We start from the raw sequence: 41,489 nt of genomic DNA on the forward strand, positions 1-41,489 counted from the left end.
GATCATGAAGACTAGCCTGTGTGGTTCATATCTATAGTCATACATGTGCATCCCCACCTTACTATGCTAAGCGAATATACGTTCACTTGCTTGATAATGTTATTATACGAAAATATGTTTGTATTATCAATAATTAGTTGATGTTTTGGGTGATACAAAATACGAGAAAGGTGTTATATTAAAGGTGTAAAGAAGTCATTGCATGGTCTCCTGAGAGCAATGGCTTTTTTCTTTTGAAAAAAATTTACATTTCTTGATGTAGATCAATTTCTTTACTAACACTTTTCGCTATAATTTAATTAACGAAAATGAAAAGGAGAGAGACCTATGTTGAAGATTACATTCACTGATAAGGCAATGGATTACTTAAAGAGAAGAGAAATTGCAGACAAGACTTTGATTTTGATCACCGACGATGGTGGTGGCAAGTATTCTATCAAGGGTGGAGGCTGCAGCATTGGTTCCCACTTTTCAATTATCTGGGTTGATCAAGTTGATCCCGATTATCCTGTAGAGCTTGAGAACGATCAAGGCTTGAAGATTTACACTTCAAAATACGATATGACGATGATGGGACCAAACATGGTGATGGACTATGACGCCGGTAGCTTGAATCTTCGTTCTGACGAAGGAATTCTTGACGGTGGTGTAGAAATTGGCAATGGTGCCGCATTAATCAAGGCTAATAAAAACGTTAAGATGGGCGCTGTTGAGTGGCGTTGTTAATGAGCGTAAATTTTGATATATTAAAGACGAAGAGTTTGCCATAATTGCATTTGGATTCAATGCAAAGGCACAGAAGTCATTACTCTAGAAACCACAATAAAAGTAATGGCTTTTGTTTTTACTATTATAATTAATAGTTCAATTTGTAGTTAACCATTATCAAATGTGATACATTAGAAATGTAGTATAACTTGCTTGCATTTGGATTCAATGCAAAGTAATAAAGCCGGTACTCTAAATTCCACAAAAAATGAGTAACGACTTTTGTTTTTACCCATTTTTTAGCCAAATGCAAAAAATGAAAACTTTTTTCAATTTTCCCTTGCATTTGAACTAGATATTCGTTATTATAATTAAGTCAGCTAACGGAGGAGTAGCGAAGTGGCTAAACGCGGCGGTCTGTAAAACCGCTCTCTCTGAGTTCGGCGGTTCGAATCCACCCTCCTCCATTGTTGAGCAACAAGTAAAAAGCTCAGCTGGTATTGGGTTATAGCCAAGTGGTAAGGCAATGGTTTTTGGTACCATCATGCGCTGGTTCGAATCCAGCTAACCCAATAGTTCTTTAAGAACACCCAACCCTAATTTGAAAGAAACGTCTTATGACGTTTCTTTTTTCTACCTTAAGTCAAGTAATATCAATAATTTAATAGATTATTTTATTAGAATTATTGGTACGAATGAAGCTAATTAAGTTAGAAAACTAAATTTATTAATAATTATATGTAACACAAATAAGCCTATGAGTACTTGTAGTTTTTTCATAGGTTGTTATACTGAAGTTGATCATTTGATTTCAACTAAAGTCTTTGGTTATGTGTGGCTACGTTGTAATCATATAATTGATCATGTTTGATAAGAGCAAACATTGTACGTATCAGTTTATGAACTGATGCAATGGCGATTTTCTTATAGCCCCGGCTATTTGAAGATCGTTTTTTCTTATCATAATAATCAGTGATATGACAAGGCTGAGTAGCTTTGACAGTTTCCATTTGAGTAATTGTTCGATAAAGAATCTTTCTAGCTAAGTGATTGCCATGTTTGGTTATTCCTAAATGACTGTCCTTTTCACCTGATTGATAGCGGCCTGGATCAATGCCAACAAAGGCATCAATTTGGGCTGAAGTATCAAACCGTCTTAAATCACCTAATTCGGCTACCAACCTAACAGCAGTAGTTTTGGCAATGCCAGGAATACTCTCATAGATATTCAAAGACCGTGCATTTGCTTGCATAGCAAGCTTTTCCATATAATTGATCACATTATCTCTTTCAGCACTTAGAGAAAGCAAATTGGCAATATTACGCTGAATTGCTCGAATAGTAATACTGCTTTCATTGTCATATGGATAAGCTTGTCTGGCTAAGGCATAGAGCCTAGTTGTTAAATAATGAGCTCTTTGTCTGCCAATTCCTGAAATGGCCAACAAACTTTGAAAGACCTGGTTTTCATTGTGATTTAAAACATATTGTGCATGCGGGAATAAGCTGACAATCGTCCAATAAACTCTGCCAGATGAAGTTGAAAGGATACTCTCTATCTGAGGAAAAGTAGACTGCAAATTACGATGGAGCTGATTTTTATTGATTATCAGGGCTTGAGTAAGCTCTTCGTAATAACGACTCGCATTTTGCAGTTCATGATATTCCTTAGGTTGAGGAGCACGCAATTTTTGTGGCGCATTGAATTGAATTAAAGCTAACCGATAAGCATCAACTTTATCGGTTTTATTATGCCTTAGATTATTGTCCATCAGCTTCTTAGCCTTTAAGGGATTAAGCTTTAAATACTTGATATGATAATCTTCTAAAAAAGCCTGTAAACTCAATGAATAAACTCCCGTAGCTTCAAAAACTACTAAAGGCGTGATCAAGTATTGATTTAAACGATCCAATAGATCTTGATAGCCAAAGGAATCATTAGTAATCTTAAAGGTTTCACCTTGCTTAATTCGATCAATTACTACACAAACTGTAGACGATTTACTGCTAACATCAATGCCAAAGATAATATTTTGTTTCATCATTCTAACCTCCAAGTGAAGACAAACAGTTTTATCAACCTATTAATTCTCATTTTCTGAACTCGGCATCAAGTGCCCACAGACTTCGAAGAGACTTATAAATAGGCGGTAAAGCAGTCCGTTTTCTTTTCGACGTTACACGTCCAAAAGAACCAAGACTTTATTTGCTTTATCTTCACTTTCTATTTTAGACAAAATAAAAAGTGCCAGATCATGAATCCGTCGATTCATGATCCAACACTAGGTTAGTATGTTTTCTGTCTAAAAAATTTACTATAGGTAAAATCTATAGCAGCTATTGAGACAAAGTATTGTTAATTTTTTCCTTCATCATGCACACTAATAAAATGTAAGTGAAAGGAAATAACGTGAAGAACAAAAATAAGTTTTTACTCGGAATTGTAACTATGACTGCAGCTGGGGTACTCGCAGCATGTTCTAATTCAAATACTGGTTCATCCTCATCAAAACAAGTAATGAATACAGCAACTTCAAACGAAATTTCCACGCTGGATTCAAGTAAGTGTGGCGATACAACTAGTTCGGAAGCTTTACAAAACTCAATGGAAGGTCTTTACCATTTTGACAAAAATAACCGCGCTAAACTTGCAGGGGCAACTAGCGTAAAAGTTTCTAACGGCAATAGAGTTTATACCTATAATTTAAGAAAAAACGCTAAGTGGTCTAACGGCGATCCCATTACCGCCCAAGACTACGTTACTGGTTGGTGCAGAACCCGTCGATCCTAAGAATTCATCCCTCGATAGCGACAGTTACGCCATCATTAGGAACGGTACCAAGATCACCCAAGGCAAGGCCAAGGTTAACTCACTCGGCATCAAGGCTTTAGGCAAATATCGTCTTCAAGTTACTTTAGCTAACCCAATTCCATATTTGCCAGAAATCTTAGAGGGTGCGCAATTTTATCCTCAGGATACCAAGGTAGTTAACAAGCTTGGTAGTAAATACGGAACTTCCAGCAGGAACCTGGTCTACAACGGTCCATTCACAGTGAAGGGCTGGACTGGCTCTAATCTTAAGTGGACGCTTCAAAAGAGCAACACTTACTGGAACAAGAAGTCAGTCAAACTCGACAAGGTCAACATGCAAGTGATCCAAACTACCTCAACTGGCGTGAACTTGTTCAGAAGTGGCAGCTTGGACTACGCTCTACTTAGTTCAGACTTCGTCAAACAATACCAAAACAACAAAGACTATCACTCACAAGTAACACCAACAAATGGCTACATGACTTTTGACCTTAAGCGAAAGACTACCGGAAACGTTCACGTAAGACGTGCTATCAGTCAGGCTATTAACAAAAAGCAATTGGTTGCCACAGTGCTCCACGCTGGTCGTCCAGCTAACGGTATCGTTACTTCCAACTTCATTACCGACAAGTCAACTGGTAACGACTATCGTAAAAACGCCGGCGACATGGTTACCTACAACGTAAAAAACGCTTGCAAGGAATAGAAGATCGCTCAAAGACAATTGGGTCAAAAGAAGATCACTCTTGAACTTCTTACTTCCGACATCGACGACGCTAAGTGTGTAGGTGAATTCATCCAAAGTGATTTGATGCGTAACTTGCCAGGTTTGACCATCAATGGGCGTTCAATCCCACTTAAGTCACGTTTATCAAACACTACTAACCACAACTACGACTTTGTCTATGGTACTTGGCAACCAAGTTACGAAGATCCACTCGACTTCTTAACTGTCGGCGGTCTATTCAACTTGGAACAAGACTATCGCAACCGCAACTTCTGGCACCAAATCGATCTTGTGCGTTCAACTTACGCTAACGATCCTAAGCAAAGACTGCAAGCTTTGATTAATGCAGAACGGCAAATGATCCAAAAGGATGCCTTTGCGACTCCACTTTATCAAGCGGGAGCTTCGTACTTGCTTAAGCCAAACGTACAAGGCTTCAAGCTTTCACCATACGGCAACGTAGCTTACTACTGGAATGTTAAGATGAAATAAACTAAATAAAACAAGTAATAATAAGTCTAAAAATACGAGTAGAACTTGGTCAATTTGATCAAGTTCTATTTTTGCTAGGCAAAAGTTACCCATTGCTAGCAGAAAACAAATATAATAGTAATTGGCTTTTTTAGAGTAAGGGGAATGTTGAATGGCTAGAATAATCAGAGTTGGAGGTTCAAGCAGCGAAACAAGTTGGCACGAAGCGTTAAAAGATTTGCGTGCCGATGACGTTTTAATGCTGGGGCCTGGCTTTTACTATTTGCCACAAGGCTTAACACTAACAGATATCACAATTAAAGGGACAGGATCCGTCCCAGAAGATACGACAATTGAAGGCTACATCAGCGTTTCAGATGATAGCCGCTATGTCACTTTAGAAAATTTATGCATTAATACCAGCACTGACAACAACAGTCTTTTCGTCCCAGTTGAAAGTGATGGTTATTTGACGCTACGTAATTGCTTTATCAAGGGTAATGGCACCGACACTGCCGCGATCGCTGTGAACGGGAAGGTAACCGTTGAACTTTATTCAACTAAGGTGATTAACGGCTCTGTTTCCATGTACGAAAATGCTAATTTCCGTTTGGAAATGAATGATTCCGAAATCGACTACAAGTCTGATAAATACTGTGCTTTGGCCTTAGAAGGGCAGGGCACCGCGATTATCAATAATTCCAACATCCACGGTAGCATCAACACTTTTGCCAAAACCAACGCAGAACTTGATATTAATAATTCCGAAGCCGATTATATTTTATTGCACGGACAAACCTGGATGAACATGCTCAACAGTACGGTGCGTGCTAAGGATGATTCATGTCTTTACCTCAGCGACGACTGCTGGAGCAACATCATGAACAGCAAGTTCAACGGCGGCGTTTATATCGATAAAAAGACGCGGACGATTATCCAAAACAGCACCATCAACCGCATGGTGGTTATTAATGAGGCAAAAGTCACAATGAGCAATTCAACTGTGACCGCCCACAGTGATTTTCAAGATCAATCCAGCTGTGAAGCAACACGTGTCAGCTTTATGGGCAACATGGATTATGAATACTTCTTGGCATTGAGCGGCAACGCTAACTTGCGCGGTCATGATTTACTGCTTCATCCCAACGGCGCCGATTTGGCTATTCAAGACGAAGCCAAGTTGCACACCAACGTCATCGCCGACAAAGGTGAGAAGCTCAGCGTGGAATGTGATAAGCGTCCGAATGTGTACATTTTAGGTGTTCAATGGACCACTAAAAGAAAATAGCATGGTAAAATTATTCTACCGTATTAAATGCAATCTAGACCAATTTGCTTTATAATAACAGGTAGTATTAGAGGACTTTGGAGGGCGACATATTATGGAAGAACCTATGTATATCAAGATCCATAATCAGATCAAGCGCGATATTGAAAATCATGTGTACAAAGTGGGAGACAGAATTCCAGCTGAACGTCAATTATCAGTGAAGTTTGGCGTTTCAAGAATGACTTTGCGTCAAGCAATCAAGACACTGGAAGAAGAAGGGATTCTTGAACGGCGCCTGGGCAGCGGTACTTATGTAGCTAGCCAAAAGGTGCAGGAAAGAATGTCAGGGATCATGTCATTTACCGATATTACTAAGGCAAATGGTCAAGTTCCTTCCAGCAAGTTGACATCTTACCAAATTGGCAACCCATCATTGTCAGAAAAGGAACGCCTGATGCTTAAGAAGGACGAAAAGGTTCTACGCATGGAGAGAATTCGTTACGCTGACGATGTGCCAATTTGTTATGAAGTAGTTACTGTGCCTTACTACTTGGTTAAGGACTTCTCAAAAGAAGAAGTTTCCAGCCACCTTTATGAAACGCTTGAAAAGCGTGGCGGTTTTGAAATAGGCCGAGTAACTGAACATATTTCTGCCTCAATTGCTAATGAACAAGATGCGCGCTTGTTAAAAGCTAAGAAGGGCGAAGCTTTAATTACTAGACGTCAGGTTACTGAACTGGCATCAGGTCAACCATTTGAATATACGCGTGCTCGCTATGTAGCCGAAAGATTTGAATTCACTTTCTCTAAGTAATAGATAGGACAAAATAAAACTCCAACCTCATTCACAATTTGAATGGGATTGGAGTTTTTTGTTTTACTTCAAATCTTCTTTAATTTTGGTAGTTGAAATACCTGGCGTTCTTGGCAAGTAAACGACGTCACAGTAAGGCTTCAAAAAGTCGAATTTACCTTTCCAGTCGTCACCCATCACGAAGGTGTCGATGTTGTATTTCTTCACGTCGTCGATCTTCTGATCCCAGTCTTTTTCAGGGATGACCTTATCAACGTAGCGGATAGCTTCCAAGATGTATTTTCTTTCTGGGTAAGTGTTGTAGGCTTCCTTGTGCTTCTTGAATTCGTTGAATTCATCAGTTGAAAGCCCCACGATTAGATAATCGCCTAATTCTTTTGCACGTTTAAGCAGGCGCACATGACCATAATGAAGCAGGTCGAATGTGCCATAAGTAATTACTCTCTTCATGTTGTCTCCTTTGATTAAAACAATCTTATCATGTTTAAAGAAAATATGAAACTTGGACTTCATTCACTTACTTGTCTGATCAAATGGTAAAATAGAAAACAGATGAGAATACGCGCGAGGTGTACAAAAATGGACAAAGTTAATGTTTTAGGCGTTGATTTTGATAATAAGACTTTTAATCAATTTCAAAATGAATTTATTGAGCGATTGAATAATCACTTATCTACTTTTGTAGTAACAGCCAATCCCGAAATCGTGATGGCAGCTAATGAAAATCCCGAGTTTATGAAAATCTTAAAAAACGACACGGATTACATTACCGCTGATGGGATCGGCATTGTTAAAGCAGCTAAGATGCTTAAGCAGCCTTTGCCTGAGCGAGTAACTGGCTATGATCTTTTTACTTGGTTAATGAGCGTGGCTAACGACCGCGGCAGTCGAGTTTACCTAATCGGTGCTAAGCCACAAGTAATCCACGCAGTCCAAGCAAAAGTGGCTAAGGAATATCCTAATATCAACTTGGTTGGTGCCGAAGACGGCTACTTTACCGACGATTTAGAGCTGGTAGCTCGCAGAATCGCCAAGACCCAACCAGACATGGTTTTTGCGGCCTTAGGTTTTCCTAAGCAAGAGCAACTACTCGCAATTTTGCGCAGAAATGAACTTCCTGCTCTAATGATGGGAGTTGGCGGAAGTTTTGACGTCTTTTCCGGTATGGTTAAAAGAGCGCCAGAAGCGTTCCAAAAGACGCACTTAGAATGGTTTTATCGTTTAATTACTAATCCAACTCGTTTCAAGCGAATGCTGGTTTTGCCGCAGTTCGTAGCACGAGTTCAACAATCGAAGAGAGGAAAATAATCACAGAATGAAGGTTTTGCATGTAAATGCTGGTCTTGAAAATGGCGGCGGCCTATCGCATATTGTAAATTTATTAACCGAGGCCAAACAGGAAGGCAAGGACTTCGAATTATTAACTTTAGCAGAAGGTCCTGTTGCGCAGGCAGCACGTGAACACGGGATTGAGACTCATGTTTTGGGCGCAAATAGCCGTTATGATTTAGCCAGTTTGAAGAAATTAACCCGCTTTATCAATGATGGTGACTACGACATCGTGCATACTCACGGAGCTAGGGCCAACTTATTTCTCTCACTGATTCATAAGAAGATTAAGGCAACTTGGTGCATTACGGTGCACTCTGATCCTTATTTGGACTTTGCTGGTCGCAGCCTTTTAGGCAAGATTTTCACCAGTTTGAATATCCGTGCCTTAAGAAAGGCTGACTGTGTTTTTGCGGTGACTGAGTGTTTTGCCAGATTGCTCATTAATAAAGCACAGGTGGATAAAAATAAGGTGCACGTCATCTATAACGGCATTGTTTTCCACAACGACAGCGAAATCCCTGCTAAATATGAACACACATACTTCAATATTATCAACGTTGCTCGTACCGAAAAGGTAAAGGGCCAAGAATTGCTGCTTAAGGCGGTTAAACAGCTCAACGACCAGCATATTCGTTTGCACATCGCAGGCGATGGCAGTCAGCTTGAGCCGCTTAAGGCTTTGACGAGACAATTAAACATGGCTCCACAAGTAACTTTCCACGGCTTTATGACGCATCATCAATTGAGCAGCTTGTATAAACGCATCGACCTTGCCGTTTTGACCTCATATTCCGAAAGTTTTCCACTTGTGCTTTTAGAGGCAACCGATAATTTAATTCCTATTTTATCCACAGACGTAGGCGACATTCATAAGATGATCCCTGGGCCAGAATATGGTTTTATCGCTAAAGTGGGCGACATTGATTCCATTGCCAAGCAGGTTAATTTAGCAGTAAACAAGTCAAATAAGGAACTCCGTCAAATGGCTCATGCCGAAAAACGTTATGCTGAAGAACATTTTTCAATTAAGAATCAATTGGATTCAATTTTGGCTGTATATCGTACGTTTTGAGTCGAAGAATAGTCATACGTTCGTAATGGTTGTATAATAAAAAACAAAATCATAATTTTTTAATTAACAGAAAGGGAAACAATGTTTTACCCAGAATTAGACAAAGACGATTCTTTGGCTTTACACACTGATTTATACGAAATTAACATGATGTACACCTACTTCAAGAAGGGCATCGCAGATCGCAACGCCGTTTTTGAAGTCTTCTATCGTAAAGAGCCGTTCGGCAACGGTTATGCCGTTTACGCAGGTCTTGAACACGTCATCGATTACTTGAAGAATTTAAAATTCAAGGAAAGCGACCTTCAATATTTGAAAGAACAAGAAGATTACGATGATGACTTTATTGACTACTTACGCAATTTAAAGCTCAAGCTCACCATCCGTTCAATGAGAGAAGGGGAATTGGTCTTCGCTAATGAACCAATCCTTCAAGTTGAAGGTCCTCTTGCTCAATGTCAATTAGTTGAAACTGCTATTTTGAACATCATCAACTTCCAGACTTTACTTGCTACTAAAGCAGCACGTATTAAGTTGGCTGTTCAAGATGACAGCATAATGGAATTTGGTTCACGTCGTGCTCAAGAAACTGACGCAGCTATTTGGGGTACTAGAGCCGCTTATATTGGCGGTTTTGACTCAACTAGTAACGTGCGTGCTGGTAAGTTATTCAATATTCCAATTTCAGGTACTCATGCTCACTCTTTAGTTGAAGCATTCGGCAGCGAATACGAAGCCTTCAAGGCATACGCTGAAACCCACAAGGATTGTGTCTTCTTGGTTGATACTTACGACACTGTTAGAAGTGGTGTGCCTAACGCGATCAAGGTTGCCAACGAAATGGGCGACAAGATCAACTTCTTGGGTGTTCGTATCGACTCCGGCGACATGGCTTACATTTCTAAACAAGTTCGTAAGGAATTGGACGATGCCGGCTATCCTAACGCTAAGATTTTTGCTTCAAATGATTTAGACGAAAATACCATCACTAACTTGAAGATGCAAGGTGCCAAGATCGATGTTTGGGGTATCGGTACTAAGTTTATTACCGCTTATGATCAACCAGCCCTTGGCGCAGTTTACAAGTTAGTTGCCATGGAAGATGACGTTCACGCAATGCGTGACACTTTGAAGATTTCTTCAAACGCAATCAAGGTTTCTACTCCAGGCAAGAAGCAAGTATGGCGTATCAGTGCCAACACTGCTAAGAAAAATGAAGGTGACTGGGTATCTCGCTACGACGAAGACCCACGTAAGTTTGATGCATTGTTCATGTTCCACCCTCAATACACTTACATCAACAAGGTGGTTACTGATTACACTGCTATTCCGCTTTTGCACGATATCTTTAAGGAAGGTAAGCTCGTTTACAAACAACCTAGCCTTGATGAAATTAAGAAGTTCTGTGCTGACAACCTTGATGGCTTATGGGATGAATACAAGCGTAGCTTGAATCCACAAGAATACCCAGTAGACTTGTCACAAAACTTATACGAAAGTAAAATGAATCTTATTCAAGACATTCGTCGTAAGATTAGAGAAAGAAGCATTGGTCGATGAGAGAATTACAAAAAGAAATTATTGCTTATGAGCATGTTCAACCTGAAATTGATCCTAAGAAGGAAATCAGACGTTCAATCGATTTCTTAAAGAATTACTTGAAGGCTAACCCATTTCTTAAGTCATATGTTTTAGGTATTTCTGGTGGTCAAGACTCAACTTTGACTGGTAAGTTATGCCAAATGGCAATGGAAGAAATGCGTAAAGAAACTGGCGATGATTCTTACCAATTTATCGCTGTTCGTTTGCCATACGGTGTTCAAGTTGACGCAGATGATGCGGCTGATGCTGTTAAGTTTCAACACCCAGATCAAGATTTGATCGTTAACATCAAGGAACCAGTTGACGCCATGGTTAAGGCAGTTGAAGCAACTGGCCAAAAGATTACCGACTTTAACAAGGGTAACATCAAGGCCCGTGAAAGAATGGTCGTTCAATACGCTATCGCTGGTGCTAACAACGGTGCAGTTGTAGGTACTGACCACGCCGCTGAAAACTTCTGTGGTTTCTACACTAAGTTCGGTGATGGTGCTGCCGATTTGACTCCATTGTTCCGTTTAGACAAGCGTCAAGGCAAGATGCTTTTGAAAGAATTAGGTTGTCCTGAACACCTTTACGAAAAGGCACCTACTGCTGACCTTGAAGAAGAAAAGCCAGACTTGCCGGACGAAGTTGCACTTGGTGTAACTTACAAGGAAATTGACGATTACCTTGAAGGAAAAGAAGTTTCTGACAAGGCTGCTAACCAAATTGAAAAATTATGGAACAAGAGTAAACACAAGCGTCATTTGCCAGTTACTGTTTTCGATGATTTCTACAAAAAGTAAAATTATTCGCTAAAACTTGTGAAAGTTTAAAAATTTTCTTATAATAAACTTATCATAAGGGAGTGACGGCAATTTGCTTGCGATAAACTCAACAGCCGAAGCTATTATACTTCTGGGTTTATCTTAATTTGTGAGACTTATGTGCTACAAGCATGTAAGTCTCTTTTTGTTTATATTAAGGAGGAAACTAAATTGGCTAAGAAATATTACACCGAGTCAGTACCCGATGTGGAAAAAGAGCTAAAAACATCCCTCGATGCCGGACTAAGCGATAGCGAAGCCAAAGCCAGACTTGAAAAGTATGGCCCCAATGCTTTAGCTGCTAAAAAGAAGGAGAGCATGTTTATGCGCTTCATCGATCAATTCAAGGATTTCATGATCATTGTTTTGATCATCGCCGCCATTTTATCCGGTGTAGTTGCTAAAGAATGGACCGATGCAGCAATCATCATGATCGTTGTTATCTTGAACGCCATTTTAGGTGTCTTTCAAGAGGCAAGAAGTGAAGCTGCGATTGAAGCCCTAAAGGATATGGCCACGCCGGAAGCGCATGTCCGGCGTAACGACGCAATCATTACGATTCCAAGTACCGAATTGGTACCAGGCGACATCGTTTTGCTTGAAGCCGGTGACGTTGTTCCAGCTGACTTGCGTTTGAATTTGGCAAGTAGTTTGAAGATTGAAGAATCAGCCTTGACTGGTGAATCTGTCCCAGTTGAAAAGAAGATTGAGACTTTATCTGGCGATGATATTGCTTTGGGTGACCGTGTGAACATGGCATATTCCAACACTAACGTTACTTACGGACGTGGTGAAGGTATTGTAGTTAGCACGGGGATGCACACCGAAGTTGGTAAGATCGCTACAATGCTTAACAATGCCGATGAAACTGATACTCCTTTGAAGCAGAACTTAACCCAGTTGGGTAAGACTTTAACCATCATGATTTTGGCAATCTGTGTGATTGTCTTTGCCGTTGGTGTGTTAAAAGCAAATCCAGCCGACCGTAATTCTACTTTGATGATTAACATGTTCTTAGTTGCCGTATCACTTGCCGTAGCTGCAATTCCAGAAGGACTTCCAGCTATTGTTACGATTATTTTGGCATTAGGAACCCAAACGATGGCTAAACATAAGGCAATCGTTAGAAAATTGCCTGCCGTTGAAACTTTGGGTGCTACCGACATTATTTGTTCAGATAAGACTGGTACTTTGACCCAAAACAGAATGACCGTTGAAAAGGTCTTCCATGACGGCGCAGTTCACGACGACAGCGACAAGATTAGCGAAACTAATCCTGCACTTTTGTCCATGGTTTTAGCCAACGATACTCAAATTGAAAACGGTGGTAACCTTTTAGGTGACCCAACCGAAACTGCTTTGATTCAATTTGCTTTCGATCAAAGTATTGACGTAGAAACTTTGCTTAAAAAGTACAAGCGTGTCCAAGAAGTACCATTTGATTCAGAACGTAAATTGATGAGTACTGTTAACGTAGATGGTGATAAATACTATGTTGCCGTTAAGGGTGCTCCTGATATGCTTTTGAAGCGTATTACTAAGATTGATATTAACGGTAAGATTGAACCAATCACCGATGAAGACAAGAAAAATATTCTTGAAACTAACAAGAATATGGCCAAGAAAGCTTTGCGTGTGCTGGGTTTGGCTTACAAGACCGTTGATGAACTTTATGATGATCCGTCCACTGACAATGTCGAACAAGATTTGATCTTTGCTGGACTTGTCGGCATGATCGACCCAGAACGTGGTGAAGCTAAGGACGCTGTTGCCGAAGCTAAGAGTGCTGGTATTAGAACCGTTATGATCACTGGTGACCACCAAACTACTGCTCAAGCTATCGCAGAACGTTTGGGTATTATTGGAAAAGGTCAAGACGAGCGCGTTTTAACCGGTGCTGAACTTGATAAATTGAGCGACGACTACTTCACCAAGCACGTTGGCGACTACAGTGTTTATGCCCGTGTTTCTCCAGAACACAAGGTAAGAATCGTTAAGGCATGGCAAGCAAACAACAAGATCGTTGCTATGACCGGTGACGGTGTTAATGATGCTCCAAGTTTGAAGCAAGCCGACATTGGTATCGGTATGGGTATCACTGGTACTGAAGTATCAAAGGGTGCCAGTGATATGGTTTTAGCCGATGATAACTTCGCTACGATCGTTGAAGCTGTTAAGCAAGGACGTAAGGTCTTCAGTAACATCCAAAAAGCTATTTTGTACTTAATGAGTTGTAACGTTGGTGAAGTTTTAACTGTCTTCATGATGACTATGCTTGGCTGGGACATTTTGGCTCCAGTACAACTTCTTTGGATCAACTTGGTAACTGATACTTTGCCAGCTATCGCCTTAGGTGTTGAACCAGTTGAAGATGGGATTATGAAGCGTAAGCCTCGTGGTAAGAATTCTAACTTCTTCAGCGGCGGTGTTGCTAGCTCCATTGTTTACCAAGGTATTTTGGAAGGTATCTTAGTCTTGGGTGCTTACCAAATCGGTCTTCACGTTGGTCCACACGTAGGTGATCCATCCATGCAACATGGGGATGCTTTAACCATGGCCTTCCTTACTTTGGGACTTATCCAGTTGTTCCACGCAATTAACTCTAAGTTTATTCACCAATCAATTTTCAGAAAGCATACTTTTGCCAACAAATGGTTCAATGGTGCGATTATTATCTCAGCTTTGATTATGGCAGCCGTTGAATTGCCATTCATGACTAAGTTCTTCGATGTAACTGAACTTGACGGTGATCAATGGTTAGTCATCCTTGTTGCTGGTATCTGCATGATCTTGATTGTGGAAATCGTCAAATTCTTCCAAAGAAGAATGGGAAAAGAATAAAGTTTAACAAAAATAAATAAAAAAGCTTGAGTTTGTTCAAGCTTTTTTATTATGCTTAAAAGTAAGATTATTTTTTTAGGAAGTTGTTTAAATGAAAAGTTTTTTGTTTCGTCTTTATTTAGCCTGGATGAAGTTTCGTGCGCGTTTTACCACAATGGAAGACAACACGATCGTGGTGTTAAACGGTTCGGGTCGTTCAGGTTCAAATGGCTATGCTTTTTACAAGTGGCTCTTAGTTAACCACCCTGAATTTAACACTACATTGGTTGAACCATGGCCATCATCTCACCTTAAGTGGGAAACTTGGCAAAAGATTGGGGCAGCGCGTTACGTAATCACCACGCACCAGCCTTTTAAGGTGCGCAAACACCAGATTAATGTGCAATTGTGGCACGGTGTTCCACTGAAGCGAATGGGCATCATGGCCAACAATACTAAGTACCGTGACAACAAGCGCAATGAAAAACTGTGGCACAAAACAGCTGATATCGTGGCCTCAAGTTCTGATTTATACGAGACCTTAATGAGTGCCTGCATGGCAATTGAGACTAAGAAGTACCACAAAATTGGTTTTCCTAGATTGGACTTGCTTGATTCGCCAGTAATTTCTAAAAAGCAGCTGTTAAAAGACCTGTTCAAGACTGAAGATGATCAAGCACAAATCGGCATCTACATGCCAACTTTTAGATATGAGCTTGAAGATAAGACCATCATGGATAAGATCAAGGAAGGAAACTTCTTTGCCTTTGAAGATTTTGATGGCGAAAGGTTAAATGAAGAGCTCAAAAGGCGTCACCAATATTTAATCGTGAAATTGCATCCCTACGAGATGCGCTTATTTAGTGCTTTCAAGAGTAATTACTCTAACATCGCATTTTTGAACAATGACTACTTATTTGATCATGACTATGACTTGTACGAATTGCTCGGCGATACCGACTTCTTGATGACCGACTTCTCATCAATTTACTTCGACTATTTGCATTTAAACAAGCCGATCGTGTTCGTAACCAACTTCCTGAAGCAATATGAAAAAACACGTGGCCTGTTGATGGGACCATACAGCGAGATTACGCCAGGGATCAGCGTAAATTCTGAACAAGAATTGATTAACCACCTTGATCACTTGGACAACCAACAAATTGCTAACCGTAGGCTTTACTGGCTGCATTTGACTAGTCAAGTAAAGGGACCATACTGTGAAAAGGTCTTTAAGTATATGACGCAAGAATATAGAGGGTAGAATATGCGCAAAACGTTTTTAAATATTCTTTATAACGCGATCTATCAAATTTTTATTGTCTTGGTGCCGTTAATCACGGTGCCATATTTGTCTAGAGTTTTAGGACCAAAAACCTATGGGATCTACAGCAGTGTTAACAACACTGTGCAGTTTTTGATGATCTTTTGTATCCTGTCAGTTTCTTATGTAGGGATGCGGACGATCTCGCGTACGCGGACTTATGGTACGCCTGAAGAATTGACTAGAGCCTTCTGGGGTCTTTGGTACTTCCAAGGTATTGCCGGTTTAATTACGATTGCCATTACGGTCTTTGTAACGACAGTCTTTCACATTCAATACTGGTTCTACCTTTTACTCATGGTGCCATATTTAATTTCAGCGCAGGTCGATATTTCCTGGTTCTTCCAAGGATTAGCCGACTTCGGTCGCGTTGTTTTGAAAAACACGGCGGTAAGGCTGGTCAGCGTGGTTTTGATTTTGCTTTGGGTAAAATCACCAGCCGATTTGTGGAAGTACTTACTGATTATGTCGGTATCAACGATGCTGGGTTCATTCGTCTTTTGGTTTGACATCCACCGTTACGTTGGCAGACCCGTAGCTCATTTTTATAAATTCAAGAAAACGGCCATTGCGATCGGAACTTTGATGATTCCGCAGATTGCGACGCAGATTTATACTTCGCTTGATAAACCAATCTTGGGTCTGTTTGCCGGTTCAGCACAGGTATCTTTCTACGATAACTCGCAGCGTATCTCCAACATGATTTTAGGCGTTATCACTAGTATTTCCCTGGTTATCATGCCTAAAATGGCCAGTGAAGGCAAAGAGACGCAAAAAGTGGTCATGAAAAAATCACTGGAAGCTACTGTTATGTTAGGTACATTGTTTGCCGTGATCATCATGGCTAATACCAAGCAATTTGTACCGTTCTTCTTTGGTGATAAATATATTCCGATGACGCCACTCATGTTTTGGTTTACTTTGACCATCATCATGATTCCAACCGGTGGTGTTTTTGCCAACCAGTTTGCCTTAGCTAACCAGCGTGATAAGGACTATGCTTTTCCTGTAGTGATCGGTGCGATCGTTGAAATCGTGTTAAGTTACATCCTTGACCGTCCATACGGCGCTTGGGGTGCCATGATTGCTATTTTGATTACGGAAGCCGTAGTTTTAGTATTGCGTTTGTGGGTAGTGCGCGACGGCTATGACTTTGCTTATGTCTTCCATGATGTGCCAAAGTATTTCTTGATCGCTATTATTACGTTAGCTGTTGGCATGTTTATGCCTAACTTGATTCATTCAGCCTTTTTCAACATGGCAGTTAAATCAATTATCATGTTAGTAATTTACCTAGGTTTGATGTTCTTACTAAAGCTGGACTTCAACGAAGACATTATCAAGTTAGTCAAAAATTTCTTTAAACGAGGTTAAAAATGATTCCTAAAACAATTCATTATGTTTGGGTCGGGCATAATCCGAAGAGCAAGATCATCCAAGAATGTATTGCGACTTGGAAAAAGAATTTGCCTGATTTTAAATTTGTGGAATGGAACGAAGACACCTTTGATATGCACGAAAATAAATATATTGAACAGGCATATCAAGCTAAAAAATGGGCCTTTGTGTCCGACTATATTCGTGCCCAAGCTATTTATGAACAGGGCGGTATTTATTTGGATACTGATGTGCGTGTAGTGAGCGACTTAACGCCGCTTTTAAATGACCGGGCATTTATTGGCTTTGAAAATAATAATTATCTGTCAGCCGCAATTTTTGGCGCAGAAAAGGGCCATCCTTTTATGCAGGACATTTTGGACTACTATAAGGACCGCAACTTTGAATACGACGTCAACAATCAAATGGCCGGGGTCAACAGTGTTTCTGTGACCGACATGTTGATTGATAAATATGGTTTAAAGATTGGCAATAAGGAGCAAATGCTCAAAGAGGGCATCCACGTTTATCCTGATGGCGTTTTGTGCAATCCATCGGCGGATTCTAAGAGCATTCACTTGTTTACAGGAACTTGGATGAACGGCAAGCACTCTTTTAAGCATAAGATCGTAACGGATTTGAAGCGCCACATTAATACGCCAAAAGGTGCCGGTTTATATGCGAAGTGGATTCGATGAGACAAGAGGAATTACAAAAATTAACAGAACAAATTTCAAGGGACTATTTTCATCGTCCCTTTTTGCATATGGTGAAAATTAATCACCGGATGAGAACAACGGGTGGTCGCTATCATTTAGATGACCATCATATTGAAATTAATGCGCATTTTTTAGAAGCAAAAAATCAAAAATATTTGGTGGGCATTATTAAACATGAACTGTGTCACTACCATCTGTATTTAATGGGGCTAGGCTACCAGCATAAAGATCGCGATTTTAAAATTCTGCTTAATAGGGTAGGCGGCAGTCGCTACGCACCTGATATTGGTTTAAGACGCCGGAAAAAATATAAATATCTTTATGTCTGTGAAAACTGCAGGCTAAAATATCCACGCATGCGCAGAATAAATACGATCCGCTATAGGTGTGGCAAATGCAAGGGGCGCTTGCGTTTAGCGCGTACTTTTTAAAGAAAATAATAAATAAAATTAAATTATTTTCGAAATTTACTTGCACATCACTCGAATTTAGTCTATTATAGTTACTGTTCCGCGGGCGTGGCGGAATGGCAGACGCGCAAGACTAAGGATCTTGTGATCGCTTTAGATCGTGGAAGTTCGAGTCTTCTCGCCCGCACAAATTAAGAAGTCGCAGTGAGCGACTTCTTTTTTTTATATATTTTTCGGATATACTTTAATTAATGGATTAAAGGAATTGGAATTATGGCAAAAAAGCGTAAATCAAGAATACCAAAAAGTGTAAAGTTAGTTGTTCGCGTATTTATTATTTTGTTTGTGTTGATGATTGCCTTCGTGGGCTTTCGTTACTACAGACGCTATGCAATTCAATCTGAGCAGATCAGACAAGCGCAGTTGCAGCGCCAGCAAGAACAGGTAAAATTACTTAAACAAAGAAAAGCTTTTATTAAAAAGATCGGGCCAATTGCGCGTGAGGTCGACAAGTCTTATGATCTTTTGCCAAGTATCACGATTGCTCAGGCCTGCCTTGAAAGTAATTATGGCCAAAGCGATTTATCGCAAAAGTACAACAACTTATTCGGCGTTAAGGGGACTAACCCGAATACTTCGGCCGTGATGACGACAAAAGAATACGTTAAGGACAAGTGGGTGACTGTGAAGGCGCGTTTCCAAATATACGACTCATACGAGGCTTCTATTCGTGCCCATGCTAGATTATTCCAAAACGGGACAACGTGGAACCACGACCAATATAAGCACGTTTTAGCGTCAAAGGATTATAAGACGCAGGCCAAGGCTTTGGTTACCGATGGCTACGCGACCGATCCGGATTACGCTGACAAATTGATTAATTTAATTGAACAATTTGACCTCGAAAAATATGATAAGTAAATCTTTAAAGCAACGAATGTTCGTTGCTTTTTTGGTATAATGTTTAAGTTGCATTAATGAATTATTTTTTGTGAAGGGGACAATAATGAGCGAAAAATCTATCTTAGCTGGTTTGAATCCGCAACAAAAGAAAGCTGTCGAGACGACCGAAGGTCCGCTTTTGGTTGTTGCTGGCGCGGGTTCAGGCAAAACTTCTGTGTTGACAAGGCGTATTGCTTACTTAGTTGAAGAAAATCAAGTGGCACCATGGAATATTTTGGCCATTACCTTCACTAACAAAGCCGCAACTGAAATGCGTGAACGTGAACAAAAGTTGCTTGGCCCAGCTGCCGAGAATATTTGGATGTCAACTTTCCATGCCCTCTGCGTCAGAATTTTGCGTAGGGATGCGGACAAGATTGGCTACAGCCACAACTTTTCAATTGCGGACTCAGCTGAACAATTGACTTTGGTGAAGCACATCGAAAAGGACTTGAACATTAATCCTAAGATGTACGACCCACGTGGCGTTTTAGCTGCAATTTCTAACGGTAAGAACGACTTGCTTGATCCAGAAGCATTTGAAACTACTGCTTCTTCACCTTTTGAAAAGATGGCGGCCAAGATCTACAAGGAATACCAAAGAAGATTGCGCAGAGATCAAATCATGGACTTTGACGATTTGATCATGCAGACCTTGGTTTTGTTTAAAAAAGATCCAGAAACGCTGCATTATTACCAAAACAAGTTCCGCTATATTTTGGTTGACGAATACCAGGATACTAACGAAGCACAATACCAATTGTGTCATGCTTTGGCTGCCCAATATAAGAATATCTGCGTTGTTGGGGATGCTGATCAGTCAATTTACGGCTGGCGTGGCGCTAATATGGAAAACATCATGAACTTTGAGCATGATTACCAAAAAGATGGTGTAAGAACCGTCAAGCTAGAACAAAATTACCGTTCAACTGGCCACATTTTGTCTGCCGCTAACTCAGTGATTAAGAACAACCAAAACCGCAAGGACAAGAACTTGTGGACTGATCAAGGCGAAGGGCAAAAGGTTACTTACTACCAAGCTCAAAGCGGCGATGATGAAGCGCACTACATTATTTCCAAGATCCAAGAAGAAGTTAAGGACAAGCACCGTTCTTACAAGAATTTTGCCATTCTTTATCGTACTAACGCCCAATCGCGTACAGTCGAAGAAGCTTTTGTTAAGTCAAACATTCCTTACCAAATTGTTGGTGGTCACAAGTTCTACGACAGAAAAGAAATTAAGGATGTCATGGCTTATTTGAAGTTGGTGGCTAACCCTGCCGATACGATGAGCATGAACCGCATCATCAATACGCCTAAGCGTGGAATTGGTGCTGCAACTGTGGATAAGTTGTTAACATTTGCTGATGACAACCACTACACCGTTTTAGATGCGATGGACCATGTGGCAGAAAGTCCAATTAGTACGCGAGCTGCTAAGAAGTTGAGCGACTTTGGCGCAAAGCTGAGGGATGCGATTGCTTATGCGCAAACTAGCAGCGTTACCGGTTTAACCGAAAAAATCTTAGAAGACTTTGATTATACTGATGCTTTAAAGGCTGAAAATACCATTGAATCTGAGACACGTCTTGAGAACTTGGACGAATTCTTATCTGTAACCAAACGTTTTGACGATCATTACGAACCTGAAGAAGACGATTCTAATCCACTAAGCGACTTCTTAGCTGAAGTATCACTTTTAAGCGACCAAGACGATCTAGACGAAGACGATAACCAAGTAGCCTTGATGACTTTGCACGCTGCTAAGGGTCTAGAATTCCCAGTTGTCTTCTTGATCGGCATGGAAGATGGCCTCTTCCCATTGCAAAGATCAATGATGGACGATAATGAATTAGAAGAAGAGCGACGTTTGGCTTATGTTGGTATTACCCGTGCCAAGCAAGAACTGTTCTTAACTAATGCCTACTCACGTATGATGTACGGCAGAATGCAGAACAATCCGCCTTCAAGATTTTTGGATGAAATTGATTCTAAGGACCTTCATAAAGAAGAAAACGAAAAGCTCGAAGGCAGTTTTATCAAGTCCAGCTTTGCGGCTACTTCTGCTCCTTTTGCTAGAAAGGCAGAACGTGCTCGTGCCACAGTTTATACTGCTAAAAAAGCCAGCGGTGCTGTCGGTGCCGAAAAGAAGGGCTGGAGCGTTGGTGATCAAGTAGAACACAAAGCTTGGGGCCGCGGCGTAGTAACCAAGGTCAATGGCACTGGCGAAGACATGGAACTTGATATTGCCTTTCCAGGTAAGGGCATTAAGAGACTTTTGGCTGCGTTTGCGCCAATTAAGAAGGTATAATTGGAATAAATGAGATTTTAATCAGGAGGGCAAAAATGGCAGAAATTACTCTTGATGAAGCCAAAAAAGAGGCTGCTTCACTTAGAACCCAATTGAATGAATGGGCCGATGCATACTACTCAAAAGATGCACCTGAAGTTGAAGATAATGTCTATGATCAAAGCTATAATCGTTTGCTTGAACTCGAAAAAGAGTTCCCAGAGATAGTCACACCCGATTCAATTACGCAAAGAGTTGGTGGACAAATTGACAACGATTTTACTAAAGTTGAGCACCCGATTCCTATGCTTTCAATGGGGGATGTCTTTTCAAAAGAAGAATTGAAAGAATTTGACCAACGGATGCAAAAATTGGTTGGCCACCCCGTTGAATACAACGTCGAATTAAAGATCGATGGTTTGTCATTATCGCTTGAATATGAAAACGGTAAGTTGGTTCGTGCTTCGACTCGTGGTAACGGTTATGTAGGTGAAGATGTAACGGCTAACGCGCATTACATTGCCGACATTCCGCAAACTTTGCCAGAGCCTTTGACTACGGAAGTGCGTGGCGAATGTTACATGGGCAAGGAAGCCTTTGCCAAGCTTAACGAAGAGCGTGAAGAACAAGGTTTGAGCGTTTTTGCCAATCCACGTAACGCCGCAGCCGGTTCGCTTCGTCAGCTTGACCCTAAGGTAACGAAGAAGCGTCAACTGAGCACCTTTATCTATACTTGGGTTAATCCACCAGAAGGTATTACTAGCCAGCACCAAGCCATTGAGCGTATGCACGAATTAGGTTTTCACACTAATGAAACCGGTCGTAAATTAGCTACGCTTGATGAGATCTTTGACTTTATTGATGAATATACGGCTAAGCGTAACAGTTTGACCTATGGCATCGATGGGATCGTATTGAAGATTGATGATTTAAACATTGAACAAGAATTGGGTAATACCGTAAAAGTGCCACGTTGGGAAATTGCTTATAAGTTCCCACCAGAAGAACAAGAGACAATTGTCCGCGACATCGTTTGGACGGTTGGCCGTACCGGTGTCGTAACGCCAACTGCTGTGATGGATCCCGTTCAACTTGCTGGTACAACTGTTGCTAGAGCTTCGCTGCACAACCCTGACTATTTAAATGAAAAGGGCGTTCGCATTGGCGATACGGTTAAATTGCACAAGGCCGGCGACATCATTCCAGAAATTTCTGAAGTTGTTTTAGCAAAGCGTCCAGCAGATTCAGAGCCTTACAAGATTCCTGATACTTGTCCATCATGTGGTCAAAAACTGGTTCACTTAGAAGACGAAGTAGCTCTTCGCTGCATTAACCCATCTTGTCCAGCCCAAGTAGAAGAAGGAATTACCCACTTTGCATCGCGTCCTGCGATGAATATTGCCGGCTTAGGTCCTAAGATCGTTAAGCAGTTAATTGCCAAGGATTTGGTGCACAACGTTGCCGATCTTTACCACTTAACTGCCGATGATTTGGCCGAGCTTGATCACTTTAAGGAAAAATCGATCAATAATTTGCTTACTGCAATTGATAATTCCAAGTCAAATTCAGTAGAATTGTTAATTACAGGCCTTGGAATTGATCACGTTGGAGCAAAAGCAGCCCGTTTAATCGCCCAAAAATTTAAAAATCTGTCAAAGATTATGGCTCAAGGGGTGCAAGATATTGCTTCAATAGATACAATAGGCATGACGATTGCCGAATCGATGACTACGTATTTTGCTCAGCCTGAAGTACAAAAGCTGATTGAAGAATTGCGCGAAAGTGGTTTGAACATGGATTACCTCGGTGAAGATGAAGAAGCTGCACCTGATAACCCATTCAAAGATAAAACGGTTGTATTAACTGGAAAATTAGAGCATTATACAAGAAGTGAATTTACCAAGAAGTTGCAAGCCTTAGGTGCTAAGGTTACCGGCTCAGTTTCTAAGAAGACCAATTATGTAATTTATGGTAAGGATGCCGGATCTAAGTACAATAAGGCCGAGCAACTGGGAATTCCGCTTTTAACCGAAGAAGAAGCAATCGCACAAATTGAATAAAGGGACAATTATTGTGAAAAAATATTTGCAGATTATGGCTTTGGCTGGGGTGATGATTACCCTAAGTGGCTGTGGCAGACTAAAGGACTCAAGTTTAGCCAACAATGCGACAACTACTTCTACAACTAAGAGAAAAAGTTATCAAACAACTAATACGGGCAATAGCGGCTACAGCGTTTTGTTAAAGAACGGCCGCTACGTTACTAGCCCTATTTCTGGTTTGACTGCTACTGATAACGACAACTCAGTAGATACGCGTGAACTTGAACGTGGTTTGATTCAAATTTCTAAGAATCAATTTTCAACTAACCAATACGTTTTCCAAGAAGGTCAATATTTGGATTCTTCAACGGTTACCGATTGGCTAACCAGAAAATCAAAATCTAATCCCAAGGGCTTGAACCCTGTTAATAACGGCAAGACCGGTACTGATACCAGAAATCCAATTTATTTGGAAGAAATTATTGAACAAGATTACTTGACCGGTTCCGGTTCTAAGTATTCAATTGGCGGTATGAGTTTGGGTCTGGCCATGAATTCCGTTGACTACTTCCAAAAGAAGCGGAATGGTGCAGAATTCCAAACCGATATTTCAAGAGCTGAACAACGCGCACAAGGCGAGAAGATGGCTAATGAAATCGTCGCTCGTTTGCGTAAAAAGAAGGCTTTGAAGAATATTCCAATTACCGTTGGTTTGTTCTCAAAGACCGGAAAAGACTCATTAGTTGGCGGAACTTACTTCGCTTACGGGACAGCGGCGTCTAATAGTAGTAAAATAACTAAATGGAAATCCGTGTCGGAAAAAATACAGATTTTACCGACAACTGGTAATGAAAAGGCAATTAATAGCAACGACGCATCGCACTTTAATGATTTCAAGACGTCTATTCAAAATTATTTCCCTAATATTAGTGGGGTAACGGCAACTTTGCGTTATGATAATGGCAAGCTGGCTCAAGAAAATATTTCAGTAACGACCCAGTTTTATGGCTACGAGCAAATTCAAAGTTTTACTCGTTTAGCTTTGTCAACAGCAAAGAAGTATTTGCCTAACAATATTCCAATTGAAATTAGGATTGGATCGGTTGACGATGTTCAAGCATTAATTGCCAAGGAAACCGGCGATAGTGATTATCAAGTCCATGTTTATGGCGGCGAATAGGAGGTATTTGCGTGGAAATCACAAAAGATACCATTAAACACGTTGCGACTCTCTCGCGACTTGCGTTTAATGAGGAAGAATTAGATAAATTTACTGATCAAATGGGATCAATCATCAACATGGCTGATCAACTTAGCGAAGTTGATACTGAAGGTGTTGATGAAACTGTCCAAGTTGTTGATCGTGATACTGTCTTCAGAGAAGATAAACCTGAACACTGGCAAGGACAAACTAGAGAAACATTAATGGCAAACGTTCCTGAAAAGGCTAACGGCTACATTAAGGTTCCTGTAATTATTAATAAGGATGAGGACGAGTAATGAATTACTTAAACGAAGATATTGATTCATTAAACAAAAAGCTTGCCAGCGGTGACTTGTCAGCAGATAAGTTAGCTAAAGACACTGTGGCAAACATTAAGGATACAGATAAGAAGTTAAACGCTTGGATCACTGTTTTAGATGATGCAAAGCCTGCAGAAAACCTTGACTACTCAAAGAGCAAGTTAGCAGGTATTCCAATTGCTATCAAGGACAACATTATCACTAACGGTATTAAGACTACTGCTGCTAGTCACATTTTGTACAATTACATGCCAATGTACGACGCAACAGTTATTTCTAAGCTTAAGAAGGCTGGCGTAACCTTTGTAGGTAAGACCAACATGGATGAATTCGCTATGGGTTCATCAACTGAACACTCATACTACGGTGCTACTCACAACCCATGGAACTTAGACAAGGTTCCTGGTGGTTCATCCGGTGGTTCTGCAGCTGCAGTTGCCGGTGGTCAAGTTGTTGCAGCCCTTGGTTCAGATACTGGTGGTTCAATTCGTCAACCAGCTGCATTCAACGGCATTTTTGGTATTAAGCCAACTTACGGCCGTGTATCTCGTTGGGGTCTTATCGCATTTGGTTCTTCACTTGACCAAATCGGTGTAATGACTAAGCGCGTTAAGGACTCAGCAGAAGTATTGAATGTTATTGCTGGTGCAGACGAACACGACTCAACTGTTTCAACTCGTGAAGTTCCTGACTTTACCAAGTTTATTGGTCAAGACGTTAAGGGCCTTCGCGTAGCTGTTCCTAAGGAATACATGGAAGCAGTTAGCGGTGAAATGCGTGAAGTTATCCAAAAGCAAATCGATACTTTAAAGGATGCTGGCGCAATCATCAACGAAGTATCATTGCCACACACTAAGTACGTTGTTCCTGACTACTACATCATCGCTTCAAGTGAAGCTTCATCAAACTTGCAAAGATACGATGGTATTCGTTACGGCTACCGTGCTAAGGATACTAAGAACTTGCTTGACGTTTACGTTAAGTCACGTTCAGAAGGCTTCGGTACAGAAGTTAAGCGTCGTATCATGCTTGGTTCATTTGCACTTTCAGCCGGTTCATACGACAGATTCTTCAGACAAGCTGCTAAGGTTAGAACATTAATTTGCAATGACTTTGACAAGATCTTTGCTGAAAATGACGTAATCGTTGGACCTACTACTACTGAACCTGCATTTGGTATTGGCGAAGAAGTTTCTGACCCAATCAAGATGTACAACAACGATATTTTGACTATTTCTGCCAACTTAGCAGGTATTCCTGCAGCTAGTGTTCCAGCTGGTTTAGTTGATGGTATGCCTGTCGGCTTACAAATTATGGCTAAGCGCTTTGATGAAGGTAACGTCTTCAAGACTGCTGACTTTATTGAACGCAGCAACAAGTTTTACGAAAAAACACCAACTGGAATGGAGGATTAATTGAATGAATTTTAAATCGACTATCGGACTTGAAGTCCACTTCGAATTAAAGACAAAGAGCAAGATTTTCTCTCCTTCACCAGTAACCTACGGTGCTGAACAAAACACGGAGACTAATGTTATTGACTGGGCTATGCCTGGTACTTTGCCAATGGTTAACAAGAACGTTTACCGTTTAGGTATTATGGTTGCCATTGCTACTCATGCTCACATTTTGCCAACTACTCACTTTGACCGTAAGAACTACTTCTATCCTGATAACCCAAAGGCTTACCAGATTACTCAGTTCTTCCAACCACTTGCTCGTGATGGTTACATCGAAGTTGAAGTTCGCGGTAAGAAGAAGAGAATCGGTATCCACGAAATGCACATCGAAGAAGATGCCGGTAAGAACACTCACGGAACTAACGGTTTCTCATACGTTGACTTAAACCGTCAAGGTGTTCCACTTCTTGAAGTTGTTTCTGAACCTGACATGGAAGACCCAGAAGAAGCTTACGCATACCTTGAAAAATTACGTAAGATCGTTCAATTTACTGGTGCTTCAGACGTTAAGATGGAAGAAGGTTCAATGCGTGTTGATACCAACATTTCCATCCGTCCTGCAGGTCAAAAGGAACTTGGTACTAAGGTTGAAATGAAGAACTTGAACTCATTTGACCATGTACGTCGTTCACTTGCTTACGAAGAAAAGCGTCAAGAACAAGTTCTTTTAGCTGGTGGTCACATCCAACTTTCAACTCGTCGTTTCGACGAAGCAACTGGTAAGACTGTTTTGGAACGTGTTAAGGAAGGTGATTCTGACTACCGTTACTTCCCAGAACCAGATATTGCTCCTGACCACATTAGTCAAGAATGGATCGATCAAATTGCTAAGGAACTTCCAAAGAGCCCATTTGATCGTTACGATGACTATGTAAACAAGTACGGTTTGAAGCCATACGACGCAAATGTTTTGCTTCAAACTAAGGAAAGTTCAGACTTCTTCGACGCAGCAGTTGCAGCTGGTGCTGATCCAACTCTTGCTGCTAACTGGATGAACACTCAAGTAAATGGTTACTTGAACGACCACCGTGTAGGTTTGAACGACATTAAACTTACTCCAGAACACTTGGCAGAAATGATCCAATTGATCAAGGATGGTACTATTTCATCCAAGATCGCTAAGAAGGTCTTTGCTGAAACTATTGCTAACGGTACTGATCCTAAGAAGTACGTTGAAGATAATGGTATGGTTCAATTGTCAGATACTTCAGTCTTAGCACCAATGGTTAAGAAGGTTGTTGACGATAACCCACAATCAGTAGAAGACTTTAAGAATGGTAAGGACCGTGCAATTGGTTACTTAGTTGGTCAAATCATGAAACAAACTCGTGGTAAGGCTAACCCTAAGATGGTTAACAAGTTGCTTAACCAAGAATTGCAAAGTCGTTAATTTTTAGAACGTTAAGGTAGTAATTATGACTAGTAAAGCAAGATTAATTTATAATCCTGTATCCGGTCACGAGCAGATGCCCAAAAACGTGGCCGATATTTTAGATGTGTTAGAGCAAGCTGGCTATGAAGCTAGTGCGTTTAGAACTACACCTGAACAAAATAGTGCTCGCAATGAAGCTACGCGTGCTGCAAAAGAAGGTTTTGACCTGATCGTTGCAGCCGGTGGTGACGGGACAATCAATGAAGTAGTTAATGGGATTGCCTTTTTAGATAAGAGACCTAAGATGGCAATTATTCCAGCAGGTACGACTAACGATTATGCCCGTGCATTAGCTATCCCACGTGACAATATTCCGGATGCCGCAAAGGTTATTTTGAAGAATAAGACACGCAAGATGGATATCGGTAAAGCGGTTTTTGGTGATCAAACTCAATATTTTGTAAATATTGCTGCCAGCGGTTCTTTAACAGAATTAACATATGGCGTGCCATCCGAAGTAAAATCAGCTTTAGGTTATGCAGCTTACCTCATTAAGGGTGCAGAAATGTTGCCTCACTTAACTGAGAACGAAATGCGTTTAACTTATGATGATGGCGTTTATGAAGGCAAGCTCTCAATGTTCTTGTTGGGAATGACCAACTCAATTGGTGGTTTTGAACAAGTTATGCCTGATGCGCAACTTAGTGACGGACTTTTCCAATTGATCGTTGTTAAGCCTTCAGATCCTGTCAGCATGATGAAGTTGATGGCTTTGGCTTTGAATGGTAAGCACGTTGATGATCCTAACATCATCTATACCAAAACTAGAAGCTTAAAGGCTGAACTTATTGGTAAGAATTCAGGACGAGATTTGCCAGTTAACCTTGATGGTGAAATTGGTGGATATTGTCCAGTTGAATTCCATAATTTACAACAAAGAATTGAATTCTACGTTGGTAAATAATGATGATAAGAATCTGGGAATTTCCTAGATTCTTATTTTTTCTATTTAATTCTGAAAAGGGTTATTAGAAAAATGACACACAAAAGTATTCAACCAAAATGGCTTGTCATTACTCAGTTAGTGCGCAAAAGTCACATGGACAGTGGACTGTCTATGTACAAAAGGAACCTTTTGGTAAGGTGAAAAAATATCAAATTAAATAATTTTAATATTGCAATTTACGTAAAATCTTTAAAGCAAGTTGCGATGAATTTATGCAGCGTGTTGGCACTATGGCCGGGAATCCTCAGTTAAAGCTCACCGAAAAGGAACGGACCCTCATGACAATTAATGTCCAAGTCTTCGTTCACAGTATGATTGGGCTGGTTGAAGTTTTGTTAAATTATGGCGATATTCTTTTACCATATGATATGCGTCAGAGCATTATGGCATTCTTACACCAGTCTCCGGTAGAATTGATGAGCAGCATGGTTCCTAATAAAGAAGAAAAAACAGAGCAATAAAAAATCCTGTTGGTGTAAAAACCAACAGGTATTTTCTTATCTTCATTAAATTAGTTACGGTCGTTGCCCATGCCAAAGATTTGAAGCAAGAACAAGAAGATGTTAATGAAGTCTAAGTAAAGTTGTAAAGCACCCAATACAGCAAGGCCGTTAGTAGGAACTTGGCTGCCGTAGTTGTTGTAGATGCTCTTCATCTTTTGTGCATCATAAGCGGTCAAGCCAGTGAAGATTATAACACCGATGATTGAGAATACGAATGAAGCAACTGAGTTGCGCAAGAAAATATTAACAATCATAGCTACAAGCAAACCAATCAAAGCAGCGCCCATGTAAGAACCTAAGTTGTTTAAATCTCTCTTAGTAAATGTACCGAAGATGGCCATTGCACCAAAGACAGCAGCTGAAGAAAGGAATGCCGTACTGATTTGAGCGCCAGTGTAGAAACCAGCTAAAAGTGCAAATTCAAATCCGTAGATGACAGCCAGAATCATTAACATTACAAAGCCAGCAACTGGATTTCTTGTAGCTCTGAAGCTGATCCCCATTGATAAACCAAGAGGTACGATCAGAATAATCCACATCAATGCAGTTGGCATTTGCATTACAGCTGCTCTGAAAACAGTCATGGTCAAAAATGCGGTGATAGCTGATACAAGAACAGCTAAGCCCATGTAGCTATACATCTTGGAAAGAAAACCATTAACTTCTGAGACGTCGTGAACTTGGCGACGTTCAGGACTTGAAAAGTTCATGTTGTCCATATATATGTCACTCTTTCTATTTAATTGTCTTATCTATTTTAACGTATTTGTTTAAAAATTATAAATTTTTTGGATCTTTGGGCAAATACTTAACACTTTCTTGAAGATCTTGCTATCCTTGAAATAAGGAAGTGATTTTTATGGATAAGAAATATACTGATAGTGAAGTGCGCGGCGAGCGTAGCGACCATCCTGATAAGAGTTATGCGGCAGATGAAGTGAGAAAATTATTCTTTACAGAAAATGCTAAAAAGAAATATGACATTTTAACTGGTTCGCAAAAGACCTTTATTGATAGGGAACTTGATGATTTAAGATTGAGTCGAAGCAGTTCGGTAAGCCGCAAAGATAATTCTGAATTGCAACAAAAAATTGTTTTTGAAGAGCAAAATAATCAGGTGATTGTGACGGATATTTTGTATGATGATTATCGTAATTCAAAAGAATATAAAAAAGCGCAAGTTCGCATGTATGATATGAATAATTAAAAGGCCTGCAAAATTAATTGCAGACCCTTTTTAATATCTAGTTATATCCAATTATTTGTTTTTCTTAGCCCATTTTAAGCCGATGCCTGTAACACCACTAAAGATTGAGAAGACAGGTGATAACAAGCTGAAGAAGACGAATGGCAAGAATTGAAGCACAGGTACACCCAATGCAGATGCAGCGAATGAACCGGCAACGCCCCAAGGAATTAAGTAGTTGATAACACTACCACCATCTTCAAGTACACGACTAAGTGCTAATGGTGAAAGACCGATTTTATCAAAGGCTGGCTTGAATGCACGACCAGGCAAAATTACTGATAAGTATTGTTCACCAACGAAGAGGTTGATACAAATACCTGAAAGAATAGTTACGGTGATTAAACGACCAGGTTTGTTCAGATGCTTAACGAGTGGTTCCATCGCACTTTGCACGATGTTGAACTTCATGAGCATCCCACCAAGTGACAAAGTTGAAATGATGAGCGCTACAGTAGCCATCATGCTGGAAATACCACCACGGGTAAGCAATGCGTTAACTGAAGCATCGCTAGTTTTGGCAACGAAACCGTTCATGATCAAGTTGTTCAATGATTGAGCAGATTCATGAGGACTTTGGATAAAGATCATGACCACAGTAATTGCAATGTTCATGAACAAAGTAGGAATTGCAGGGATCTTACGCCAAGCACAGATCAACATAAGAACGATTGGCAAAAGTGCCCACCATGAAATGGTGAAGTTGTTTTGTAAAACTTGTGAGGTACGTTCAATCTTGGTTGGGTCCATATGGCCGCTGTTACCCAAGATCCAGAACAGAATAAGTGATACGACGAATGAAGGAATAGTGGACCACATCATGTTCTTGATGTGTGAGAAAAGTTCACTTTCGGCAACGGCTGATGACAAGTTGGTTGAGTCTGACAAAGGAGACATTTTATCGCCGAATACCGCACCGGAGATGATAGCACCGGCAACTAAGGCAGGGTTGGCACCCATACTTGAACCGATACCAAACAAGGCAATCCCGACAGTTGAGATGGTGGTAAAACCACTACCGATGGCGACACCAACGATTGAACAAACGATGAAGACCGATGGTACGAAGAAACTACCACTGATCATGTTAAAACCAAGAACCATGATGGAAGGGATGATTCCGGCTTTGATCCAAACACCAATTAAGGCACCGATCAACATGAAGATGAAGATAGGAATGATCGCAACGCCGATACCTTCTTTAATCCCGTTTTGAACGTCTTGCCAACTAAAGCCGCGCAATCTTGCCCAAAAGGTAAGAAGTAGTACAGTGAACAAAACTGGCACTTCTGGGGACAAACCGAATTTAATTACGGAAACACCCAAGATAGCTAGTAGAACTATCAGAATGATAATTGATTCTGCAAAAGATACCTTCTTTTTTTCCATATTTCTATTCCTCCAAATAAAAAAGCCCCGCTGACCTAAGTCAACGGGACGACGATAGCCGTGGTACCACCCACTCTTTCAAGTCTAAGTACTTGAATCTCTATCAGATGGTAACGGTTCTGAATATTTCCGAGCGATAAAAATTACGATGTAATTCGTCTAGCTTCGCCTGTCTGGTTCGCACCTACCACCAGTTCTCTGAACGCTGAGCGAAGTAGCTACTGTTTTCGTTAATTGTTGGAAATTATGATAGCAATATTAAAAATGTATGTCAATACTTTTCATGAAAAATAATTTTCAAGACACAAAACTAGTCAAGTATTATAATGATTACAGTATTGATTTATTAAAAAGGTTGAAGATAATACATGAAGAAAAACCAAATTGTTGACTTAGAGATTACCGACCTCTCATACGAAGCAATGGGGGTTGCTCACTATGAAGGTTTGACAGTCTTCGTTACTAACGCTCTTCCAGGTGAAATCGTTAGTGCAAAAATTTTAAAGGTCAAAAAGAACTTTGCTTTTGCCAAAATCGAAAAAATTAAGAAAGAGAGCCCAGATCGAGTAAAGATCAAGCTTAACCAATGGGTGCAAACTGGCTTGGCATCTTTGGCACATATCAAATATGACAAGCAACTTGAATTTAAGCGTAATCAAGTAGTTAACTTGCTTAAAAAGGCGCACTTAGATGACATTGAAGTAGGGCAAACTTTGCCAAGTCCTGAACAAACAGGCTACCGTAACAAGGCACAAGTGCCAGTGCGTGAAATCAATGGTCAGCTTGAGATCGGCTTTTTCAGACGTCATTCACACGACTTAGTGCCACTGACTAATTTCTTTACTACTGATCCTGAAATCGACCGTGTGCTTGTTGCCGTACGTGATATTTTACGTAAATATAGAGTGCCTGCTTATGATGAAATCAATCATAAAGGTGAAGTACGCTATCTTGACGTGCGTAGAAGTAAGGCAACTGGCGAGATCATGGTCATTTTGGTCTGCTTGCACAATGACTTCCCACAACTTTTGGGCGTTGCTGCTGAAGTGAGCCAAATTCCTGGTGTTACTGGCTTGATTTTGAACCACAACCCTAAGAAGACCAACGTAATTTTGGGTAAGAAGGACTACTTGGTCTTGGGTAACGATCAAATTACTGATCAAATTGGTGATTTGAAATTCAGAATTTCACCACAAAGTTTCTTCCAAATCAATTCATTGCAAACACCACGCTTGTACGATTTGGCTATTAAGAAGGCTGATTTGAAGCCAAGCGACGTTGTGATTGATGCTTATTCAGGTATTGGGACAATCGGCTTAAGTGTGGCTAAGCACGTGAAGGCGGTCCGCGGAATCGAAGTTGTACGGGATGCCATTAAAGATGCCAAGGATAATGCTAAGTTGAACGACATCGATAACGCTAAGTATTACTTGGGTAAGGCCGAAGAAATTATGCCACGTTGGGCTAAGCAAGGTCTTAAGACCGATGTTGTTTTCGTTGACCCACCTAGAAAAGGTTTAACGCCTGAATTTATTGATGCGACTGCGAAGACTGGTCCTGAAAAGGTTGTTTATATTTCATGTAACCCTGCAACCATGGTCCGTGATTTGCAACTGTTCCAAGAACAGGGCTATGAATTTGATCGCATCGATCCCGTTGATATGTTCCCACAGACTCCACATGTTGAAGCCGTTACTGTTTTGACAAAGAAGTAAAGTAGAAAAATGATTATTAAACCGTTAATTTCTGAAGACGAAGCAAGACAAACTAGTAAACTTTTTCAAAAATGTTGGCAAGATGTATATAAGGGAATTTTGCCCGCTGAATTTTTAGACAATATTCCAGAAAATGCCTGGGTTAAGAGATTTAATGAGAGCGGCCGTCACAATCTGATTTTTGAAGACGACAAAAATATTGTGCGCGCTGCTGTCAGCTATGGCCGCCCACGTGATACCAGAATGCTTGGTTGCGGTGAATTGATGGCCTTATACGTTGAACCAGATTTTCAAGGTTATAATGTCGGCAAGACCTTGCTTAACGCCGCAGAAAACGAATTGAAGAAGATGGGCTACGGCAAGATTTATTTATGGTGCCTTGATGGTAATGAAAAGGCTCAAGGATTTTATGAACACTTCGGCTGGCGCAACATCGCAACCGAAAGATTCGTTGAAATCGTCGGCAAAGAATACAAATACTTGCTCTACCAAAAGAATTTACGTGACTAAAAAAGACTGCAGATATTGCTTAAATTGCAATATCTGTATTTTTTTACAAAAAACACTTGCGCTTTTTCCTCAGTCTAGTATAATAATACCTGTTCGGCTATGGAGGATTACCCAAGTGGCTTAAGGGGACGGTTTTGAAAACCGTTAGGCGGTTCTGCCGCGCGTGGGTTCAAATCCCACATCCTCCTTTGATTGGTCCATTGGAGCAGTGGTTTATCTCGCCTCCCTGTCACGGAGGAGATCGTGGGTTCAAATCCCACATGGACCGTAATATGGCGGAATTGGTGAAGGGGTTAACACACTGGTTTGTGGATCCAGCATGCGTGGGTTCGAATCCCACATTCCGCCCCATAATGGAGGATTAGCTCAGCTGGGAGAGCATCTGCCTTACAAGCAGGAGGTCACAGGTTCGAGCCCTGTATCCTCCATATTTTTTTACCCAAAAACGTTAGATGATGATTTATCTAGCGTTTTTATTTTGAAGTTGAGAGGGGTTTGAATGAATAAGAAGCAAGTTACGATGGTTACCATCGCGTTGATGCTGGGCAATGTGATGTCTGGACTAGATGGTACGATTATTAACACGGCGATTCCAGCGATTGTTGCATCCCTGCACGGAATCCAATTCATGGGTTGGATTGTCGCTATCTTTTTGCTGGGGATGTCCATTTCCATTCCCATCTGGACCAAGGTAGGGGAAAAGATCACCAATAAACGTGCCTTTGAAATCTCACTGGCACTGTTTGTTATCGGTTCTGTCTTGCAAGGTATGGCGCCAAATATCATCTTCTTCCTATGTTCTAGATTTATCATGGGTGTTGGTGCCGGTGGTATGGGGTCACTACCTTATATCATCGCTGGTTACGTTTTTAAAAACATTAAGACTAGAACTAAGGTCCTGGGCTATTTAACCGCTAGTTGGAACGGTGCCGCTATTTTAGGGCCACTTATTGGTGGTTGGCTGATCGATGCTTTTTCATGGCACTGGGTCTTCTACATCAATATCCCAATTGGCTTGATTGCATTTTTAATCTGCTTGATCTACTACAAGCCAGTTACGCCAAAGCAAACGCCAGTCTTCGATATTCCAGGCGCAAGTTTATTGGTAATCGGATTGCTTCCATTCTTGATGGGCGTGCAATTAGTCGGTTTGACCGCTAGCTGGATTGTCATTAGTTTGATCATCGTCAGCTTGGTCTTTATCGTATTGTTTTTTATCCGTGAAAATCATGCGCAAAATCCAATTATTCCGGTGTCTTTGTTCAAGAATAAAGATCTAGATGGTGACTTTCTTTTATTTGCCTTCACTTGGGGCGCATTTATCGCCGTTAACACTTATTTGCCAATGTGGGCACAGGCGCTTCTCGGTTTATCAGCACTTCTTGGTGGGATGACCTTGATTCCAAACTCAATTGTGGAAATCATTGCTTCACAAAGCGTGGCTGCAATTCAAGATCACTTGACCACCTTTAAGCTGGTCTTCATCGGTATTTTTGCAATGCTTATTTCTTCGGCAGGCATGTTCTTTGCGGACTTGCACACGCCGATCCAACTTTTGGCTGCTATCGGTGCTTTTTCAGGTATCGGAGTTGGTTTTATCTTCGTTGCCTTGCAATTGAAGGTGCAAATCGACGCTGGACTTAAGAACATGGCCACGGCTACCTCAACTTCATATTTGATTAGAATTTTGGCGCAGACTGTGATGGCCGCTGTGTATGGCGTAATCATGAACTTGAATTTGGCTAGTGGTGTAAGCAGTCATCCAGGCATTACGATTACGATGATGAACAAGTTGAGTGATGCTAAGAGTGCGAAATTGTTGCCACAGAATTTAGTGCCAACGATGAGAGATATTTTCCATTCAGGTATTAAGGAGATTATGTTGGTATCAGTGATTTTGCTGGTCATTGCACTTGTTTTGAACTTTTACTTCAACTTTGGCAAAAAACAGAAGAAACTGCAATAGTAAATGAAAAAGCTAATTCCGATTGGGATTAGCTTTTTTAGTATAAAAGGGATCACTAAAGTATAATGTGCTTTTCTGCATAGGCCGTCAGTTCTGCTAATGGCGTTACATAATCCTGCTTTACCCACCAGACCAGCAGCATGTAAATACTGCCAGACTGATAAGCGATAGCATAATCTGGCAAGTTTAAATTCGGGTGATAAACGGTGAAGAGCTTCCTTAAATAGCGCGTTTGCAAGTTAAGCAAACTGCCTTCGAATCCCGCATCAAGCAAGGTTTTCATAGTATTTGGATTCTCTTTGAAAAAATTAAGTAAACGGTCAACTGCTCAGTCAGCGACTTTAATTTATGCTCGTTAATGTCATCGATAAATTTTTGATACTGATTAGCCAAAAATTGTGCTAATACTGAATCTTTATTTTCATAATTGCGGTAAAAAGAAGTCCGCGAAACATCTGCCTTACGTGTAATCTCAGCAATGGGGATCTCTGCGTAAGGCTTTTTTTGTAGCAATGAAAAAAGAGATTGTTCAATCTGCTGCTGAGTACGTACGATTTTCATATTCATAGAAATTCATCCCTCTATAAGTAAATATTGACAAGTGAAAACGCTTACACTATTATTATAATTGTAGATGGTTACAAGTGTAAGGATTATTTGAAAGAGGTGTTGATCTATGCATTATAGCAATGGTAATTATGAAGCTTTCGTAAACGCAAGTAAGCCAAAAGACGTTGATCAAAAATCAGCATATATCGTCGGTTCAGGTTTGGCCGCACTTGCTAGTGCTGTATTTTTAATCCGTGACGGTCACATGAAGGGTGAGAGAATTCATATCTTTGAAGAATTAGGTCTGCCTGGTGGCTCAATGGACGGTATTTATAATAAACAAAAAGAAAGTTACATCATCCGTGGTGGTCGTGAAATGGAGCCACACTTTGAATGTTTGTGGGACCTATTTAGATCAATTCCATCACCAGAAAACAAAGACGAATCTGTCCTTGATGAATTTTACCGCTTGAACAGAAGAGATCCAAGTTACGCTAAGACTCGTGTCATCGTTAACCGCGGCGAAGCTCTCCCAACAGATGGCCAATTGCTCCTTACTCCAAAGGCTGTCAAAGAAATCGTTGATCTTTGCTTAACTCCAGAAAAAGATTTGCAAAACAAGAAGATTAATGAGGTCTTTGACAAGGAATTCTTCCAATCTAACTTCTGGCTTTACTGGTCAACTATGTTTGCCTTTGAGCCATGGGCAAGTGCAATGGAAATGCGTCGTTACTTGATGCGTTTCGTTCAACACGTTGCTACTCTTAAGAACTTGTCATCACTACGCTTTACCAAGTATAACCAATACGAATCATTGATTTTGCCAATGGTTAAATACTTGAAAGACCGTGGTGTTCAATTCCACTACAACACTGTTGTTGACAACATCTTTGTTAACCGTTCAAACGGTGAAAAGGTTGCTAAACAAATTATTTTAACCGAAAATGGCGAAAAGAAGAATATTGATTTAACTGAAAACGACCTTGTCTTTGTTACTAACGGTTCAATTACTGAAAGCACCACTTATGGTGACAACCTCCACCCAGCTCCAGAAGAGCATGAATTAGGTGCGAGCTGGCAATTATGGAAGAATTTAGCTGCTCAAGATGAAGACTTTGGTCATCCAGACGTCTTCTGCAAGGATATTCCAAAGGCTAACTGGAGAATGTCAGCTACGATTACCTTTAAGAATAATGATATCGTGCCATTTATTGAAGCAGTTAATAAGAAGGATCCACATAGTGGCTCAATTGTTACTAGTGGTCCAACTACGATTAAGGATTCTAACTGGTTATTAGGTTACTCAATTAGTCGTCAACCACACTTTAAGGCACAAAAGCCAAATGAATTGATTGTTTGGCTTTATGGTTTGTTCTCAGACACTAAGGGTAATTATGTAGAAAAGACCATGCCTGACTGTAATGGCATTGAATTGTGTGAAGAATGGCTTTACCACATGGGTGTTCCTGAAGAAAGAATTCCTGAAATGGCTGCAGCTGCAACTACTATTCCAGCACACATGCCATATATTACTTCATATTTTATGCCAAGAGCATTAGGCGACAGACCGAAGGTAGTTCCAGATCATTCAAAGAACTTAGCCTTCATCGGTAACTTTGCGGAAACACCAAGAGACACCGTCTTTACTACTGAATATTCAGTTAGAACTGCGATGGAAGCTGTCTATACATTGCTTGATATTGATCGTGGCGTACCTGAAGTATTTGCTTCTGCCTTTGATGTCAGAATGTTGATGAATGCGATGTACTACTTGAACGATCAAAAGAAGCTCAAAGATCTTGATTTGCCAATGCCTGAGAAGTTGGCAATTAAGGGGATGCTCAAGAAGGTTAAAGGCACCTACGTAGAAGAATTGCTTAAGAAGTACAAGTTGATTTAAATGAAAATTATATAACATAGATAAAAAGAACAGGTCGAATGATCTGTTCTTTTTGCTTGTTATCGTATTTTTTTGATAAAATATGTGTGTAAAAATATTATATTTTTTAGTTTAATAGAAAAGAAGGATACTATTTTAGATTCTAAGCCCGCCCGATGGGGTACAAAAGCATATCGTGACGCTAAGCAGTTGTACATGAAGGCATTCCCTGAATGGGAAAGATTCTCAATGTTTTCACTATTAGCAATGTCACTTCACCGTAATGTAAAGTTTCACGCAATTTATGATGATGGCAAGTTCTGCGGCATTACCTATTATGCTGAAAATGACAACACCGTCTACCTGACTTATTTAGCAGTCAGTGAAAAGTTGCGCGGACAAGGATATGGTTCCAAGATTTTGACTATGCTGGAAGATAACTTCCCAGATAAGCAAATCGTGATCGATATTGAACCGGTAACTAAGAAGGTAAAAAATTACAAGCAACGTGTTAGTCGGCTGAAGTTCTACGAGAGAAATGGTTTCCATAGAACAGACCAGAAGTTGAAGGATCCAGATGGAGAATTTGAAGCTTTGACGACTGGTGAAAGATTAGATAAAAATAGTTTCATTAAAATTTTACGTCAAATGAGCTTTGGCTTTTATCAAGCTAGGGTCGAGAAATAAAAAGGAAAGCACTGCTGTCGTTTATGCAAGCAGTGCTTTCTTGTTAGGTTTATATAGTTCTGCCAAAATTAATTTATGAGGTGAAAGAGATGGAATTTAGTGATCAAATTAAGCAGCTAAGAAAGGAAAATAATCTGTCGCAGGTGCAGTATGCAAAAAAATTGCACGTTACAAGACAGGCGGTGTCCAACTGGAAAAATAACCGCAATTTGCTCGACTTAGAAATGTTGATCGAGATCAATCGTGTCTTTCACATCTCACTAGATCAGTTAATTTTAGGAGACGATAATATGAACAAGATGACACAAAAATTGATTAAAGATACTGATGAAAACCGCAAAGCTAAGTACAATATGATTACGACCTTGATTGGTGGATTCTTGATGATTCTTGGATTTGTTTGTTTCTTTATCAAGGCTAATTCGGTAGAATACGTTGATAAGCAAGGCTTTTTACACGAAAACTTCTATTTGATTCTGGTCGGCTATTTATTTCTCTTTGCGGGAATTATTGTTCTTATTGCCGGGGGAATAGTTTACTTGAGAAATAAACATAAGCATTAAAAAAGAGCTCCGTAAGGAGCTTCTTTTTTGTCTTTAACCCAAAATGTGGAAGTATGATAAGATGATACCGAGGATCAAGACGAACCAGATCATCTTAGTTGATGTAACGCCTTTCTTACCAAGTAGCCAGTAAACAAGTGTTACGAGTAGTACTGGTACCAAGGATGGCATGATTTGGTTTAAAATTGTTTGCATCTTCAGCGTGATTTTACCGGTATGGAAAACGTATGGTACTTTCGCCTTAATAACGGTAGGGATCAACGCACCAACCACCGTTACACCAAGCAAAATAGCTGAGTCAGTGATAGCATTCAACTTACCAGAAGCTGAATCGATCAACTTAGTACCTTGGTAGTAACCCATTGGCAAGAATGAAAAACGAAGGAACAAGATGATAAGATCAACAAGGATCCAAAGGATAGAACCAAGTGGATTGCCTCTAAGTCCCATGTAAGCACCAATTGAACCACAGATAGTTGGAATAATCGCACTAAAGATCGTGTCACCAATACCGGCAAGTGGTCCCATTAAACCAGTCTTAATACCAGCAACAGTATCTTTAGACTTTATACCTTGACTTTCTTCAAGGGCTAAGTCAACACCAATGATGAAGTTACCAACATAAGCGTTAACGTTGAAAAATTGAGTTTGCATCTGCATCATTTCGACTAATTCGTCGTCTTTGTACCAGCGCTTAAGAAAAGGCAAGACAGCGTAGAAGTAACCAGGTGCCATCATTCTTTCGTAGTTCCAAGATAATTGACTGCCCCAAAGCCAACGCCAGTTAGCTCTGAATAAATCTCTCTTGGTTAACTTACCTGAATTAGTTTTCGTATTCGCCTTCGTCATTTTCATATTCCTCACTTTCTGTATTATTTGTGTTTGTAGTAGCAGGTTTTTCTTCTAATTTAGCAACTTCGCGTTGGTAGTGAATGTAGGCAAGAGCTGCACCTAGTAAGGCAACACCAAGCATCGGAATCTTCATGTAGGAAGCTGCGATAAAACCAATTGCTAAATATGAAATGAAACGCTTAGTTGGTAAGTATCTAAGCAAGATAGCGATACCAACAACAGGTAAGATACCACCGGAAACTTTAAGACCGTTAGTTAACCAAGTAGGGATGATGTGTAAGATCATTCTGACAACATCGTTACCAACAATTAAAAGAATGAAGACAGGGATCGCACGTGAAAGTCCCCATGAGAAAGTTCCCCAAAGGGCGTTTCTTGCGGCTGCATCTGGATTGTTTTCCTTAATAAATTTGTCCATTCTGTGTTGGAAGATGGTGTTGATGAATCGAGCAAGCACATCGAGTTGCACCATTAATAAACCAACTGGAACGGCTAAACCGATCGCAAATTGAATACCTTTACCAGATAAAACGGCATAAACGGTACCAACGATCGCACCAGTCATAAAGTCAGGCATTGAAGCACCACCATAGGTTGATACCCCAAGGACCATCAATTGCAGGGTGGATCCTACGGCAAGACCTGTAGTGATGTCACCCATAATAATTCCTGAAACCATACCAATGGCTAAAGGATTGTTCAAAATCGATACAGTTAATTGATCGATAAT

At 40.4% G+C, this 41,489-nt stretch carries 34 protein-coding genes, 7 tRNA genes and 2 pseudogenes; 36 read left to right on the forward strand and 7 right to left on the reverse strand.

What is annotated here, in order from left to right; all coding sequences use genetic code 11:
• Positions 1–327 precede the first annotated feature (327 nt).
• The 3 genes from WS44_RS03765 (at position 328) to WS44_RS03775 (ending at position 1,281) form a co-directional block, all read left to right on the forward strand.
• Complete coding sequence (locus WS44_RS03765; protein WP_014565634.1) at positions 328–726, forward strand: iron-sulfur cluster biosynthesis family protein; 399 nt, start codon at positions 328–330, stop codon at positions 724–726.
• A 367-nt stretch (positions 727–1,093) separates the two neighbouring features.
• A tRNA-Tyr gene (locus WS44_RS03770) sits at positions 1,094–1,175 on the forward strand.
• 34 nt (positions 1,176–1,209) lie between these two features.
• Positions 1,210–1,281: transfer RNA gene (locus WS44_RS03775), tRNA-Gln, on the forward strand.
• A gap of 242 nt (positions 1,282–1,523) precedes the next feature.
• On the opposite strand, the gene WS44_RS03780 is transcribed toward WS44_RS03775, so the two are convergent.
• Positions 1,524–2,753: an IS110-like element ISLhe4 family transposase gene (locus tag WS44_RS03780; protein WP_013854585.1), complete on the reverse strand. Its 1,230-nt coding sequence runs from the start codon at positions 2,751–2,753 to the stop codon at positions 1,524–1,526.
• A 404-nt stretch (positions 2,754–3,157) separates the two neighbouring features.
• On the opposite strand from WS44_RS03780, the pseudogene WS44_RS03785 reads away from it, so the two are divergent.
• The 3 genes and pseudogenes from WS44_RS03785 to WS44_RS03795 all read left to right on the forward strand — a co-directional run bounded on the left by WS44_RS03785 (position 3,158) and on the right by WS44_RS03795 (position 6,802).
• Positions 3,158–4,739 (forward strand): annotated as a pseudogene (locus WS44_RS03785) (peptide ABC transporter substrate-binding protein).
• A 151-nt stretch (positions 4,740–4,890) separates the two neighbouring features.
• On the forward strand, positions 4,891–6,006 hold the full coding sequence (locus WS44_RS03790; protein ID WP_046433211.1) for a hypothetical protein: 1,116 nt from the start codon (positions 4,891–4,893) through the stop codon (positions 6,004–6,006).
• A 94-nt stretch (positions 6,007–6,100) separates the two neighbouring features.
• Entirely contained in the window at positions 6,101–6,802 is a 702-nt protein-coding gene (locus tag WS44_RS03795; protein ID WP_013437341.1) for a GntR family transcriptional regulator, read from the forward strand.
• A gap of 63 nt (positions 6,803–6,865) precedes the next feature.
• On the opposite strand, the gene tagD is transcribed toward WS44_RS03795, so the two are convergent.
• Complete coding sequence (tagD, locus tag WS44_RS03800; RefSeq protein ID WP_013437345.1) at positions 6,866–7,252, reverse strand: glycerol-3-phosphate cytidylyltransferase; 387 nt, start codon at positions 7,250–7,252, stop codon at positions 6,866–6,868.
• Positions 7,253–7,381: 129 nt separating this feature from the next.
• On the opposite strand from tagD, the gene WS44_RS03805 reads away from it, so the two are divergent.
• From WS44_RS03805 to WS44_RS03895, 19 genes are all read left to right on the forward strand, one after another.
• Positions 7,382–8,110, forward strand: coding sequence for a WecB/TagA/CpsF family glycosyltransferase (locus WS44_RS03805; protein WP_013437346.1), 729 nt, complete (start codon positions 7,382–7,384; stop codon positions 8,108–8,110).
• A gap of 7 nt (positions 8,111–8,117) precedes the next feature.
• Complete coding sequence (locus WS44_RS03810; RefSeq protein ID WP_013437347.1) at positions 8,118–9,206, forward strand: glycosyltransferase family 4 protein; 1,089 nt, start codon at positions 8,118–8,120, stop codon at positions 9,204–9,206.
• A gap of 81 nt (positions 9,207–9,287) precedes the next feature.
• Complete coding sequence (locus WS44_RS03815; RefSeq protein WP_013437348.1) at positions 9,288–10,766, forward strand: nicotinate phosphoribosyltransferase; 1,479 nt, start codon at positions 9,288–9,290, stop codon at positions 10,764–10,766.
• Positions 10,763–11,593 (forward strand): ammonia-dependent NAD(+) synthetase, encoded by an 831-nt coding sequence (gene nadE / locus WS44_RS03820; protein WP_046433214.1) that lies wholly within the window; start codon positions 10,763–10,765, stop codon positions 11,591–11,593. The genes WS44_RS03815 and nadE overlap by 4 nt, the downstream gene beginning before the upstream one ends.
• Positions 11,594–11,767: 174 nt before the next feature.
• Positions 11,768–14,455 carry a calcium-translocating P-type ATPase, PMCA-type gene (locus WS44_RS03825; protein WP_270781241.1) on the forward strand — a complete coding sequence of 896 codons (2,688 nt, stop codon included), beginning with the start codon at positions 11,768–11,770 and terminating at the stop codon, positions 14,453–14,455.
• Positions 14,456–14,546: 91 nt separating this feature from the next.
• Positions 14,547–15,698 carry a CDP-glycerol--glycerophosphate glycerophosphotransferase gene (locus tag WS44_RS03830; RefSeq protein ID WP_013641601.1) on the forward strand — a complete coding sequence of 384 codons (1,152 nt, stop codon included), beginning with the start codon at positions 14,547–14,549 and terminating at the stop codon, positions 15,696–15,698.
• A 3-nt stretch (positions 15,699–15,701) separates the two neighbouring features.
• Positions 15,702–17,132, forward strand: coding sequence for an oligosaccharide flippase family protein (locus WS44_RS03835; protein ID WP_013641602.1), 1,431 nt, complete (start codon positions 15,702–15,704; stop codon positions 17,130–17,132).
• A gap of 2 nt (positions 17,133–17,134) precedes the next feature.
• Positions 17,135–17,833 (forward strand): glycosyltransferase, encoded by a 699-nt coding sequence (locus WS44_RS03840; protein WP_013641603.1) that lies wholly within the window; start codon positions 17,135–17,137, stop codon positions 17,831–17,833.
• Positions 17,830–18,285, forward strand: a complete 456-nt coding sequence (locus WS44_RS03845; RefSeq protein ID WP_013641604.1) for a SprT family protein — start codon at positions 17,830–17,832, stop codon at positions 18,283–18,285. Before WS44_RS03840 ends, WS44_RS03845 begins: the two co-directional genes overlap by 4 nt.
• Positions 18,286–18,366: 81 nt before the next feature.
• Positions 18,367–18,451: transfer RNA gene (locus WS44_RS03850), tRNA-Leu, on the forward strand.
• An 86-nt stretch (positions 18,452–18,537) separates the two neighbouring features.
• Complete coding sequence (locus tag WS44_RS03855; protein ID WP_013437355.1) at positions 18,538–19,185, forward strand: glycoside hydrolase family 73 protein; 648 nt, start codon at positions 18,538–18,540, stop codon at positions 19,183–19,185.
• A gap of 85 nt (positions 19,186–19,270) precedes the next feature.
• On the forward strand, positions 19,271–21,517 hold the full coding sequence (pcrA, locus tag WS44_RS03860; protein ID WP_013641605.1) for a DNA helicase PcrA: 2,247 nt from the start codon (positions 19,271–19,273) through the stop codon (positions 21,515–21,517).
• A gap of 35 nt (positions 21,518–21,552) precedes the next feature.
• Positions 21,553–23,556: an NAD-dependent DNA ligase LigA gene (gene ligA, locus WS44_RS03865; protein ID WP_013641606.1), complete on the forward strand. Its 2,004-nt coding sequence runs from the start codon at positions 21,553–21,555 to the stop codon at positions 23,554–23,556.
• A 13-nt stretch (positions 23,557–23,569) separates the two neighbouring features.
• On the forward strand, positions 23,570–24,718 hold the full coding sequence (locus tag WS44_RS03870) for a CamS family sex pheromone protein (RefSeq protein ID WP_022087426.1): 1,149 nt from the start codon (positions 23,570–23,572) through the stop codon (positions 24,716–24,718).
• 11 nt (positions 24,719–24,729) lie between these two features.
• Positions 24,730–25,038 (forward strand): Asp-tRNA(Asn)/Glu-tRNA(Gln) amidotransferase subunit GatC, encoded by a 309-nt coding sequence (gene gatC / locus WS44_RS03875; RefSeq protein ID WP_013437359.1) that lies wholly within the window; start codon positions 24,730–24,732, stop codon positions 25,036–25,038.
• The gene (gene gatA, locus WS44_RS03880; protein ID WP_013437360.1) at positions 25,038–26,477 is read left to right on the forward strand and encodes an Asp-tRNA(Asn)/Glu-tRNA(Gln) amidotransferase subunit GatA; all 1,440 of its coding nucleotides are present in this window, start codon (positions 25,038–25,040) and stop codon (positions 26,475–26,477) included. The genes gatC and gatA overlap by 1 nt, the downstream gene beginning before the upstream one ends.
• A gap of 4 nt (positions 26,478–26,481) precedes the next feature.
• Positions 26,482–27,912 carry an Asp-tRNA(Asn)/Glu-tRNA(Gln) amidotransferase subunit GatB gene (gene gatB, locus WS44_RS03885; protein ID WP_013437361.1) on the forward strand — a complete coding sequence of 477 codons (1,431 nt, stop codon included), beginning with the start codon at positions 26,482–26,484 and terminating at the stop codon, positions 27,910–27,912.
• Positions 27,913–27,937: 25 nt separating this feature from the next.
• A complete protein-coding gene (locus WS44_RS03890) occupies positions 27,938–28,858 on the forward strand; it encodes a diacylglycerol kinase family lipid kinase (RefSeq protein ID WP_013437362.1) in 921 nt (306 codons plus the stop codon).
• 320 nt (positions 28,859–29,178) lie between these two features.
• The gene (locus tag WS44_RS03895) at positions 29,179–29,361 is read left to right on the forward strand and encodes a hypothetical protein (RefSeq protein WP_236945320.1); all 183 of its coding nucleotides are present in this window, start codon (positions 29,179–29,181) and stop codon (positions 29,359–29,361) included.
• A gap of 50 nt (positions 29,362–29,411) precedes the next feature.
• Here the strand turns inward: WS44_RS03895 and WS44_RS03900 are convergent, their stop codons facing one another.
• A complete protein-coding gene (locus WS44_RS03900) occupies positions 29,412–30,122 on the reverse strand; it encodes a Bax inhibitor-1/YccA family protein (protein ID WP_013437364.1) in 711 nt (236 codons plus the stop codon).
• A gap of 140 nt (positions 30,123–30,262) precedes the next feature.
• Between WS44_RS03900 and WS44_RS03905 the strand changes: the two genes are divergently transcribed.
• On the forward strand, positions 30,263–30,610 hold the full coding sequence (locus WS44_RS03905; RefSeq protein WP_013437365.1) for a hypothetical protein: 348 nt from the start codon (positions 30,263–30,265) through the stop codon (positions 30,608–30,610).
• 51 nt (positions 30,611–30,661) lie between these two features.
• On the opposite strand, the gene nhaC is transcribed toward WS44_RS03905, so the two are convergent.
• A complete protein-coding gene (gene nhaC, locus WS44_RS03910; RefSeq protein ID WP_013437366.1) occupies positions 30,662–32,038 on the reverse strand; it encodes a Na+/H+ antiporter NhaC in 1,377 nt (458 codons plus the stop codon).
• A gap of 368 nt (positions 32,039–32,406) precedes the next feature.
• Here nhaC and rlmD point away from each other — a divergent pair, with 368 nt between their 5' ends.
• The 7 genes from rlmD to WS44_RS03945 all read left to right on the forward strand — a co-directional run bounded on the left by rlmD (position 32,407) and on the right by WS44_RS03945 (position 36,229).
• Entirely contained in the window at positions 32,407–33,753 is a 1,347-nt protein-coding gene (gene rlmD / locus WS44_RS03915; protein ID WP_014565643.1) for a 23S rRNA (uracil(1939)-C(5))-methyltransferase RlmD, read from the forward strand.
• Positions 33,754–33,762: 9 nt separating this feature from the next.
• Positions 33,763–34,263, forward strand: coding sequence for a GNAT family N-acetyltransferase (locus WS44_RS03920; RefSeq protein WP_013437368.1), 501 nt, complete (start codon positions 33,763–33,765; stop codon positions 34,261–34,263).
• Positions 34,264–34,364: 101 nt separating this feature from the next.
• Positions 34,365–34,451, forward strand: a tRNA-Ser gene (locus WS44_RS03925).
• Positions 34,452–34,457: 6 nt separating this feature from the next.
• Positions 34,458–34,531, forward strand: a tRNA-Asp gene (locus WS44_RS03930).
• 7 nt (positions 34,532–34,538) lie between these two features.
• Positions 34,539–34,614, forward strand: a tRNA-His gene (locus tag WS44_RS03935).
• Between the two features lie 4 nt (positions 34,615–34,618).
• A tRNA-Val gene (locus WS44_RS03940) sits at positions 34,619–34,691 on the forward strand.
• A 71-nt stretch (positions 34,692–34,762) separates the two neighbouring features.
• Positions 34,763–36,229, forward strand: a complete 1,467-nt coding sequence (locus WS44_RS03945) for an MFS transporter (RefSeq protein ID WP_046433224.1) — start codon at positions 34,763–34,765, stop codon at positions 36,227–36,229.
• A gap of 55 nt (positions 36,230–36,284) precedes the next feature.
• Here the strand turns inward: WS44_RS03945 and WS44_RS10260 are convergent.
• Positions 36,285–36,796, reverse strand: a pseudogene (locus WS44_RS10260) (TetR/AcrR family transcriptional regulator).
• Positions 36,797–36,905: 109 nt separating this feature from the next.
• Here WS44_RS10260 and WS44_RS03955 point away from each other — a divergent pair.
• The 3 genes from WS44_RS03955 to WS44_RS03965 all read left to right on the forward strand — a co-directional run bounded on the left by WS44_RS03955 (position 36,906) and on the right by WS44_RS03965 (position 39,907).
• Entirely contained in the window at positions 36,906–38,678 is a 1,773-nt protein-coding gene (locus WS44_RS03955) for an oleate hydratase (RefSeq protein ID WP_046433226.1), read from the forward strand.
• A 189-nt stretch (positions 38,679–38,867) separates the two neighbouring features.
• Positions 38,868–39,344, forward strand: a complete 477-nt coding sequence (locus tag WS44_RS03960) for a GNAT family N-acetyltransferase (RefSeq protein WP_081456847.1) — start codon at positions 38,868–38,870, stop codon at positions 39,342–39,344.
• Positions 39,345–39,433: 89 nt separating this feature from the next.
• Complete coding sequence (locus tag WS44_RS03965; RefSeq protein WP_046433230.1) at positions 39,434–39,907, forward strand: DUF3955 domain-containing protein; 474 nt, start codon at positions 39,434–39,436, stop codon at positions 39,905–39,907.
• A gap of 33 nt (positions 39,908–39,940) precedes the next feature.
• Here the strand turns inward: WS44_RS03965 and WS44_RS03970 are convergent, their stop codons facing one another.
• Positions 39,941–40,756, reverse strand: a complete 816-nt coding sequence (locus WS44_RS03970) for a PTS system mannose/fructose/sorbose family transporter subunit IID (RefSeq protein WP_014565646.1) — start codon at positions 40,754–40,756, stop codon at positions 39,941–39,943.
• A partial coding sequence (locus tag WS44_RS03975) for a PTS sugar transporter subunit IIC (protein ID WP_288145682.1) occupies positions 40,731–41,489 on the reverse strand: 759 nt, incomplete at its 5' end. The genes WS44_RS03970 and WS44_RS03975, both read right to left, overlap by 26 nt.

The sequence above is a fragment of the Lactobacillus sp. N54.MGS-719 genome, assembly GCF_000980505.1.
GTDB classification, from domain to species: Bacteria; Bacillota; Bacilli; order Lactobacillales; family Lactobacillaceae; genus Lactobacillus; species Lactobacillus amylovorus.

Bases quoted from the DNA above. Each gene is read 5' to 3' on its own strand.
- WS44_RS03955 (WP_046433226.1), top strand. From the start codon at position 36,906: ATGCATTATAGCAATGGTAATTATGAAGCTTTCGTAAACGCAAGTAAG.
- gatA (WP_013437360.1), top strand. From the start codon at position 25,038: ATGAATTACTTAAACGAAGATATTGATTCATTAAACAAAAAGCTTGCC.
- nadE (WP_046433214.1), top strand. From the start codon at position 10,763: ATGAGAGAATTACAAAAAGAAATTATTGCTTATGAGCATGTTCAACCT.
- pcrA (WP_013641605.1), top strand. From the start codon at position 19,271: ATGAGCGAAAAATCTATCTTAGCTGGTTTGAATCCGCAACAAAAGAAA.
- nhaC (WP_013437366.1), bottom strand. From the start codon at position 32,038: ATGGAAAAAAAGAAGGTATCTTTTGCAGAATCAATTATCATTCTGATA.
- WS44_RS03765 (WP_014565634.1), top strand. From the start codon at position 328: ATGTTGAAGATTACATTCACTGATAAGGCAATGGATTACTTAAAGAGA.
- WS44_RS03855 (WP_013437355.1), top strand. From the start codon at position 18,538: ATGGCAAAAAAGCGTAAATCAAGAATACCAAAAAGTGTAAAGTTAGTT.
- WS44_RS03830 (WP_013641601.1), top strand. From the start codon at position 14,547: ATGAAAAGTTTTTTGTTTCGTCTTTATTTAGCCTGGATGAAGTTTCGT.
- WS44_RS03970 (WP_014565646.1), bottom strand. From the start codon at position 40,756: ATGACGAAGGCGAATACGAAAACTAATTCAGGTAAGTTAACCAAGAGA.
- WS44_RS03840 (WP_013641603.1), top strand. From the start codon at position 17,135: ATGATTCCTAAAACAATTCATTATGTTTGGGTCGGGCATAATCCGAAG.
- WS44_RS03900 (WP_013437364.1), bottom strand. From the start codon at position 30,122: ATGGACAACATGAACTTTTCAAGTCCTGAACGTCGCCAAGTTCACGAC.
- WS44_RS03780 (WP_013854585.1), bottom strand. From the start codon at position 2,753: ATGATGAAACAAAATATTATCTTTGGCATTGATGTTAGCAGTAAATCG.
- WS44_RS03815 (WP_013437348.1), top strand. From the start codon at position 9,288: ATGTTTTACCCAGAATTAGACAAAGACGATTCTTTGGCTTTACACACT.
- WS44_RS03920 (WP_013437368.1), top strand. From the start codon at position 33,763: ATGATTATTAAACCGTTAATTTCTGAAGACGAAGCAAGACAAACTAGT.
- tagD (WP_013437345.1), bottom strand. From the start codon at position 7,252: ATGAAGAGAGTAATTACTTATGGCACATTCGACCTGCTTCATTATGGT.
- ligA (WP_013641606.1), top strand. From the start codon at position 21,553: ATGGCAGAAATTACTCTTGATGAAGCCAAAAAAGAGGCTGCTTCACTT.
- WS44_RS03890 (WP_013437362.1), top strand. From the start codon at position 27,938: ATGACTAGTAAAGCAAGATTAATTTATAATCCTGTATCCGGTCACGAG.
- WS44_RS03790 (WP_046433211.1), top strand. From the start codon at position 4,891: ATGGCTAGAATAATCAGAGTTGGAGGTTCAAGCAGCGAAACAAGTTGG.
- WS44_RS03905 (WP_013437365.1), top strand. From the start codon at position 30,263: ATGGATAAGAAATATACTGATAGTGAAGTGCGCGGCGAGCGTAGCGAC.
- WS44_RS03845 (WP_013641604.1), top strand. From the start codon at position 17,830: ATGAGACAAGAGGAATTACAAAAATTAACAGAACAAATTTCAAGGGAC.
- WS44_RS03805 (WP_013437346.1), top strand. From the start codon at position 7,382: ATGGACAAAGTTAATGTTTTAGGCGTTGATTTTGATAATAAGACTTTT.
- WS44_RS03895 (WP_236945320.1), top strand. From the start codon at position 29,179: ATGACAATTAATGTCCAAGTCTTCGTTCACAGTATGATTGGGCTGGTT.
- rlmD (WP_014565643.1), top strand. From the start codon at position 32,407: ATGAAGAAAAACCAAATTGTTGACTTAGAGATTACCGACCTCTCATAC.
- WS44_RS03965 (WP_046433230.1), top strand. From the start codon at position 39,434: ATGGAATTTAGTGATCAAATTAAGCAGCTAAGAAAGGAAAATAATCTG.
- gatB (WP_013437361.1), top strand. From the start codon at position 26,482: ATGAATTTTAAATCGACTATCGGACTTGAAGTCCACTTCGAATTAAAG.
- WS44_RS03945 (WP_046433224.1), top strand. From the start codon at position 34,763: ATGAATAAGAAGCAAGTTACGATGGTTACCATCGCGTTGATGCTGGGC.
- WS44_RS03795 (WP_013437341.1), top strand. From the start codon at position 6,101: ATGGAAGAACCTATGTATATCAAGATCCATAATCAGATCAAGCGCGAT.
- WS44_RS03835 (WP_013641602.1), top strand. From the start codon at position 15,702: ATGCGCAAAACGTTTTTAAATATTCTTTATAACGCGATCTATCAAATT.
- WS44_RS03810 (WP_013437347.1), top strand. From the start codon at position 8,118: ATGAAGGTTTTGCATGTAAATGCTGGTCTTGAAAATGGCGGCGGCCTA.